The organism is Streptosporangium sp. NPDC001681, from assembly GCF_040298085.1.
Taxonomy (GTDB): Bacteria; Actinomycetota; Actinomycetes; order Streptosporangiales; family Streptosporangiaceae; genus Streptosporangium.
Window position 1 is genome coordinate 1 of record NZ_JBEOZN010000070.1, and the last position, 50,149, is coordinate 50,149.

Here is a 50,149-nt window from a genome sequence, read left to right on the forward strand (position 1 = left end):
GATCTGCGTCTCTTTCTGGCGGCGCCGGTGCCGTTCGTACTCCTCCGGCCCGCGCTGGTAGGACGCGCGCGCCTACAACACGCCGGGTACCGTCGCCTGCCCGCGGGGGGTGCGCCCGGCGCCGGGCGCGGTCCGCTCCCTGACCAGGAAGCGCAGTTCCTCGGGCATCTCCTCGTCCTCGCCGGGGAAGGTGTCGCGCAGCGCCTCGTCCAGGCGGCGTTCGGCGGCCCGCCACCACTCCTCGGCCGTCAGCGGGCGCTCCTGCTCGTCCAGGGCCCCCAGCCACTCGCGGGCACCGTCGACGGTGCCGCCCCAGTCGCCGGCCAGCGCGTCAAGCCTGAGCGCCTCGCGGTCGGCGGTGATTCTCGCCGCCTGCCCGGCGGCCTGGTCGCGGTCGGACTCGTGCCCGGCCCTGCGGCTCTCCAGACGCTCGACCTCCATGCTCCTGGTACGGGCGCGGAAGTCCAGCGTGCTCGCCCGGCGCTCGGCCTCGCCCACCTTCGGCGCGACCTCGGCCAGTGCCTCGGTCAGCTCACCGAGCGTGTTCCGCCGCTCGGCCAGCCGCCGCTCGATGTCGGCCAGTTGCACCGACGCCTTGGCCCCCTCCAGCCGCCTGCCCGCCTCGGCCACGGCGTCCTCGGCGGCCCGTACGGCCGCCGCGGCGCTCTCCTGCGTGTCACGCGCCCGGTGCAGCCGCTGCTCGGCGGCCTTGATCCGGGCCTCCCTGCCGGTGACGGCCACCTCGAACGACCCCACGACGGTGACTCCCGCCGCGCTGACCAGCACCGAGCCGGGCAGCGCGTTCAGCGCCCGCGACGCGGCCTCCAGATCGGCCGCGTCGACGATCACCGCGTGCTCGTGCGGCCACCCGCGAGATCCCAGCGCGGCTGCTTTCCGCCCGGCCTCGTCCTCGCGGGCCTGCTCGGCGACGTCGATCGCGTCGAGCAGGCCGGTCGCGCCGACGCCCGCCTCGGCGAGCGCGTTGAGCTGGGCCGCGGCCGGTCCGCCCTCGGCATCGTCCAGCGCCGCCCTCGCCCCCTCGACCTCGCGGTCGGCCACGCCCAGCGCTTTCAGCGCCTCGTTCAATCGCGTCCTGGCCTCGGCCAGCTCCGCGCCCGCCGCCGTCACGTCGCGCCCGTCGGCCAGCCGGCGCTGCTCCTCAAGCCCGGGAATCCAGCCGCGCAGCTCGTCCACCGAGTTCTCCGCCACCGCCCGGTCGGCGTCCAGCTTCGCGGCACGTGCCTGCAGGGTGGCCAGCTCCCTGCGAGCCTCGGCCAGACCGCGCTCCAGCGTGTCGTCCTTGAGCGTGGCGATCTCCGCCCTGATCTCGCCGATCGCCTCCGTGGCGCGCTCGGCCGCCGCGCCGGCCCGCTCCAGCTCCACCGCCAGTGCCTCGTCCCGCTGCCCCGCGTCGGCGAGCCTGCGCGCCAGCCGTCCCCGCCAGCGGCGCATCGCCTCGGCCAGCCGGACGCGGGCACGGTCGCGCCGGTCGAAGGTCTCCAGGAGCGTACGGGACTCGTCCTCGAACTCCCGCAGCAGCTCCATGGCCCGCGTCGCGCGCACCCGCCTGGCGTGCTCGTCGCGTCGGGCCTCCCGCTCCTGGTCGAGCTCGGCGTCCAGGCCGGTCAGCGCGGCGATCGCCTCGAAGACCCGCTCCGGGGAGATCTCGTTGAGCGGCTGGGAGAGCAGGTTGGTGGCGACCTTGCTCCGTACCGAGGTGGACAGGAACGACACGCACCTGACCCGGTCGCCGTACAGGAACCTGGTCAGGTCGCGCGCCACCACGTCACGTCGTCCCGCCGAGCGGGGCAGCGCCGCCCACAGCGCGTCGGCTCGCGTCACCCGCTCCGCCTCCGAGGCCGCCGACGCCAGGTGCACTCCCGGGGCCCACCTGATCTCCAGGTGCGGGGCCTCCTGGTTGACCCGCAGCCACACGGTCACCGCGTCGCCCAGGGAACCGGTGCGCGCCGGGTCGGCGTCCTGAGAGTCACCATCCAGAGAGCCACCGTCCGAGGGGGCGGCGTCTGGAAGGCCGGGGTCCATGGAGCCCGTGTGCACGGAGCCGGCCGGTGCGAAGACACCGACGATGTAGCCGTGGTCGGCGCTGGCCCAGGTCCGGCCGCCGCCGCCCGCGGCGAGTTCGGCGTTGAACAGCAGCTCCGACACCGACTTGGCGCCCGAGGCGAAACGCCACTGCTCGTCTCCGAGCAGCGCTGTGATCATCGCGATGAACGACGACTTGCCCGCGCCGTTGGAGTCCTTCGGACCGGCGCCCGCGACCACGATCAGCGTGCCCGGTACGGTCGGCACCGGGTGGGTCGAGAGCCGGGAGATGTTGACCGGTTGCACGGCGACCAGCACCCGGTCACCCACCACGTTCTCGGTCGGAGCGGTGGCACGGATCTCCACGGGGACCAGACTCGCCTGCGTCCCGGCAGAGGCCTCGGCTCCCGCGGCCCGACTCCCTCCGGCCGGCACGTCCCCGGCCGGAGCGGTCGCGGCCCGGCCGCCCTTGGCCGGCACGTCCCCGGTCCGGGGGTTCGCACCCCGGCCGCCCCTGGCCGAGGTGTTCCCGGCTCCGGCCTGGACGGCTTCGCCCGTGCCCGTTCCGGTGTCGGCGGCCTTCGCGCGGCTCCCCCGTGAACTCTTCGCGGCCTGGTTCCGCTGGTCGGTCAACCCCGTCGTTCCTTTCTTCCGTCCCGTTCCCGATACCGGGAGCGCCGGGTCCTCGGTACTCCCCACCGGGGTCGACTCATCGCGTGCTGTGGTCGCTCCACTCCCGATCACCGCCGGTTGGCCCGTACGGCCGCGGCCAGCGGGGTGTGCGGCCCCGCCGCGAGGATCAGTTCCTCCTGCAGGCGCCGCCTGGCCTGCGGGGTCAGCCGGTGGAACTGCGGTCCCGGCACGTACCCCCCGGCCTCCTCGCCCGCCTTCACCTGGGTCACCAGACCCGCGTGACGCAGGGTGCGCAGTGCGGCCTCCAACTCGCCGATCGGCAGCTTGGTATGCCGCCGCAACTCGTCGATCTGGGCCGGGAACGGCGAGAGCCAGCTGTCGGTGGGCAGCAGGCCGTCAGCCCTGGGGATCGCCACCGAGTGGATCAGCACCAGCACCAGCACCGCCCGCTCGGCCTCGTCCAACGTCGAGCCCGCCTGCGACACCGTGCCCGTTCCCGAAGCCGTGCCCGCTCCTGAGGCCGTGCCCGCGCCGAGTGTCCCGGCCGCGTAGCCGGAGATCCACGACTCACGGTCGTGGATCAGGACCCGGCCGCGGCGCTCCAGCATCTCGGTGAGCGTGCGGCGCAGCACCGGGTCGCGCAGCGCGGAGAAGCGGGCCTCGTGCACCGGCTCGGCCGCGTGCTCCACCGCCATGAACGCCGCCACGATCTCGGCCCTGCGACGCTCGTCGAACGGGCTGAGCAGATCGGTGTCCACCTCGTCGGGAATCGTGACGCTCGCCCCCGCCTCAGCGTCCTCAGCGGCGCTGTCAGGGCCGTCATCGATGACCGGGAGCACCTCCGTGCCGCCCGGGGTCTCCTCCGCGGTGGGCAGGCGGCGCATCAGCTCCCGCAGCTGGGCGTGGGACGCGGGGGGCCAGGACGCGCACCGGGGGCCGAGCCGGACGAACCCGTCTGCGACCTCCAGCCAGGCCGAGTCGTGCAGGCGGCGCAGCGCGCCGATCGCCCAGTTGCGCATCAGGTCGTCGCCGCGCCCGATCAGGGCACGATATGTCGACAGCACGTCGTCCACCGGGGCGGGGGTGCCGGGCCACGGGTCGGCGGTCAGGTCGCTCCAGCAGCAGCGCAGCGCCGCGGCCAGCACCCGCCGGGTCTCGCCGGATCGTTCCACCGGGACCGGCGCGACCTGGTACTCCTCCAGGAGCGAAGGGGTCGCCCCGTCGGGCCAGACCGGCAGCGCCATGCCCGTCCCGTCACCGCGACCCAGCCGTGCCATCCCCGCCGGAGCCGCCTGCCCGGCATGGAGCGCGAGAGGTCCGCTCGACCTGGCCCGGACATGTGCCGTCGCGGACGGCTCGGCCTCCGAGGTCCGCGCGTACGCCTCGGTGCTACGGACATGTGCCGTCGCGGACGGTTCAAGCCCGGTTTCCGGGGGCCGCGGGTACGTCTCGGCGCCGGCTTCCCCGGTCGTCAGCGGGTGCTCGGGTGTCTCGGGGCCGCTGCTCGCCGGCTCGGTCGCCGGGGCCGGTACGTGCCGAGGATCAGCCGACACCGCCGGTCCTTTCCAGGCGGCCGTGAGAGAGCCAGGCGGGTTCGGCGCCAGGGGTGGCGGTGAGGCCGTCGGACCAGCGCAGGCGATAGGGGGAGTCGGGGCGCAGGTCGGCCGAGACGAGGTCGGCCAGCAGACGGCGGGCGGAGACCCACTCGCCGTCGGCGGTGAGCAACTCCTCCAGCCGGGCGGTGGAGCGCCCGGCGAGGGCGGCCTCGGCCACGGTGGTCAGGTGGTCGAGGCCGTCGGTGGCGGGGTCGCGGGTGTCGGCGGGGCCGGTGTCGGGCAGGGCCGAGCGCGGGGGAGTGGGCTGGGCGGGTGCCGGGCGAGGGCTCTCGTCCACGGCCCTGACGATCGCCGCCGGGTCGTGCCAGGGGGCGGGGGCGTCGAAGACGAAGCCGTCGAGCACCGAGGCCAGCCGCTCCTTGCTCGCGGTCTGCGCGAAGGTGCGCCAGAGCTCCGCGGGGAGCAGCGTCAGGTTCCTCGTCGTGCCCGCGGAGTCGGCCAGACGCCCGGCGGCACGACGTGAGGCGTCGCTGTAGGAGTAGATCGCGGCGCGCAGCTCGGTACAGGTGCGGTCGAGGTCGGGCCAGCGGGTGAGGATGGTGCCGTGCAGGTTCTGCGCCCGCCGGGCGATCTCCTCGGTGCCCCACAGCTTGGGGGCCTGCTCGCGCAACTCCTCGATGGTGCCGCCGGTCAGCGTGATCAGCTCCAGGGCCCAGAGCCGGAAGGCGCGCGAGAGGTTCTGCGCGCTGGCGCGGGCCTCCTCCATCGTCGTGCGGGGGTCGGCCACGTTGAGGTCTTCGAGCGCGAGCAGCCGGTGCATCTCCGACTGGCCGCCGTCGTCCATCATCCGGCGGATGAACATCAGCCCCACCACGCTGGTGAACGACGCGCGGTAGCGGAGCTGGTTGGGCTTGGGAAACACCTCGCGGATCGCGCCGAGGCCCCGCAGGACCCGGAGCCGGTTCTCGAACCGGTCGAGCGGATAGGCCCGGCAGACGTTGCGCATCTGCTCGTGGGTCAGCCACTCCTCGCCGGCCTCGGCGAACGCCGCGAACAGGGTCTCGGCGATGTCGACCAGCGCGGGGTCGTCCACCACCGCGCCGCTGTCGCGGGCGAGCGCCGCGAACATGCGGCGGTAGGTCGAGAGCACGGCCTCCTCGGTGAGGGCCGAGTCGAGCGTGAGCTCATGGTTCGTCTCTGGCACGCGCCCTACCGTAAGGCTTGCGCCCGACATCCCCGACCCGCATCAGCGGAAAGCGCAGGTGGGAAGGCCAATCGTAGATCTCTCACCGACCTCGCGCGGCCTGTCGCAGGCTTTCCGGATAACGGAGCGGGAGCGCGCCCATCAGCATTACGCAACTATTCGCAACTTTCAGGACAGATCGCAACACCCGACGTACGGTCGGAGGATCAACCCCCCGCGGTGACGAGGTGACGGAGATGGCGACCTCCACAGCACGCATCGACGAGGCCAAAGGCATTCTCGCCGCCAGGCTCAGGGCGCTCCGCGCCGACGCCGGGCTGACCGGGCGAGCGCTGGCGGCCAAGACCGGCCTGGACCACACCAAGATCTCAAAGATCGAGAACGCGGTCCAGATGCCCAACCAGGCCGACATCCGGACGTGGTGCGAGGCCTGCGACGCGGACGAGCAGGTGGTCGACCTGATCGCGGCCGCCCAGAACATCGACGCCATGTACACCGACTGGCGCCGCCTTGAGGAGAGCGGCCTCGGCCACGTGCAGCGCTCCTTCCAGCCGCTGTACGACAGGACCCACCAGTTCCGCGTCTGGCAGCACTCGGCCGTCCCCGGCCTGCTCCAGACCGGCGACTACGCCCGCGGCCACCTGCGCGCCATCATCGACTTCCGCGGCATCCCCGACGACATCGACGCCGCGGTCGCGGCGAGGCTGAGACAACAGGAGATCCTGCGCAACGGGAGCAAGCGGTTCGCCTTCGTCGTCGGCGAGCAGGCACTCCGCACCCCGCTGGTCGGCCCGGCGGAGATGGCCGCCCAGCTCGACCGGCTGGCGGAGCTGACCTCGGGCGTCGCGAACGTGTCCTTCGGCATCGTCCCCGCGACGATCAGGCCGCCGCTCATGCCGCCGGAGAACTTCTGGATATACGACGCCAACCGGGTCCGCGTCGACACCGTGCCGGGCCAGATCCAGCACAAGGCCCCGAGCGACGTGGGCGTGTACGAGAAGGCGTTCCGGGCACTGAGCGGTGCCGCGGCCTACGGGCAGGAGGCCCGCGCCCTGTTGCGGGCCGCGGCCGCCGCGTTGGGCGAGAAGTGAGCTCGCAACATCGTGCAACACCGTTGAGGCGGGCATCTCATGATCTCTAGTCTCGCGAGCGTGACCGTTGATCACACGCCCCCCGAAGACCTCGCGCCGCACCCAGCCGAACTCCGGGCCCGTGAACTGGCGGCCCTGCTGGCGCGAGCCCACAACATCCCGGCGGACGTCCACCGCCTGCCGTCCGGCAAGATAGTCGTCTCCGTCTACTACGGGCTGGTCGCCCGCCTCGACGACGCCTGCCGTTTCTGGTGGGTCGTCCCGGCCTCCACCGGCCGGCACAGACCGTTGTGGACGAGCGCCGCCACCCCGGTCGCGGCCGCGTTCCGGATCGCCACCCACTACCGGGAGATACGGGCCCACCCGCTGGCCCACCTGATCTGCGGCGGCTACCTGCTGACCGACGTCCTGCTGGAACACCACACCGTCGCCCCGGTCTGACGCCGCCGGGATCTCCGCTCAGCGAGCCGGGCAGGGCGGCGTGTAGCCGATGTCAGGCATGTACAGCCCCCACTCCTCCCGCGTCATGGCCATGCCAGTGGTGTCGCATACGCGCTTGACCACGGTGGGGATGTCAATCACGCGTAGCCGGATGGAGTTGTCGTGCGAACCGGTCACCAGGCCGTGGCCGTCGGGACTGAAGGCCAGCGCGGCGACCCTGGAGGAGTGCAGTCTGAGGATCGTGGTGAGGACCGGTTTGGCGGGATCCGACACGTCCCACAGCCGGGTCACGGAGTCACCGGCCCCGGTCGCGACACTCCGTCCGTCCGGGCTGAACTCGACGTCCCAGACAAGATCCGTGTGCCCCTTGAGCACCCCCGAGGGGGTGGGGTGGGCCGGATCGTGAACATCCCAGATCCGGGCGGTTCCATCACCGGCGCCCGTCGCGAGCAGGTCTCCGTTCGCGGAGAAGTCGACGGTGTCCACCAGCGCGGAATGACCTTCGATGACGGCTCGCTCATCCGGGTGCGCGGGATCCGACATGTCCCACAGCCGTACGGTCCGATCTCCCGACGCCGTGGCCAGTGTGGATCCATCGGAGGTGAAGGTCACGTCCAGCACGGAATCGGAATGCCCGCGGATGACGGCGAGGGCCTTCGGTCCGGCGGGACTCCGCACGTCCCACACGCGGGCGGTGCCGTCCTCCGCGCCGGAGACCAGCGTGCGACCGTCAGGGCTGAAGGCCACAGCCATGACGGTCATGGTGTGCCCTTTCAGCGCGGCCAGCTTGACGGGCTTGGCGGGGCTGGTGACGTCCCAGAGCCAGATCTCGTCTCTGACCGTGGTCGCCATGGTGCGACCGTCCGGGCTGAACTTCACATCGAGGAGGTACTCGTCCCCGGCCTTTGACGTGCTCAACAGCGCAGGGTGCGAGAAGTCCTTGATATCCCAGAGTTTCACGGTGCTGTCCGCTGAGACGGATGCCAGGGTCCGCCCGTCGGAGGTGACGTCGACGCCGTACACCAGGTCCTGGTGCGACTCCAGCTCCAGCTGGAACTCGACACGGTCGGGATCGTGAACATCCCAGAGCCGGACGCTCCAGTCCGCCGAGGCCGAGACGAGGAAGCGTCCGTCCGGGCTGTAGGCCACTGACTGGGCGGACTCGCTATGGCCTATGAGCACATTCCGCCGTGAAGCGTGCGCGTAGTCCTTCACCTTCCACAGGAAGATCGTATTGTCCGTCGAAGCCCCGGCCAGCGTACGCCCGTCGGGGCTGAAGGCGAGATCGTAGACGGGGGCGACAGCCCCTTCGAGGGTCGCGCCCTCAAGCGGGGCGTGGCCGAGATCACTCACATTCCACAGCTTCACTGTGTTGTCGCTGTAGGCCACAGCGAGGATCTTCCTGTCGGGGCTGAACTCCACCGAGTGGAGCGCGCCACCTGAATGCACGCGCACGCCGCCGAGGAAGGATGGTCGCTGCTTGTTCTTGGTGCTCCACAGCCGCACCGTCTGATCCTCGGACGACGACGCCAGGACCTCGCCGTCCGCACTGAAGTCGATCGACTCGACCGACTTCTCGTGTCCGACCAGCTCCGACATGCGGCTTGGTGCTTTGGGGGCGCTGGTGTCCCAGAGCTCTATCATGCCGTCGACGAACGCGATGGCCAGCATGTCCGCGACCGGGTCGAACTCGACCGCTTTGACGATGCTGTCTCGCTGATGCACCCTCGCGGCGAGGGTTGGGTGCTTCGGATCGCTGATGTCCCACAGGCGCACCGTCTTGTCCGCCGAGCCGGTCGCCAGCAACGATCCTGACCGGTCAAAGGCCACCGAGCCCAATCCCTCCTCATGTCCTTGGAGCACCGCCAGCTGCATGGGCCGGGCGGGGTCGCGGACATCCCAGATCCTCGCGGTTTTGTCTGTTGAGCCGGAGGCGACGAGCCTGCCGTCGGGACTGATCGCGGCAGCCCAGGCGGCGCCGGAGTGGCCGAGGAGTCTGGTCCCGATGGTGTAACCCAGCGAGTCCACCATCGCGCCCCGGGCCTCCGGAGTGTCGGACAGGTTGTAGGCGGCCAGTGCCAGTTGCCCCGAGAGCGAGGTGTCGCCGAGCCGTTCGACGGTGTCCGCGACCTGTCGCGAGATCGCCGCGTCTCGCTGGCGGGTGGCCTGGTCCTTCTGGTCGTCGGCTATCCGGGACTGTTCCTGGGCGACGGCGCTCTGCCGCAGCGCGTAGCCGCCCGCTCCCACGGCGGCGACCAGCAGCATGGCGAGGGTCACGATGACGCTGAGCGTGATCCTGCTCCTCCGGCGGGCTCGGCGCGCATTCGCCGTGAGAAAGGCGTGTTGGAGGGCACCAAGCTCACTTTGGTGGCCGCTTCCCGCGGCTTCCTGGGCCGCCACGAGGCGGTTGTCCACGTAGAGATAGGCGGGATCATGGGACTGTCTCTTCCACGTTTCTGCGTCCTCGGACAGCCGTTGCCGTACCAGCAGTCGCGCGCGGTCGGCGGTGATCCAGCCCTGCAGCTGCGGCCACCCGCGGATGAGCGCCTCGTGGGTGAGCTGGACGGAGTCCTCGTCGACGATCATCAGGCGTGCCTGTAGAAACAGGTCGAGGACGTGGCGGGCGACCGTGTACTCGGGGCTGTCCGACTTGGGCAATACGTCATCGATGAGCACTCGGCGGCGGGTGTCGTCGGTGCCGTCGCCGAGGTGCACGAGGCGCACGAGCATCTCACGGGCGATGAGCTCCCCGCTCGGGCCGATGTCCCGCATGACGGTGTCCGCGGTCTGGGCGAGCGCCTGGGTGATGCCGCCTGACGCCCGGTATCCCGCGAAGGTCAGCACCCTGTCCTGGCGGCGTTGCCAGGTGGTGAGCAGGGCGTGGGACAGCAGAGGAAGGCCGCCGCCGGGCCCGGACGCCGCTTCCGGGGAGGTTCTCCCGATCCCGAGGTCCTCCAGCAGCAGATCGACCAGGCCGGGCTGGATGGCGAGCCCGGCCAGCGTGGCCGGCCCCTCGATGACGTCGCGAAGCTGGTCCTCCCCCATCGGAGGAACGACCTCCGGCCGTTTCGTGGCCCCCAGCAGTTCGGCATAGGCGGCGCAGTGACCGAAGAAGTCCGCACGCAGGCCGATGACCACGGCCGCGGCGGGCGGCGTGCCGTTCCGGGCCTCGCACAGGGTGGCCAGCGCCCGGATGAAGGCGAGCCGCTGCTCCTCGTCCTGACAGGCGGTGAAGACCTCTTCGAACTGGTCGACGACGATGATCGGCTGACGCTCGGGCGTCGTTTCCGGAACGAGCCTGCCGAGCTTTCCCATCGGGTCCGAACCCGGTGTCAGGTAGACGCGGGCCGAGGTAGCGGGCAGGGCGGCGATCAACCCGGCGCGCAGCAGAGAGGACTTCCCGGCTCCCGACGGACCGGTCACCAGCAGGGGCCCGCCGTCCACCTGATGCGCGCGCAGCCGTTCGAGAAGCGTTCGGGTCAGTTCCTCCCTGCCGAAGAAGAACGCGCTGTCCTGGGGGCCGAAGGACGCCAGTCCTCGGTAGGGGCTCTCGGTGTCGTCAGCGGGCCACGGTTCCGGTGTCGCGGGCGCCGGCGGGGGCTGGTAGGCGGGGTTGGGAGCCAGCACCTCCTGATCGCCGAGGTCGGCCGCCTGGCGGCGCGGCTGGGGGAGGCCCTTGTCCGGCAGGGAACGCGCCAGGAACCGGTAGATGTAGTCGAGGGTCAACCCCGGAGGCCCTGTCGGTTCTCCCTCGGCCAGCAGCCTGATCAGCTCGCCGCTGAAGGCCGTGTGCGGCTGCCCGACCGGGGCCCAGGCGGCCTCCGTGCGGCTGGTCGAGGTCAGCAGGTAGGCGCCGGCCTGCCTGGTGATGGTGAAGGCGTCGTCCGCGGCGCTGCCGGACACCCCGTAGGCGCGACCGGAGAAGCAGCAGTCAAGGACGACGAGGACCAGCCGGGCCGTGCTGCGCAGCAGCAGCTGCTGGACCGTGGAGTACGGCAGGGCCTGGTATTCGGGAGGTGTCCCAACCGTCAGGTCCGTCGTCGCCCGGGTCGCCAGATGGAGTTCGTTGGCCGGACTGACCAGACCGTGTCCCACGTAGTAGAACATCAGCACCTCGGTCGCCTGCCGGGCCGCGTCGTCGAGAAGGCCGGCGAAGTGCTGCGGATCCTCCGGGTCGACGCACCTGGTGAGCCGTGCGGGATCCAGGCCCGCCCTGTCCACCAGGCAGTCCCCGAGGTCCTGAACCGTCGTACGGCCCGCTGACACGGAGGGCAGGCGTGAACCAGGCACGTAGGTTCCCGAACCGACGAGCAGCACGCGCGTCCCCTCGTGGGACAGCAGACTCACCGCTCAAGCTCCGAGGGGCGGCTCGAGACCGCTTCGGAGATCTGGCCGGTGAGCGCCCGCACGCCTTCCGGGGTCAGCGACTTGACCCCCTTGGCGGTCACCTCGATCTCCTGGTTGTCGCGTGAGATCCGGACCGAGACCTCGCCGGGGCGGCTGTTCAGCCAGGCGATGACGATGCCGGCGAGGGCTGCCACCGCGCCTCCCGAGCCGAGGGCCACCTGGAGGAGGTCGGTCGTTGGACCGAGCTCGTGAGGTGCCCCGTCCCGTTCGAGAATTCGGACACGTCCACGGAATTCCGGTTCCTCGATCAGCCACGAGTGGAGATCGCGAAGCTGGTCGGCCTCTGCCCGTACGAGGACGTCCACGATTCCTCACCGCCTTTCCGTCTGCCGTCAATTTAGACGCGTCTCTTAAGGGATGAGGACCCTTTAATGGTCTCAACTTCGCAACTCACGATTGAGGTGTTCGTGTATTTTGCACCCTTTATTGGTCGAAATATCGGTATATGTCCCCTAAGGGGTGTTGCGCAAAAGATCGACGTGATCTAGGTGCATGAGCCGAAAGTTCTCGGCATATCGGCTTGCCGACGAGGATGGGATCCGGACCCGGGCGATCCACGTCGAACTGGGATCATCGTCCGCATGACCCGGGCCGGCGCACCGTCTACAGCCCCATCGGGCTGCCGTGGCAGGACCTCGCCCTGGCCTGGCTCGCCTACCGGGAAGCCGGTCGCCGCGGTCTCGGCATCGAGGTCGACCTCCTCGGCCCTCCACCCGGGCCGGTATCGCCCGGGGGTCGGTGACCACCTCTCCGGACACGACCCGGACCGAATCCGGATGCTCGCACGCCGCATCCGTGAACACCCTCAAAGGGGCAGAGGTCAATGGGCGAGGCCATTATGAGGCGTCAGCGGAGGACAACCCGACGGGGGTGCTAAACAGTCGACCCTTATTCGGGTTATATGTCCACGCCATTACATAGTCCACGGAGCGTGGTCCAGATGGAGCCGGTGACGGCAATCTTCCCTCGTAAGGACGATAACCCCATGTCAGGCTTTTCGGTGTTTAACGCTGGTACACAGTAATCGGCTGAATTCTGTGGGTAGTCTCCTCGCGTGTGGGTAGTGGCCCCGGGCCAGGCACGAGCGCACCGCGAAACGACGGGGGAGACAACCCATGATCAGCGTCCTGATCGCCGAGGACATGCACCTGGTCCGGGGGGCCATGGTCGCCCTGCTCTCCACCGAGGACGACATCAAGGTCGTGGGGGAGGTCGGTCATGGCGACGAGGTGGTCCGCTCCTGCCTGCACCACCGGCCGGACGTCGCACTCCTCGACATCGGCCTGCCCGGCACCGACGGTCTCACCGCCGCGGCGGAACTGCACAGAAGGCTCCCCGAATGTGCCACGGTGATCCTGACCGGGCTCGCGACCCCGGCCGCGCTGCACCGCGCGCTGGACGCGGGGGCACGCGGTTTCGTCGTCAAGGACGCCCCGGCGAGCCAGCTCGCCGACTGCGTACGCCGGGTGGCCGCCGGCCAGCAGGTCGTCGACCCCGAGCTGGCCGTCGCCACCCTCAACGCGAAGCCGAACCCGCTCACCCCGCGTGAGCTGGAGGTCCTGCAGGCCGCGGCCGAGGGCGCACCGGTCGGCGAGATCGCCGACCGGCTCTGCCTGTCCGGCGGCACGGTACGCAACTACCTGGCGCGGATCCTCACCAAGGTCGACGCCCGCACGCGCGTGGAGGCGGTCAGGATCGCCAAGGAGGCGGGCTGGCTCTGGTCCGACGACCTGACCGAACTCGGCCTGATCCGCTCTCGGAGGACGGGCTAGGCCCGTTTTCCGCATGTGCCGCGTCGTCGCAGGTCAGCAGCTACATCTGATCCAGTGCCGCGGGTAATCACCCCAGGTCAACCGGGGTCACGTGCGGAATGTAGGGCTAGGTGTTCTGTCTCGCGGATTCAGCCCGATCAGCGGTGCGGGGCGGGCGCTGAGCCGGTCCCTCCAAGGAGATCAGAGGCAGCCGGTCAGGGCGGGCAGGAAGTTCGGGCACCGATGCGGTCGCCCGTGCTCCGTCACGGGCCCGACCGATCGCGGCGACGGCGGCGTCCGGGTCGTCGGCGTAGCAGCGGAGGCGCCGGGCTGTGACGACGGCTCCCAGCGGGCGCACCGCGGTCACCGGCTCCGCAAGGTCGATGACCAGGTTCGTCTGGGACGACACCGCCAGGGAGGGTTCGTCGCCGGTCACCCGCAGGAGCCCTTCGTGGTCGTAGCGCCGGTCCACCCGTACGGACTCGACCAGTGCCATCGGCACGCGGAGGTCGAACAGGGCACCCCAGCGGAGCCTGAGCTCGCCCGGGGCGGCGACATGGGGCCGGACGATGCCGGCGACCGTCATCGCCAGCATCGCGACCACGGCGTACACGTCCAGGACCAGCACGACCGCGTGGACGACGGGCCAGGGCAGCAGGATGGCCAGCACCACCGTCTCGATCACGCACACCACGAGCAGGATGACCATCATGGGGGTCTGCTCGCGGGCGTAGCCGATCGCGACGGCGTCGCCGCGGACCCCCTGCCGCCGCCCGGCGACCAGATATCCGATGCTCGCCACGGCTCTCGCCTCATGCGCCGTCAACCGCAGGACCGGCTCGGGAACCAGCTCCCGCAGCGCCGCCCCGGCCGCCTCGGCGGCCGTCAGGCCCGCCGACCGGTGCCTCCTGAACGCCCCGGTCAGCAGGAACGCCTCCACCCCGACGAGGGTGGCGACGGCCACCTCGGCCACCACGATCACCGGCATCGGGATGGGGACGCCCGCGACCAGGCACACCACCAGGGCCATCTCCGCGGGGAGCACCGCGTAGGCGATCGCGCGGACCAGCCGCTTCATCTGAACACCTCCAGCGTGGAGATCCCGGGCTTCAGCCGCGGGGAGGAAGTCAGCACAGCCGCCCGCTGAGAAGCCGCAGCGTCGTGCGTACGACCTCGGCCTGGGCCGGGGGCAGATCCGCCAGGAAGGCCGCACCGAGTGGATCGGTGGAGGCCCCCGGGAGCTCGGAACTGAGGAGGGCCAGCAGGTCGGCCGGGATGTGGTCGGCGAACTCGGCGGCCAGCGAGGGGATCCGCGGATCGTCGGCGGTCGCCTCGGTCAGCTCGCCGAGCCTGCGGTAGAGCTCGTAGGAGCGGGCCACGGCGCCGGGGTCGGCGGCCATCGGCCGCATGGCGGCGAACAGCCGCTCCCGATCCTCGGGAGTGGCTGCCGTGTCCATCAGCGCGAGCAGTTCGCGGTCCCAGGCCGCCGGCGTGGGTTCCGGCAGCTCGGCCGCCGAGGTCGACATCGCGCCGAACAACCCGGCCAGCCCGGGGGAGACCACGTCGTCGGGGTCGAGATCGGCGCCGGAGGCCTTTTCCAGTAGCACCGCCAGCCGGGACCGGCGCTCCTGGATCGCCCGCTCCTGGCGGGCGAGGTCGGCGTCCAGTTCGACGAGCACCTCGTGCAGGTCACGGCCCCGGTCGTCGGCCAGGACGTCGCGTACCTCCTCAAGGGCCAGGCCGAGTTCGGTGAGCCGCCGTATCCGTGCCAGCTCGACCGCGTCCCGCAGGCCGTACACGCGGTAGCCGTTGGGCCGCCGCGGCGGTTCTGGCAGCAGTCCCTGGTGGTGGTAATGGCGTACGGCGCGGGTGGTGATGCCGACCAGTGCCGCGACCTCTCCGATTCGCATGCCTGCATTACAGACGTTGACGTCGCGTCAAGGTCAAGCTCCTCCCTGACCGCGACCTACCCGCGCGGGGTGGGCCGGCCGCCCTCCTCGCTCTGCTCTGCCGCAGGCGTCCCGGATGCGGGCCACCGGCGGGTGGGCGGTGACACACCGAAACGAGTTGACCTCAAGTTATCTTGAGGTAACAGCATGGCTCGCATGAACGCGACAAGGATCAACGAACAGACCCGCGAGACCGAGATCGAGGCGATCAGGCAGGTGGTCGCCACGATCGAGCACTCCCAGAACAACGAACTCCCCGAGGAGTTTCTCGGCCTCTTCCGGCCCGACGCGATCTGGACGACGGGCGCGGGCAGGCGCCTGATCGGTCGCGATGAGATCTCGGTGTTCACCCACCAGGTGCTCCCCGGCGGGATGAAGGACTCGACCGTCACCTTCGAGGTGGTGCACGTGCTGTTCATCCGCCCCGACGTCGCCGCCGTCAAGGTACGCCAGCTGTACCGGACGCCCGACGGTCCCTCCGAGGGCAGCCCGCTGTTCGTCATGTCCAAGGAGGACGGGCAGTGGCGCCTGACCGCCTGCCAGAACACCGGAGTACTCGGCTCATAGCCGGATTCGAGGTCGCCGGGCCGGCGTCGGGGGCACGGGGTCTGGCCGACCGCGGCGACGAATCCGTCCTGCTTCCAGTGCGGCCCCACTACCTTTTGCCGGATTGAGCGGCCGCTCATTCGGTGTGCAGGGCATGGGCGATGGTCAGCCTGGCCGCCGAGCGGGCCGGGAGAAACGCGCCGAGCATCGCGATCGCCACCCCCGCCAGCACGAGCACGGCCAGCCCAGCGACCCGCCAGACGTCGAGCATCACGGCGGGAAGCGTGAGGCCTACGGCGTCGAGCATGGCCATGACGATCACCCGGTGCGCGACGACCCCGATCGGGATGCCGAGCAGGCCGCCGAGTGCGCCCAGGGCCGCCATGGACGTCACCATCATCACGGTCACCTGGCGAGGGGTCATTCCGATCGACTTGAGCATGGCCAGATCGCGGCGGCGTTCACGGGTATTGAGCACCACGGTGTTGAAGACGCCCAGCGTCGCGACCGTGCCCAGGAGCAGCGTGAAGATCGACGTCGCGCTGATGACGGCGACACTGGTGTCGTCGACCTGCGGCTGTGTGACCGGATACAGGCCCGGGTCGGCCGCTTTGACCGCGGCGTTGAACTTCTCGATATCGATGCCTGAGGCGAGTTGGACCTCATATTGGGTGGGCTTCTTGTCCGGTGCGAGCGCGGTCAGCGTCGGCCAGCTCACCATGATCAGGTTGTTCGCGGAGTGCATGGCCTCGCCCACGATGGTGGTCGAGGTATGCACGCCGCCGAGCGTGAGCGTGAGGCGGTCGCCGACCCTGAGCCCGTATCTTTTCAGGAATGCCGAAGGGGCGACGACCTCGCCGGGCCCTGACAGGTAGCGCCCGGCCACGACTGTGTCGCCCCGAGTCGAGGCGTCGCCGCGCAGGAACTGGGCCATGATCCGGTCAGATCGCCCGGCCAGGTGAATGTCTATCCAGGCGTCCGCGGTCACGTACTTCACACCGGGCAGTGAACGCAGCAGTGCCTCGATCCCGGCGTCGTCCAGCTTGGGCCTGGTCTGGTCCGGCCGGCCGACGTGAACCACCGTGTGGACGTGCCCGACCCGCTGCGCCGCGTCTCCGTAGGCGATCATCGTACGGAACAGGCCGGAGGCGAGCGTCACCGTGGTCACACCGAGGATGACGGCGGCCAGCGTCAACGCCGAGCGGCCAGGACGGGCGAACGGCAGGCCCAGTCCCAGGCTGATGGAGCGCGGCAGCCGTGCGCCTGACAACAGGCGCTGCATACGCTGTCCGCGTCCTGGGCGGGGCGCGCTGCCCGCGCTGATCGTCTGAGCGGCGGACAGCCGGTGGGCGCGCGAGGCGGGGATGAGCGCGGCCAGCACGACCACGGCCGGCACGCCGAGCAGCGTCACCACGTACACCCAGATGCTGACACCGACGCCGATGGCCGATCCGATGCCCTGGAAGACCAGTTGCAGCAGGGGCTGTGCGGCCAGGCCGCCGACTGCGGTGCCGACCAGGCAGCCGGCGAATCCCGGCAGCAGGACCATGGCGAGATACACCGCGACGACCTGGTTGGGGGTGAATCCCAGGGATTTGAGCACGCCGATATGCCGCTGGCCTGCCACGACCGCGCCGCTGATGACGTTCCCGACGATGAGGACCGCCACCAGCAGGCCCAGGATGCCGAACCCCGTCAGGAAGGGCAGGTAGGCGGAGGCCGTCCGGGCGACATCCTGCTTGACCGTCAGGTACGACTGCCAGTCGAGCAACGAGGAGGCGGCCGGGTCTGGTGTCAGCCCTGTCAAGGCCGCGCGGAGTTCGCCCTCCGTGCCCGCTTCGGTGAAGCGGTAGAGCATCTGGGTGATCTTCGGGTTCAGGGTCTGGATCTGGCTGGGAGTGACCCAGGCTTCGGCTGTCCTGCTGACGCTGGAGGCCAGGCCGACGACGGTGAGCTTCGGGCCCCCTTGGGGCTGGACCGTGGTGCCCAGCAGATCGCGAAAGAAGGGCTCGACTGGGCGGTTTATCACGATCTGCCCCGGCGTGGTGGCCCAGCGGCCCGCCCAGAGGTCGACGCGGTCCACCGGGCCACCGGGATCGGCGCGGCCGACGACCGTGAGTGGGCCGGGCGGCGGGCCATAGCCGGTGTCGGTAACGATGATGACGGCCTGGCCGAACGGCCCGGCCACGGATTCGACCATCGGGTTCTCGGCGGTCTGGGCGAGTTGGTCGTCGGAGACCGTGGTCCGGTCGAACGCGGCTACGACGTGCGCGCCGTGCTGGTTGGCGAAGGTCCGGTCGAAGGGGGCGGACGCGGCTTCGAGCAGACCGAGCGCCACCACGATCGCCACCGTCGAGCACAGGACGACCACGGACAGGACCACGCTCTGGAACCGGCGCCGCCGCACCGCCGCCACCGCGACACGCCACACCGCGCTCATGCCGGCCGTCCCGGCCACGCGCCGCTGCCGTCCGTTCCGGTGCGGTCCACTCCGATGCCGTGCCTCCCGCGGGCCATCGCGGCGGTCCGCCCGCTCATGCTGTCCGCTCCATGCTGCGCTCGCCGGTCACCTGTCCGTCGGCGAGCTCGACCACCCGGCTCGCGCACCGCTGGGCCAGCCGTTCGTCATGGGTCACGAGCAGCAGCGTCTGACCGATCTGCTGGAGGTCGAGCAGCAGGTCCATCACCTGCTCGCCGCTATGGCTGTCCAGCGCGCCCGTCGGCTCGTCGGCCAGTAGCACGGCCGGCCGGTTCATCAGCGCCCTGGCGACGGCGACTCGCTGACGTTCCCCGCCACTCAGCACGGCGGGGTAGATGTTCGCGCGGTCGGCGATGCCGAGTTCGTCCAGCAATTCGAGCGCCCGTCTGCGGGCGTGCGCGGCAGGCGTCCCGGTGAGCTGGGCGGCCAGCGCGACGTTGTCGATCGCGGACAGATCGTCGAGCAGGTTGAAGAACTGGAAGATCATGCCGATTCTGCGACGTCTGAACAGCGCCAGCCCCGTCTCATTCAGCCGGGACAGGTCCTCGTCGTGGACCGTGATCGTTCCGGACGTGGGGCGATCCAACCCAGCGATCATGTTGAGCAGCGTCGACTTGCCGCAGCCCGACGGCCCCATCACCGCGACCGCCTCACCGGCCCGGATCTCCAGCGAGACACCGCCCAGCGCCACCGTCTCGCCATAGTGCTTTCGTATCTTGTCGAGTCGTACGACGACCTGGCTTTCGGTTGTCATGGGGGGGAGGCTACAAGCGGCACCCGGCACCTGACATCCATCCCCGGATGCAGTCTCGCCCTGCTGTCATCCTGTGGATGTAGGCGTTTGGTCCGGGGAGTCGATGCGGATCGCCGTACGGTCTGCGATGGTGGAAGAGTGGGCGCTGTGTGGACGTACAGCCTGATCGTCATCGTTGCGGCACTGTTCGCGATCACGGTCCGGCTGGGTTTCCTCCTCCTACGGTCCCATCGGCAGCACCGCGCCGCCATCGAGGAGCGCGGCAGACTCCTGGAACGCGAGGGCCAGAGAGCTGCCAGGGCGGCGGTCCAGGCGGAGCGGGCCAGGATCGCCAGGGAACTGCACGACATAGTCAGCCACAACGTGAGCCTCATGGTGGTGCAGGCCAGCGCCGCACGCGAGGTGCTGGCCACCATGCCGGACGAGACCGAGGCGGCGCTCAGGGCGGTCGAGGGCGCGGGGCGCGCCGCGATGACGGAACTGCGGCACCTGCTGGGCCTGCTCGCGCCATCCCCGAACGGCGACGACCCGCCGTACCGCGGCGGCTTTCCCCTCGCCGTGGATCTCGTACCCTCGCCTAGCATGAGCACCCTGAACACGCTGGTCGATCGTTTCGCCTTCGCGGGGCTGCCCGTCGAGCTGCGGATCCTGGGCGAGCGGCGGCCGCTGCCGCCGGGCATCGACGCGACGGCGTACCGGATCGTGCAGGAGGCGCTGACCAACGCGCTCAAGCACGCGGCGGGGGCGAAGGCCGAGGTGACGATCCGCTACGCCGAGCACCACGTGCGCGTGGAAGTGCTGAACACCGGCCCGAGCGTGCTCGCCGGTGACCCGCTCGGGCAGGCCGACGGACATGGCGCCGTGAGGAGCAAGGGTGCCGTACACAAGGGCGAGCCTGGTGCCGGGGCGGTGACCGGCTCCGCGGCGGGCAGCCGAAGGTACGACGACGGGGCGGGCCGAGGGCTGCTGGGGCTGCGGGAACGAGTCGCACTCTACGGTGGGGACATGGACACTCGACGCCGTCTTGGCGGCGGCTACCGGGTTCGCGCCCGCCTTCCCCTGGACGGGGCATGACCACCCTCGACTCCGACCCCGTGCCCTCACCCCGCGTGCTGATCGCCGACGACCAGGCTCTCATCCGCTCCGGCTTCCGGCTGATCCTCACCACGCGCGGCATCGAGGTGGTGGGGGAGGCGGCCGACGGGGTGGAAGCGGTGGCGGCGGCGCGGGAGCTGCGTCCGGACGTCGTGCTCATGGACATCCGCATGCCGAACATGGACGGGCTGGAGGCCGCCCGGCAGGTCCTGGCGCAGGGGCCGCACTGCCGGGTGCTCATGTTGACCACCTTCGACCTCGACCGCTACGTCTACGCCGCGCTCGCCCTCGGCGCCAGCGGCTTTCTCCTGAAGGACATCACGCCCGAGCACCTGGCGGCCGCCGTGCGCCTGGTCAACACCGGTGACGCCCTGCTCGCTCCATCGATCACCCGGCGGCTGGTGGAGCGCTTCGCCGCCCCCGACCGCGCCGGCGAGTCCATGTCGCCGTCCTCGGCTGTCCCCACCGATCTCGCGAGCCTGACACCGCGCGAGATCGAGGTACTGACCCTGCTGGGGCGAGGCCTGTCCAACGCCGAGCTGGCCGAGGCGATGATCCTGAGCGAAGCCACTGTGAAGACCCATGTCGCCCGCATCTTCGCCAAGCTTGGCCTGCGCGACCGCGCCCAGGCCGTCGTCATCGCGTACGAGACCGGGCTCGTCAGCGCGGGTGACCACTCCTGAGCCGTGCCCCTACCGCGAGTCGCGGAGGCGTTGTCACGAGCAGGAGCAGCCGTCGTCGACGGTTTTGGGAAACGCCGTATGGTCGATCGTCGCGAGCCCCGGGAATTTGATGGGTGAACCATGATTCGCCCGGGACCGGACAGCCGATGGGTTCAGGAGTTTATCGAAACCGGCGCGACATGGACCGGATCCCGTCTCCTCCGCTCGTTATCGCCTCATAGAGCCGGACCTGGGACTGGTCCAGGCCGAACAGGTCCTTTCCGAACTCGAAACTCTCCTCCACCGGCCATCTCAGCCCGGCCGGGCCGTCTGTGGATGACCGGCAACCAGCGGAGCAGGCTGATGTCTGGAGGTCACCGCCGGGCTGTGGCGTCGTAGCGGCGGCGGGCCTGCTCGATGTGGTCCAGATGCCGGCGGGTCCAGCCGCAGATGCCGTTGACGGTGTCCCGTAGTTCCCGGCCCGCGGAGGTCAGGGTGTACTCCACGCGCGGGGGCACCGTCGGGTGGACCACCCGGTCCACGAGCCCGTCGCGTTCCAGCCCGCGCAACGTCTGGGTCAGCATCTTGTGGCTGATGCCCTCGATCTCGGTGCGCAGCTCGGTGAAGCGCAACGTGCGCTCGCCCATCACGTTGACGATCAGCAGGGCCCACTTGTTGGCGACCCCGATGAAGATCTCGCGTGCCAGCGAGTCGGCACGGGTCAGGTCCGCCCGGTGCGGCACGGGGCTGAGCTGCTCGGTCACCGCGAGGTGCCTCCCTTTCCGGAAAGTGCGTTCTTCCACGTCAACGCACACTCTTCTACGGTTACCGGGTAACTACAAGAGAGTGTGGCCGGAAGGCCCGCCGACCGGGAGAGGTCCCATGACGATCCTGAAGACCTATGGCCGCCTGTGGGCCGACGACCTAGACCGCGCTCTGCCCCTGCTGCGGGAGATGGTCGGGGCCGAACCCGACCTGCGGTTCGCCTTCGACGGCGTCGAGCTGGCCGCCATCGGCGATCTCCTCGTCGTGGCCGGACCGCAGCAGGAGCGAGCGAGGTACGCCCATGCCTCGGCGACCGTCATCGTCTCCGACCTCGATGAGCAGGTCCGCGCCCTGGAGGTGCACGGCGCCGAGATCACCACCGCGATGAGCACGAGCCCCACCGGGCGGTTCCTCTACGCCCGGCACGCCGGCGGGCCGGAAGTGGAGTACGTCGAGTGGGTACCCGAGCTGGTCGAGCGGATCATCGGGAGCTGAGCCCGGACGTGCCGCGTACGACGCGCTGAGCGGTCCGAGCGGTGAGCGCCTACTGGCGCCGGGGCAGGTCCGGCTGACCGGGAAGGACGAGGCGGGCGCCACGTGGTCACGGAAGCGGAGCCGAGCTGTCGCACCTTGAGGAGGTGTTCGGCTGCTACATGTTCCGGGTCACCGCACCGTTGTGGACACCGGCCTCGCGGGGCAGGGGGCCTGCCCCGCGAGGACGAGGGCTCAGCTCAGGAACGACTCCACCGCTTGGGCGGCGCGGTCGACGCCGCCGTCAGCCCGTACGGTCGCACGGATCTCCGCCAGGCGGGCGGCCACCTCCGCCGATCCCGCGACCTCCTCGACCGAGGAGCGCAGGGTCGCCGACGTGACCTCCTCGGTGGGCAGATGCCTTCCGACACCGAGTTGTTCGAGCATGGCCGCGTTGCCGAACTGGTCCACGGCCTGGGGGATCGCCACGGTCGGTACGCCGAACCACAGCGACTCGACGCATCCGCCCATTCCCGCGTGGGTGATGAACGCCGAGGCCTCGGCCAGTACGGCCAGCTGCGGCACGGTGCGGTGCACCTCGAAGCCGTCCGGGAGCGGACCGAGATCCGCAGGATCGACGTTCGCGCCCACCGCGAGTACCACGTGCCAGTCCGAACCGGCGAAACCTTCGAGACACGCCCGGTAGATGTCGAGCTTGTCGTTGAAGGTGGTGCCGAACGAGACGAGCAGCACCCGCCTGTCATCGCCGGGCGGCGTCCAACCGGTGTCCGCCAGCCGCTGGGGAGAAAGGCACGGCCCCACGAACCGGACGTTCGACGGCACCCGGTCGGCGTTGGGCTGCATCGCGCGCGGGATCAGGGAGAGGGCGTGGTCAGGGCGTGACTGCCAGTCCCAGGCGTCCCGCTCGATGCCGTTGTCGCGTAGCCAGGCGGTGAGCGCCGTGTAGTAGCGCTCGCCCGACTCCGACGTCCGCATCGCGTCGAGGTGTTCGGCCAGATCCTGCTCGTAGCCGTCCCACGCGACGAGCGTGGGGGAAAGCTGCACGGCGGGGATGCCGTACCGCACGGCCAGCACGGGTGCGGGCAGCCCGCCGATGTCATAGAGCAGGAGGTCGGGTCGGTCGTCGTCGTAGCGGTCGATGAGGTGCGGCAGCACCGCGATCGCCTCGTCGAGGAAGACGTGCATGGCCGAAGCGGGGTCGTCCGGCCAGTCGGCCTCGCTGGTCGGGAGCAGCGAGGGGTGGGCGACGATTTCGGCGCCGGTGGGCTCCACCAGCCCGGTCAGGGCCTCACCGACCGCGTAGCTCACCCGGTATCCACGGGATACGAGCTCGGTGATGAGGGCCAGCGAGGGATAGATGTGACTCGGCGCAGTGCAGCCGATCATGGCGATGTGTTCGCGCGTACGCATGATGTCCTGTCGGTTCTCGAACGAGGTGTTCCGACGGCGCGCAGGAGAAGACCCGAAGGACAGGGTCGCTCAAAAGGGGCCGCCCGATGGCGGGCAGGCCCGGCGGTCGCGCCGTGTCAGGCTGAACGCAGGCGAATGAAATAGATCACGCGCGAGAGCCTAACCTATCCGCCCATTTCGGCCCACTGAATTATTGCCGAGGCTTGTGCCTACGACGACGGTGGAGTACGTCGAGTGGGTGCCCGAGCTGGGGTTGCGTCCACGGAGGTGGTGTACGAGTTTCCCCAGCTAGTGGGCGTGGCGCCGTGAAATGAGGACGGCCATCGCGTGATCCTTCGAGTGCGAAGTAACAAGATCGAAGGAGAAGAAAGCGATGGCCGTGAACAACAGTGTGGACCCCGCGACCTGGCTGGCGGAGCAGATCGAGCACGGGGATCCGGATCTGTTGCGATCCATGGTGAAGACCATGGCCGAGACGTTGATGTCGGCCGAGGCCGACGGTGTGTGCGGCGCCGAGTACGGCACCCGCAGCGACGAGCGCACCAACCGGCGCAACGGCTACCGAAGCCGCGACTGGGACACCCGAGCCGGCACCGTCGAGCTCGCCATCCCGAAACTACGCTCAGGCTCCTACTTCCCCCACTGGCTGCTGGAACGACGCCGCCGGGCCGAACAAGCCCTGATCAGCGTGGTGGCCACCAGCTACCTGCTCGGCGTCTCCACCCGGCGGGTGGACAAGCTGGTCGAACAACTCGGCATCAAACACATTTCCAAAAGCCAGGTCAGCGAGATGGCCAAGGTACTCGACACCCAGGTGGAGGCCTTCCGCACCCGCGCCCTGGATACCGGGCCGTATGCCTTCGTGTGGCTGGACGCGCTGACGCAGAAGGTCCGCGAGGGCGGGCGAATCATTAACGTGCACGTGCTGGTGGCCACCGCCGTCAACGCAGGCGGCAACCGGGAGATCCTCGGCGTGGAGGTCACCTCGGCCGAGGACGGCGCCGGCTGGCCGGCGTTCCTGCGCGGCCTGGTGACTCGCGGGCTGAGCGGAGTGCAGCTGGTCATCTCCGATGCCCACACCGGGCTGGTCGGAGCGATCGGCGCGACCCTGCCAGGCGCCTGCTGGCAGCGCTGTCGCACGCACTACCTGCGCAACCTGCTCACCACCGTCCCGAAATCGGCGCAGCCATGGGTGGCGACCCTGGTGCGCACCATCTTCGACCAGCCCACCGCCGAGCAGGTGCGCACCCAGCACGCGTGGGTGATCGAGGCGCTGGAGGCCACGTATCCGGCCGCGTGCGAGCATCTGGACGCCGCCCGGGAAGAACTGCCGGCCTTCGCCGCCTTCCCCCGGGAGATCTGGAAGCAGATCTGGTCGAACAACCCGCAGGAACGGTTGAACAAGGAGATCCGCCGCCGCACCGACGTGGTCGGGATCTTCCCCGACCGCGGCTCGATCGTCCGTCTTGTCGGTGCGGTTTTGGCCGAGCAGACCGACGAGCGGACCGAGGCCCGTCACTACATGGGACTGGATGTCCTGGCGAAAGCTCGAATGCGGGTCATCGCGAGCGACACACCGCAGCAGAAACCCATTCCACAGACACTTACCGCTTAACCTGCAGAAACAGGATCACGCGGAGATCAACTCATACACCACTTCGCTGGACGTGACCCGGCATCGAGGTCGTCCGTGCCTATGTCACGGCGCTCGGAGGAACGGTCGAGCTCGTCGCGACTCTCGGGGATCGCAGCTGGAAAGTCGCCTGAGCCTGGCCGCCTTCGCGACCGACTGGCTCGATGTCGAACCGACCCAGCCGACCTCCGTGCTGCGCGGCGGCCAGATCGGCGAGAAGCTCGTGGAGCAGATCGGGGCGAGCCTGCCTCGCCTGTACACGCTGCAAGGCAGCCATGGCGGGAGCACGTACGCAAGCTACTCGACGCCGAACTCGGCATGGTCACCGGGGCGCTGGAGAAGTCCTCCTGCAACGCGGTACCCGCCCGGACGATCCCCGATGGGTCCGGTGGTTCGACGAAGGGGAATTCCATAGCCATGCCGGTGCCTGTCAGCTCGATCTGGGCAATCCGCGACGCGCGGACTTCCACCTGGACAAGGCCCGGGAAGGGGTCGCCCCGACCTGGCGCAGAGACTACGCCACCTACCTGATCAGGCGTGCCCACGTCCAGAACGACCTCGGCAATGCCGACCAGGCCGGCGACCTGCTCCACCAGGCGATCCCACTGATTGAGCAGGTCCCCTCCCAACACAACCTCGGCAAACTGCTCGCCGTCCGCGATCGCCTGCCCGACGACACCCGCCGCAGCGACCTCGACCAACGGCTGTCCGCCCTGACGGCATGATCGCCTCGTGGCAGCGGGGAGACCCGGGAGGCTCGGCAGGCGACAAAACCGTCCGACTCTCGGCCATGAACCGGACGACATTTCTGGACCTACTTGCTTTTTTGGTTCGAGCGATATGTTCTGGCCAAAGGTCGGCGGTGACTATACGTCCCGTACCTGCAGTATGGCCTCGATTTCGTAAGAAGTAGTCGTGATCGCAGTGGTGGTGAGGGTTACTTTAAGCGTTGGCTCACTGCCACTGAGGTCCAGAGTCCCGCCGATCACGGTCTTCGCGTCCACGCTTTCCGACGAACGCTGACCGGACAGAACGTATAACGGATCGGCGCTTGTGACCGTTCCGGTGACCGGAAAGATATCGCTACGGGAGTCCGGAGGGTCGTAGACAAAAGTGCCGCCTTGGCGGGTGTCTATCACGAAGACAGCCTCGGCGAAGCGTGCCTGCGCGCGCTTAATGAACTCCGGGCTTCCGGCCAACTGCCTGAAGGAAATGATGGTCTTAACGGTATAGCGCCTACCGTCTACTTTATGTGCGGCAGAGTTTGAGTCCTTGGTGTCGGTGTACGGCGCCGGTTCGACCGGTGAGGAGATCGGCGCTTCAGGGTCGTCGGAAGCCAAGGAAGCCCTCAGCGTGGCGGTGAAGACTCCTCTCGTACTCCCACCGGACGCCGCCAACCCCTGAAGGCTGAGCACACCTTCAAGCTTCGAGGTTGAAGCGCTGAATCTTACCTCGCCCCGATCGGGCACGTAAGGATTCGTGGAAATCCCCGACGTGGCGGTAAAGGAGTTCGGACTCTGTTTCAGTGTCGGTGGTGGATCTACCGGTGTGATAAGGGTTTCTCCATTCTTTTCTTGAATGTGAGCCACTGCCTCATCGATCCCATTTCCGAAACAGGTGCCGTTGGTGCCGAACCAAATGGCGCCGGGTGCGGGCGTAGCCCAGGGATTTCCTACCTTGAGGCACCATTCGTAAGGTAGGCGATCTGTTGACCTGCGAATGCGTAACTCGCCTTGTTGTTCAAATGTCGCACCGCCGGCCGCGCTTCCGTACAGTACGACGGTGTACGCGCCCACGCGTACGCGTGTGGCGCGTTCGGTCTGCCAGTAGTCGCTGACGATGAATAAGATCGTGGCGGAACCGATGAGAAGAATTGCCGTAAGTATAATCCATATCGTTCGCCACTGGCGTGCGGAGATCCCAAATGTAAGAGTATTGCTGTTTCCCTTTATGACTGGACCGAAGACACTCCCCTTGATGTTGATCGATGAGTCATCGGGTTTCTGGGGATCCTGCATCAGCGCTCTGCTTATTTCTCGACGGTGTTGTTGTCGCCGTAGATGACCGGCCCGTGGACATCCCCGTCGATCCGTATGGAACCGGTCGCTGAATCTGGTTTGGACGTGGCAGGACGTCCGTGTGGTTCAGGAGTGGTCGGCGGGGAATCGCGGATCGCGAGAAGCCCGAAAACCAGGCCGGATACGCCGAAGGCAAGACCGGCAAAGCCGGAGAGGATGCTGGACCAGCTGTCCGCTTCTTCGAGGGGCCGGCCGGACAGAAACCAAGTCCACACGCCGCAGCCGAGGCAGAAAGTGATCAACATCAGTGCTATGGCCGACTTCTTGCGCCGGGTCAACGGATCCCCTCCGTCCAACCGAAGACCGCTCGACACAGCATGATGCGATCTTGATAGATGATGCCGCCACGAGGTTTTCGAAGGGAATCATAATGTTCCGCGATACTCTCGTCATCAGATCAGAACACAGACCCTGCTGAAATCATCCGAATGCAAATATCGGGGGCGCGTTCTCTGGGGGCACTGGCGGTAAATTATGACAAACCTATCGTAGGCGTACTAAAGATTGCTAAAGCACGTGCGCGATGACCTTTGGAGGGAACAGCGCGGAGGGGCGACGGCGGCCTCCCGGAGCCATCCCTCGGTGATGAGGATGCCGGGTCTGACCTGCCCGATCCGTACGCCGGTGCCGGTGACCTCCTTGGCCGGCGACCGGGTGCAGGAGTCCAGGCCGCGCTTGGTCGCCGAGTAGGCGCCCATGCCAGGGCGGATACTGCCGTCGCCGCCGCCGAGAATGTTGAAGACCTGGCCGCCGCCTTGGTCGACCCCGCCGAGCGCTTCCACCGCGGGGCTCCACAGCGCCTCGACCTGCTCGGGATCGGTGACGTCCACGGCGCGCCCGTGAACCGTGGCATCACCGGACGCCTCCGGGCGCAGCCGCTCGACGGCGTCGTCCGCCGCCGCCCGGTACAGCCACGTCAACCTCAACGCCCATTACCATGGCGGCCACTTCATCCCATGGGAAATCCCCGACCAGTGGGTTGACGACCTCCGACGAACCTTCCGTGGTCGCCGATGGCGACAGTGTCCTCGCCGTGGGCGCTGGGAGGTCGATCCGAGAGTCGATGAGGTCGAAGCTCTCGCATCACGGGCAGCGGTGTGGCACCGGGCGCAGGTCCTCTGTGGCGGTGTCCTCGCACTGGGTGCGCGGAGTCGGTCTAGGCCGCGGAACGGCTCGTGAGCGGGCGGCGGCGTCGGGCGGTGTCGGCCAGCACCGGCGGGCGCCAGGCACCGTCCGGCTGGTAGGCGTTGGTACCGGGCGGCACGATTTCGTCGATCCGGTCAAGGGTCGCGTCGTCGAGGGTGAGTGAGGCGCCCTTCAGCAGCGTCTCCAGCTGGTTCATCGTTCGCGGCCCTACGATCACCGAGGTGACGCCGGGATGTGCCACGGTGAAGGCCACAGCCAGTTCGGGCAGCGAGCAGCCGATGCCGTCCGCGACCTCCACGAGTTGTTCGACGATGTCCAGCTTGGTGGCGTTCACCGGAAGCGAGGGATCGAAGCGTGCCGGTGTCAGTGCCGCACGACCGGTGGTGAGATCGATGGGCTGGCCTTTGCGGTACTTGCCGGTCAGAAAGCCCGAGGCCAGCGGGCTCCAGGTCAGCACCCCCATTCCCAACCGCTGGCAGACCGGCAGTACGGAGGTCTCGATGCCCCTGGCCAGCAGCGAGTACGGCGGCTGCTCGGTCCTGAAGCGCAGCAGGCCGCGGCGCTCGGCGACGTGATGCGCCTCGACGATCTCCTCGGCCGGGAATGTGGAGCAGCCGAAGGCGCGGATCTTGCCCTGGTGCACGAGGTCGCTCAGCGTGCTGAGCGTCTCCTCGATGTCGGTCGTGTGGTCGGGGCGATGAATCTGGTAGAGGTCGATCCAGTCGGTGCGCAGGCGCCTGAGGCTCTCCTCGACCTCCTTGATGATCCAGCGCCGGGAGTTACCGCTGCGATTCGGGCCCTCGCCCATCTGGAAGTGCACCTTGGTGGCGAGCACGACGTCGTCACGACGGCCGCGCAACGCCTTTCCCACGATCTCCTCCGACTCGCCCGCCGAGTACATGTCCGCGGTGTCGACGAAGTTGATCCCCTGATCGAGGGCTGTGTGGATGATGCGGGCACACTCGTCGTGGTCGGGGTTGCCGACAGCGCCGAACATCATGGTTCCGAGGCAGTGGGCACTCACTTCGATGCCGGTACCACCGAGAACACGGTAGTGCATGGTCAAACTCCCTTAGTGGTTGCGGACCGGGGTGATCACGCGGCGTACTCTAGGTTCTAGAGTCGGCTCTAGGGCAAGCCCCTACTGTGAAGGGCATGCCGAACGTCGAACAGGATCTGAGCATCGGACAGGTCGCCGAACGCACCGGTTTGAGCGTGCATACGCTGCGCTTCTACGAGCGTGAAGGCGTCCTGGCCAATCCCGTAGGCCGTGGACCCGGCAGACGTCGTCTCTACAGCGAGGACGACGTGGAGTGGCTGCGGCTCTGCGTCATCCTCCGCGCCTCCGGCATGCCCCTCCCCGAGATCCGCCGGTACACCGACCTCGTCAGGCAGGGTTCCGGCACCGAGGAAGAACGGCTCGCGCTGCTGCGCCGGCACCGGGAGCACGTGCTCGCCCAGATGGACAAGCTGACCCGGTGCCTGGACCTGATCACCTTCAAGGTCGGGGTGTACGAAGACCACCTCGAACATGGCCCCGCCGAGCACGGGTGCAGCGCGTCGTCACCGTCTGAGCAGCAAGAGCAGGATTAGCGCGGTGTGTCACACCAGTCCGTCAGAGAGGGCCTCCGGGGAGTGGAGCTCGTGGCTGTCCGGCGCCAAAGACGGCGAATTCGACCACCTCACCTGAGCCCCCAAACACGATCAGCCCGCGCCGGGGCCCGTTGCCTCTCCGGCGTTGGCGTCCTGGCGAGCAGCTACGGCTCTGCCCGCTGCCCGAGATGCCAACCGATCGATCAGCAGCGACGCGTCCAATGCTTGCCCACAAACACATTGCGGCACTCGCTGGAGGTTGACTCCAGAGAACCGTTCTCGGTCCTGGTACAGACGCCGTTCACAGTCTCTGTGCACTGATTGGTGGCAACGCACTCGCCGTTGATGGTTGTGGTGCAATATTCCTCTTCGTCCTCCTCTGTCTCGGGCATGTCTGGATCTTCATAACCGATCGCAGCCTTGGCGGCGTCCCCGCCGTTTCTACGGGCACGGTGTGCCTCTGCGTACGGTGTCCGAAAGGAGCCGTCCTTAGCTTTTTTGCCTACTGCTGGAACATGGCCGTCGATCCGGATGTAGTACCAGTCGTAGCCTTTCTCGCCATCATCGCACCTGATATCAGAGAACCGAATTCGACTACTTTTGAGCACGCAGACCTCAACACGGTCCTCGACGTCGGCGATCCGCACCTCCGAGCCGATGCCACCTTTCGCAGGGGCTCGGTACGAGTCACCGGACGGCTGTTTGAGCGAGCCCCGCTTCGCCTTCGAGTCGGTGGCGGGCACCCGAACGTCCAGCGGGAGAAAGTACCAGGTGACATCGGGTTGTGCGTCATCGCAACCCCGATAGTTGACCCGTACTCGTGTCCTCTTTGTGACACAAATTTCAACGAACCCCGCTCCTTCGTCCTCCACATTCTCCGCGCCCTCCGTCGCCTCCCGGACCGGTTGTGGGACGGCGGGGGCTTCGCTGGGGGGAGAACTGGATGTCGTGGTGGTACATCCGGCGACCATGAATGCAGAGGTGGCCAGGCATACCAGCCGTAACCCGATCGGTGACAAAGGCCCTCACTATGCGAGAAGAAGTGGTCAGATCGATCAACGACAGGGGCGATGGCGAAGTTCCAGCCGGCCGCCGGTTCATCCTGAGGGCATGGCGGGAAAATCGAAAGTACTAAAAACCGCAGTGAGCGAGCCGGGTCTCAGGATCCGGACCATGCCCGGACCGCACTCAACTCGCCGGTTCAGCGGCCATGAAGGCGAATGGGTGCAGTCGGCTTTTAATCCGCACCTTGCTCGTTGTCATCAGCCGGAAGCGCGCCGCATGCATTCTCCGAGGAATGCTGCTGAGCGTACCCGGCCGGGATATGCGCCATTGCGGCCCCCGCCAAGAGCGGTCCTGTCCGAATGTCCACGTGCCGGATGACGGGCCGTCCCAGGAGGCCGCTGCCTACTTTCCCACGCACCCGTGGGCACTGAGGTGATCTCAGCGACTTTTATTTCAGGTAGCCGTGTTCGAAATGGGGGAGAACGAGCGAGTCTTTGACGATGTCGCCGATTCGGCCGGGGCCGGCGGTGATGCGCTGGAGGGTGCGCCAACGTTGTGTGAGCAGGGCGAAGCCTGCTCCCGAGGGACGTCGAGCGTGGCACGATAGGTGATCACGTGGGGCTTTCTGGACTGAAGAAGACTTGTGGTGAGACCTCTTCTGCCGAAAGCTCCACGCCTATTTCAGGGACATTGCGATCCATCCTGGTTCATGTCTGCCGGCGTCGCTTTGAAGGCATCGAATCGCAACTGCCCTTATTGATCTTGCTGAGATCACCTCATTGGCCCGTGGGGTTTGCGGTGACGCCGAGCAGATGGGTACGGCGGCTGCCATGTTCGATCATGACCAGGGCGTGGAGGCGTTATGCCGCAGTACCAAGATCTCGGCTTCCTTGGTGGCAGTGCCCCGAGCAAGCAGGGCCAGCCAGCCAAACACCCGGACCATCAGCAGGTACAGCAGACGAAACAACACGACAGCCGAGCTTGGAAGACCAGGTCAAGCGCTCGGCACCAGTTCTGGCACCGGACACCTCGTGTGGCTCTGGGGGACGGGTGGAGCCGGAGAATGTCCCACCCACACCGTCGGCCACCCTCAGTACATGCGAGAAAGCAAAGGGTTACGATCTTCCTGTGGTAGACGAGAGCTATGACGTGATTGTGATCGGGACCAGCCAGGGCGGCCGGTTCCTCCCCATCGATCTGGCGAAGGCAGGCAAGCAGGTGGCGCTCGTCGAGCGCGACCACCTAGGCGGCGTCTGCGTGAACACCGGGTGCACCCCGACCAAGACGATGGTCGCCAGCGCGCGCGTCGCCTATCAGGCGCGGCGGGCGGCGGAGTACGGCGTGCGAACCGGTCCGGTGTCGGTCGACCTCGCCGCCGTGCGGGAGCGCAAGCGGGGGATGGTCGCGGGCGCGCGGGAGAACTACGCGAGCCGCCTGGCGCAGGACGGGGTCGACCTGATCGAAGGCGAGGCCCATTTCACGGGGCCCAAGACGGTCGAGATCGCCCTGAGGGACGGCGGGACGCGGGGGATCAGCGCACCGGTGATCGTCATCGACACGGGCGACAGGCCCAAGCCGCTGACGATCAGCGGCGCGCAGAACGTCCCTGTCCTCGACTCAACGTCGATCATGGAGCTGGGCGCGCTCCCTGAGCACCTGATCATCCTCGGCGGGGGCTACATCGGGCTGGAGTTCGGGCAGATGTTCCGCAGATTCGGCAGCGAGGTCACGATCGTCCAGACCGGCCCGCGCCTGATGATGATCGAGGACGATGACGTCTCCGACGAGGTCGCCGCCATCTTGCGCGATGACGGGATCACGGTCCTGACTTCGGCTACGACGGACCGGGTCGAGGAGGCAGGCGGCGGGCGGCTGCGGCTGACCGTTCGCACGCCGGACGGCGAGCGGCAGGTCGAGGGCTCCCACCTGCTGTCGGCCATCGGCCGCGTCCCCAACACGGAGGGGCTCACGCTGGCGGCGGCCGGCATCCGGCTGCGCGACAACGGCTTCATCGAGGTCGATGAGTACCTGGAAACCTCCGTCCCCGGCGTCTACGCCATGGGGGACGTCAAGGGCGGCCCGGCCTTCACCCACCTTTCCTACGACGATTACCGGATCCTGCACGCCAACTTGCTCGGCCGCGAGAAGGCGAGCACGCGGGACAGGATCGTCCCCTATACCGTGTTCATCGACCCGCAACTCGGCCGCGTCGGCATGACCGAGCGGCAGGCCAGGGAGCAAAACCGCACGGTCCTCGTCGCGAAGCTGCCGATGAGCGCCGTCATCCGGGCCCTTGAGACCGGGGAGACGCGCGGCTTCATGAAGGCCGTCATCGACGCGCATACCCAGCAGATCCTCGGCGCCGCCGTGCTCGGCGCAGAAGGCGGCGAGATCATGACGATCATCCAGGTCGCCATGCTGGGCAAGCTCCCGTACACCGCCATGGCGAACGCCATCTTCACGCACCCGTTGCTGGCGGAGGGCCTTAACAGCCTCTTCATGACGCTCGACGCCTAGAGCGTTTCCGAGCGATCATGTGACCGCCCCATGTCCAGGTCGTTCTTGTGGGCATGGCGGGGGCTGATCTAACAGCCCCCGCGCAGAAGCCGGGGCAGGCTCCAGAGCAGCGGCCCGTACCGCCGGGGATACAGTGAATCGGGATGGCGATAGGACCTACAACGCCCGATACGCGCGGGCTGATATCGCGCTGCGTGCCACGAGCGTCCACACGGTGACGAGCGAACCAGTCTGCCTTGTCGCCGCTGTCACTTGGTCGCGAACCACCGTGGTGACACTGCCCGTGCCGGGGTAGCTTGGGGTCGTGGCCGCCAGTAAAGATCAGGCCCAGGTCGGTCCAGGGTCTGTTGCGGACCGGAGCTGGGGGCCGGGACGCCGGCGTCGACCGGAGGGGCGAGGAGCAAGGCGTGATCATGCCGCCGGTCCCGGCTCCACAGCCGTTCCCAAGCTCGGTACGGAGGCGTTCCTCACCCCGAGTCAAAAGCCCGGACACCAGCGGTGTGACATCAGGCGGTTACCGCCGAGAAGCCGATCAGCGGTACCTGCCGGGTTTGTTGGCGAACACCCAGCGGTTGCTCGCCAGGGCGTCGTTCGGCTCAGGGCGTGGGCCGCGACCGTGGTGGCGGGTGAAGTCGAAGGGGGTGTGGGTCGCGGTGGACCAGCCCAACTCCCGCAGGTGGCCGGCGGAGTCGGGGCGCGGCTCCCCGTCGAACAGGGCGAGCAGGTCGATGCCGATCTGCTGCCTGGTCGCGACGTAGACGGGGCCGGCGCGGACCTCAGGAGACTCCACCCCCAGCTTGACCTCGAAGGCCAGGGTGCTTCCCTTGGCGCTCAGGTGGTCCACGGTGTCGATGAGATGCCGCTCGGCGGTCGGCGGGAGATAGAGCAGCAGGCCCTCGGCCAGCCACGCGGTCGGCACGGCCGGGTCGAAGCCCGTGCTCAGCAACGACTGGGTCCAGTCGTCACGCAGATCGGCGGCGATCGGGTGGCGGGTGGCTGTCGGGACGGCGGCGAGGCCGTCGAGCACGTGGTGTTTGAACGCCAGGACGCCGTCGCGGTCGATCTCGTAGATGACCCGGTCCGGCGGCCAGCCGAGCCGGAAGGCCCGCGTGTCGAGGCCCGCGCCGAGCAGAACGACCTGCCGGGCGCCCGCGTGGACCGAGCGGATGAGGAAGTCGTCGAGGACTCGGGTGCGCAGGCCGAAATAGCGCCCCAGCCTGCCCCACAGGGGGTTGGCGTCCCCGTCCGGCACCTCCGCCGGGCGGACCGGCCAGGCCGCGGACACCTTGGCGGCGCGTACGAAGTGCTCGGCGTAGGCGTCGCCGGCCAGGGCATCGGGCCGGTGGGTCTCGATCGCCCGCGCGGCGGCGACCATGAGGGCGGTCAGGCCGACGCCGCCTTCGACACCTGGCACGGGTCCTCCTCTCCGGCTGAGGGCGTCCACGGGTGGTTATGGCTGGTGAGGTGGGCGCCGTAGAGAACGGCCATGAAGCGCAGGATGTCCGCGTCCGGCAGGTGTCGGCTGGTGGTGCAGTCGGTCAGCACCGTGATGTGGAAGCCCTTCTGGAACGCGGTCCGGGCGGTGGAGTCCACGCAGACGTCGGTGTACAGGCCCGCGAACACGAGCCGCCCGATGCCGCGACGGACGAGGTGCTGCTCGAATCCGGCGCTGAGGAAGGCGTCGAAGCACGCTTGCTTGGTGAAGACGCGCTCCTCCGGCAGGGGTGACACCCGATGGAACTCCGCACCCCACGAGCCTTCCAGGCACTTGAGCGGCTTGTTCTGTACGCGGTCCCGGCGCCGCCAGCTCGGACCCTGGTGTTCGGCGTCGCCGACGAACCGGACGAAGACCACCTCCATGCCGCAGGCCCGCGCCCGGTCGACGGCCAGCGCGGTGTTCGTCGCGACGGCCTCCAGGGTCGCGGGGGCGCCGGAGTACCGGGCGCGGGCGGTCGGCCCGACACAGAAGTCGTTCTGCAGGTCCACGACGACCAGTGCGGTGGTCATGTGAATTCAGGAAGCCCTCCGGAGCCGGTCTGCCGGCGTGTGTTCAACGTAGCCATCTGATTGCACCTCCACATCGTGATGGCTGGGGCTGGTCAATGTGGAGCCGGCGGTGCGCGATGCGGCACTTCAAGCTCCAGCCTTCAGAGCGGGGTCGTTGACGGCCGGCTGTCCGGTGGGCTCCAGCACGTCGAGCAGCGCATCCACCATGGCGGTGGTCGAGTGCCGTCCGCCCAGATCCGGGGTGCCGATGCCCTGGTGGCCGAGTGATTCGAGGCCGCGCTCCACCATCCGCACCGCCCCGGCGCAGCCCGCGTGCCGCTCGGCGATCATCGCCGCGGCGCGTACGGTCGCCACCGGGTTGACCGTGTCCGTTCCCGTCAGGTCGTCGGCGGAGCCGTGCACGGTCTGGTACTCGACCAGCCCGGCCACGTCGGGGTGCAGGTAGACGTTCTCGGTGCAGCGGTTCTCCTGGCGTTCGGCGCCGAAACGGTCCAGCAGGACCACGTGCATGATGTCGGCCCACTCGTTGCCCGCGATGATCACCGTGCGGGGGCGCGGGCCGTGCTCGATCAGGTTGCGGTTCACCGTGTCCGGCTGGCACAGGCGGATCTCGACGCCGTGCCGCGCGGCGCTCTCGGCCACCCACTCATCGAGGGCTCCGTCGAGCAGATGGAACTTGTACGCCATGACGATCTGGTCGATTCCGCCGTCCGGCCACTGCCGCCGCGCACGCCGGACGGCGAAGGCGATGACCTTCTCGGTGATCTCCCGGCTGAACGCCATGGTGCGGATGAGTGCGCCTGGAGCGTGGCTGTTCTCCCCGGTGTAGAAGCCCTGTGCCTCGTCCCGGACCAGCAGCAGTGACGCCTCCGGGGTGGCGATGGCATCGACCTTCACCGCCTGCAGACGCTGGCGGACCAGGTAGAGCGACTGGGCGTTGATCGCCGTGCGGAAGATAGCCGGGACGCCGAGAGCGGCCCGCGTGCGGCAGAACTCCGCGTAGTGGTCGGCGTCCTCCCCGGTGAGTTCGCGGATCCGCTCGATTCCGGCGCCGGCCTTCAATGAGGAATAGGAGTGGTAAACCCGTTTCGACCGGGTGACATTGATTTCGACCGAATACGCGTCGGCGACTCTGGTCAGCACCCGCTCGAAGACCGTCGCGAGTTCGGGGCCCGTTCCCCGGCCGACGGCAAGTCCGATGACTGGTTCCACGTGTGTTCCTCTGTCGAAGGCCGGATATGTCAGGCTGCCGTGATTTCGATCAGATCGGCCCACCGACCAGGTGATCGCCCGGAATTCCGGTCTTCTCCGGGTGGTAGTAGTCCTTGATGCCGGTGGCCCAGACCGAGACCATGATCTGGTCGGCGTCCGATGGCCCGAACGCGTCGAAGAGGGCGTCGATGTTCGCGCGCTCGAAGCCGATGGCCGTCATGAGCGCCACGAAGACACGCCGCTCGATGAGTCCGTCGCCGTCCGGGTCGCCCAGCGCGGCCAGCGCCTCGGCGAAGTCGGTGATCGCCGCGTCGAAACGCTCCGGGGAGAGGACGCAGGCGGTGTACTCCTCGAAGCTGATGCGGTTGTCGTCGTTGGCGTCCAGTTCGGCGGCGAGAGTCGTCCAATAGCGCCGGAAAGCGGCCAGTATGGCGGCTTTGGTGGCGTCGTCGGAATCGGGGGCCGCCGCGATGACGCGGGTCGCCATGAGTTCGAAGTCCTCGGCTTCGAGGTAGCCGGTGCCGTCCGCGTCGAGCAGGGCGAAAATGAGCTTTACCCGATCGATGGCTGCTTTCTGCATCTCCTGTTGCCTTTCTTTGGCTGCCACTCGCAATGAGGGCTGAAAACAGGACTCTGACTGTACACGACCATGTCGAACAATGACCCGGATGTTTGCCACGTGATTGGCGACTAAAGAGGCCAAATGCGACCAATAGAATAATTGCCATTAAATGCCAAATGGCCTAATTGTTCAGGCTGTTTGCGTCACTGCTCTGGTCGGTCGTTCACCGGATAGACGGTGTGAAATGCGGTGAGCGCTGGATTTGGTGATGGCGCTCAGCTGTCCGGGGCCGGGTCGATCGAGGCTGTGGCGGGTGATCCGCATGTCGGCGGTGCGTTCGCTCCGGGCGTCCGGGGAGGGGCCGACGATCGGCGGCAGCGGTCCGCGGAACCCGCGATGACGTTCGAGGCCGACCTCGCGCGGTCGCGGCATGGGTGCAGGAAGAGCCACTGCCCGGCGACGAGCGTGGGAGAGGTTGGACAGGCGTGCCGACGAGGGCTACGCTACTGGTCGCCCATGATGCGGAACACACACATCTGCCGGTTAATTTTATCACGAGGAGTGCTGTTGTCAAGCGAGGCGCTGCGTGCGGAGCAGGAGTACGTGTCAATGCTGTACGGCCGCCTCGACGAGCTCCGCGAACACGTCACCGGACGGCTGACCCAGGTGCTCACGACGTCCAGTGGCAATGCCCAGGCACGTGTCGAGAAGGACGCCGCGCACGCCGCCTACGCCGAACGCCTCGCCCGGCTCAACGCGGCCGAGCACGGCCTGTGCTTCGGGCGGCTCGACATGCTCGACGGCGAGCGCCGCCACATCGGCAGGATGGGCATGCCCGGCGATGCCGGGGACGACGGGGACGACGAGGACACGGCCCCGCTGCTCATCGACTGGCGGGCGCCGGCCGCCCGCCCGTTCTACCTCGCCACCGCGGTCACGTCGGAGGGCGTCCGGCTGCGCCGGCACATCAAGGACCGCGACCGCACGGTGATCGAGGTCCACGACGAGCTGCTCGATCTCGAATCCGCGGCAGGGGCCAGGCACGAGGGGCTGGCGGGCGAGGCCACCCTGCTGGCCGCCCTGAACGCCGGCCGGACCGGCCGGATGACCGACATCGTCCAGACGATCCAGGCCGAGCAGGATCGCATCATCCGGTCCGAGCACACCGGAGTGCTCGTCGTGCAGGGGGGACCGGGGACGGGAAAGACCGCGGTGGCGCTGCACCGTGCGGCCTACCTGCTCTACACCCGCCGGCGGCAGCTGGCACGGCGGGTGGTGCTGGTCATCGGACCGAACGCCACGTTCCTGCGCTACATCGGGAACGTGCTTCCCGCGCTGGGCGAGACGAGCGTGCTCCTGTCGACCATCGGCGGGCTGTATCCCGGGGTGACCGCGGAACGGGAGGAGACGCCCGAGACCGCCGAGGTGAAGGGCCGGTCGGCGATGGCCGAGGTGGTCGCCGCCGCCGTACGCGACCGCGAGTGGGTGCCGGAGGACCACCTGGAGGTGGAGTACGAGAGACAGACGCTGCGCCTGGACCGGCAGACCTGCGAACGGGCACGCGACCTGGCGCGGGGCTCTCTGTCCCCGCACAACCCGGCCAGGCCGCTTGTGGTCCGGGAGATCAGCAGAGCTCTCGCCGAGCAGTACGCCGAACGCGTCGGCACCGATCCGTTCGACGGTGAGCTCCTGCTGGACGACGACCAGGTGGAGAGCATCCGCCGGGAGATGCTCACCGACGAGGCGGTCCTGGCCGCACTCGACGAGCTGTGGCCCGACCTGACGCCGCAGCGACTGCTCACGGATCTGTTCGGCTCCCCGGATCGCACCGCCTCCGCGGCACCGGGTTTCACCCCCGAGGATCGGGCGCTGCTGTTACGGGAGCCCGGCGGTGGCTGGTCGCCCGCCGATGTGCCGCTGCTGGACGAGGCGGCCGAGCTGCTCGGTGAGGACACCCGGGCGGAGCGGATCCTCAAGGAGTACGAACGGCGTGAGCGGGTCTCCTACGCCCAGGGGGTGCTGGACGTCGCGATGGGTTCGCGGGCCACCGACCTGGAGGACGACCAGGAGGCCGAGATGCTCACGGTCAACGACCTGGTCGACGCGGAGGCGCTCGCCGAGCGGCACCAGGAGGCGGACCACCGCACCTCGGCCGAGCGCGCGGCGGCCGACCGGACCTGGACATTCGGCCACGTGATCGTTGACGAGGCGCAGGAGTTGTCGGAGATGGCCTGGCGGCTGCTGATGCGGAGATGCCCGGCCAAGTCGATGACCGTCGTCGGCGACACGGCGCAGAGCGGCGATCTGGCCGGCACCCTGTCGTGGGGACGGGTGCTGGACCCCTACGTCAAGGGGCGCTGGCGGCTTGAGAACCTCACCCGGAACTACCGGGTGCCGGCTGAGATCATGGCCGTCGCCGCCGATGTGCTGGCGGAGATCGACGCCGGCCTTGAGGCACCCGTCTCGGTACGGGAGAGCGGTGTCGAGCCCTGGGGGCTCCGCGTGCCGCCGGAGGAACTCACCGACCGGCTGATCGAGGTCGTCGCGATCGAGGCCGCCGGGCTGACCGATCGGCGGCTGGCGGTCATCACGCCGGACTCGCTGCTGGAACCGCTCGGCCTCGCGATCGCGGCGGGAGTGCCGGAGGCGTCCGTCGGTGAGGCTCCCGGTGCGCCCAGCCCCGTCGTCGTGCTGAACGTCAGACAGGCCAAGGGCCTGGAGTTCGACGAGGTGCTGGTGGTCGAGCCGGGCCTGATCGTCGCCGAGTCGCCACGCGGGCTCAACGACCTGTACGTCGCCCTGACCCGTGCCACCCAGCGGCTGGGTGTGCTGCACAGCATGGAGCCTTCGCCGCCGTCGGCCATGCCGCGTGCGCTGGACGCGTGGCTGTTCGCGGAGGACTGAGGCTTTTGGCATCCAGGGCCCTGGTCGCAGCAGGTCCGCGGAGGGTGCCGGTCGATAAGAGAAGGCCCCGGGTAAGACGGCGGTCGACCAAGATCCGATGTTCCGGCCGGGAGCCTCGTCGCCGTCTCACCGCAGCCCTGCCACGGCGAACCGGTACGGATCTTCCACGCGATGCCGTTCAGTACCCGGCGATCGTTACTCCCGTCAGGGCGGCTCGACCGCCCTGACGGGAGTAACTCTCATCGGTCAGTTCATGACGGCGAATCACCCGGACATGATCTCGTACGACCTGGATCCTTTTGACGGCGCACCTTAGCGGCCCTGCAGCGCCTTGACGTTGTCACCGAAGGTCCAGCCCTTCGAGCCGTCCCAGTTGATGGACCAGGTCATCAGCCCCTTGAGGTTGCCGCTGAAGCTGTTCCAGCTCTGGGAGACCAGTGAGGGCGACATGTATCCGCCGCCGGCGCCAGGCTGGGCGGGCAGGCCGGGGACCTGCTTGTCGTAGGGGACCCTGATCGTGGTGCCCTGGATGACCAGCCCGTTGTTCAGGCAGGTGGTCTGGGCGACGAAGCCTTGCACCGTGCCGGCGGAGTAGGAGTCGCCGGCGCAGCCATACATGCTGCCGTTGTAGTACTGCATGTTCAGCGGGACCGTCGAAGCTGACGTCGTCGGCATAGTACGTGCCCTGGCCGTACCAGCCGTGCAGGTAGACCACAGCGGTGGTCTGGTTGGCCGCGGTGGTGAAGGGGACCGTGAGCTGGCTGTACGCCGAGGGCGAGGAGGTCCAGGTGGAGCCGCCGCCGTTCACGCCGAGGTACACGTAGCCGCCACGGACCCAGGCGGTCAGCGTGTAGGCGGTGTTCGGCTGGACTGACACGGACTGGCTGCACCGGGCGGTATCGGAGGAGTCGGCGGCGCCGGTATCTACGGCGGCTCAGGTGCGGGCGCCTCGGCACGCTGGCCACGGCCCTGGACGGCCGGGGCCGACTCCTCGACGTTGGCTGCGGGCCGGGCGCCGTGACGCTCGCTATGGCGCGGTTCTTCACCGGGGCGGTCGGCGCTGACCCCGATGAAGACATGCTCGTCGAGGCCGAGCGGCAGGCCAGGCGTCGCGGGGTGACCAACGCACGGCGGGTAGCGGCCCGCGCAGAGGAACTGCCGGCCGGTTTGGGGGAGTTCCGGGTTGTCGTGTTCGGCGTCGGAGATCTGCAGTTCCGGTGTCGGTGTCAGCGGCGAACGCTCGGTCCAGGCGGCCAGGCCGGCGGGCTCGTGTAGTACCTCATACCGCCGGCGGTGAGCAGTTCCAGGCACAGGGCGCCGGGGTCGAACCGGTAGGCGGCGCCGGTGTGGGAACGCGGCGTCAGCCCCGGGTTGCGGTGAATGTCATGTAACCAGTATTACTGGTTACATGACATTGAGTTGGAAGCTGGTCATTGACAGTACGAACGCACCCGCGCTCGCGGACTTCTGGGCCGCGGCACTGGGCTACGAAGTGGAAGATCCCAGCGTGCTCATCGAGCAGCTGCTGGCCGCCGGCCATATCGGCGAGGAAGCGGTCACCGAGCATCACGGCCGTAAGGTCTTCCGTGGCTACGCCGCGATCCGCCACCCCGAGGACCCGTTCGACAAGACCAGCGGCGTCGGCCGGGGGCGACGTTTGCTTTTCCAGGACGTACCCGAGAGCAAATCCGGCAAGAACCGTCTGCACATTGACGTACACAGCGAGCCCGGTGGTCTTGACGCGCTGGCGGCACGGCTGGAGGGCCTGGGCGCCACCCGCGTCCGCGAAGTGAACAAGGGGCCCGCCGGACACTGGTGGATCATGCTGGACCCGGAAGGCAACGAGTTCTGCGCCGTATAGGCCCTTTCACGCGGTCCGGGATTTCCGCCCGAACTCCGGTCGCGATGTGGCCGCGGCTCAGGAGCTGGCAGACTTCGACCTTGACTTCCTCCCCGTGCCTGGAGGCGGGGGTCTCCACGCTCAAGGAGATTCGATGACCGCAAAGACGATCACCGCCGCGGCAGCGGGCGTCTTCGAGCTCGGTGACCTGCCGGTCAACCGGATCGGGTTCGGCGCGATGCGCCTGACGCAGCACGGCACGGTGTTCGGGAACAGTGCCCCGAGCGACCGGGACCGGGCGATCACCGTGCTGCGCCGCGCGGTCGAGCTCGGGGTGAACCACATAGACACCGCGGCCTTCTACTTCTCGGCGCTGCGCTCGGCGAACGAGCTGATCAACCGCGCGCTGGCGCCGTACCCCGATGATCTGGTCATCGTCACCAAGGTCGGGCCGGGCCGGGATCCGTCGGGTGAGTGGCTGTGGGCCAGGCCGGAGCAGCTGCGTGGCCAGGTCGAGGAGAACCTGCGCCAGCTCGGCCGGGACCACCTCGACGTGGTGAACCTGCGCATCCCGCGGAGCCTGGCGACCGGCTCGATCGCCGAGCACTTCGGCGCGCTGGCCGACCTGCGCGACGCCGGGCTGATCCGGCACCTGGGCATCTCCAACGTCACGCCCGCACACCTCGCCGAGGCCCAGGCCATCGCGCCGGTGGTCTGCGTGCAGAACGCCTACGGCATCGGCGCACGGCCCGAGGATCACGAGTTCCTACGTATCTGCGGGGAGCAGGGGGTGGCGTTCGTACCGTTCTTCGCGATCGCCGGTGCCGGGCGCGAGGCGGGTGCGGGGGTCACCGACAGCGAGGAGGTGTTCGCCGTCGCACGCGCGCACGGCGTGACGGCCGCGCAGGTCCGGCTGGCCTGGACGTTGCAGCGCGGACCACATGTGCTGGCCATCCCCGGCACCGGCGACCCCGATCACCTGACCGACAACGTGGCCGCCGGCGCCCTGCGGCTCTCACCGGACGAGATGACCCGCCTCGACTCCCTCCACCAGAGTGGGGAGTGAGCAAAAGACCGAACTACCGACACCGGCGTGTGTCAGGGAATCGGACACACCATCCCCGGCGAAGCAAGCATGGCCGACGTGTGCGGTGTGAGCGGTTACCACGACACCCCGAACGACTGACCAGGCGAAACGACGGAGCCCCGGTCCCCCGCAGAAACGGGGGCCGGGGTTTCGTCCTGTCGGCGGATTCGGCAGATGACGCGGAGTCGTCCGCAAGCGGGCGGATAGTTGATCACCCGTCAGGCGGATGCCCTCTCCACTGTGCGCGACTCATACTTTGGCCCGCACTGCGCGGTCTCTCTGGCCGTATTCGCACGGGGAAAGGAACCCAACAAAATGAGGACGTACAGCAAGGCGGTACACGCCGCGGTGGTGGCCGCTTCGGCGGCGGCCCTGGCCGTGGTCTCGCCCGCACCGGCCGCGTCCGCGGCGGAGGTGACGATCAGGGTCGTACCGGCCTACTCCGAGACCCAGGATGAGTCTTCCTCCAGGGTCATCTGCCCGACCAACCAGGTGCTCACGGGGCGGTCGCACTACGGGGACGAGAACGCCGACACGACGTACACCTGCAGTTGGATTTTCATCAACGACGAGCAGGTGAAGGTGAGCATCGGTGACTGGAGCCTGCGCTACAAGGAGAGCAACTCCAACTACTCCTCCCCGCCGGACCAGGCGCTCGTCGGGCGCATGCACGTCTGGGACGAGAACGGCGATACCTGGTACCTCCCGGCCTCCCTGTCGTGGCGGGGGCAGACGGTGCGGCTGGTCGATCCGGTGTGGACCGGCGACCTCAAGGAGAGCAAGCACAACTTCCAGGCCGACACCGAGGGGAGGCGGGTCCTGATCGGCCGTGCGCACTCGGGGGACGAGAACGGCTACACCCGCTACCAGCACGCCTACGTGACCCTCGGCGCCTGACCCCGGAAAGGAGGACGACATGAAGAAGTTCGCGTTCGCCGCGCTGGCGCTCGTCGCCGTCGCGGCACTGAACGTCCCGGTCCCGGCCTCGGCGGCGACGATCAAGGTCGAGTACGTCTACAGCGGAACCGTGAAGGAGTCGGGGGGCGAGGCCGTCTGCCCAGAGGACCAGGTCATGACCGGGCGGTCGCACTACGGGGACGAGAACGCCGATACCACCTACCAGTGCAGTTGGATCTTCATCGACGGCGTGCAGGTGGAGGTGTTCACCGGCGGCTGGTACGGCTCCGTGAAGGAGAGCAGGTCGAACTTCCCCGCGCCGCTGGACCAGGCGATCGTCGGGCGCTGGCACCACGGTGACGAGAACGGTTTTACCGATTACAAGACCGGGGCTCTCTACTGGCAGGGGATCCAGGTCCGCATCACCGGCCGGACGTGGACGGGTTCCTACACGGAGAGCGGCCACACCACGGAGGCCGGTTTCAACCAGGTCATGACGGGGCGCAACCACAGCGGTGACGAGAACGGCAAGACGTACTACCAGTACGGAACGGTGACATTCGCGGGCTGACAAGGCCGATCGCCGCCGCCTACCCCCCGGGCGGCGGTCTTGTCGCAGCGGCGGCAATCCTTCCCGACCACTATCCGCCCTCCTGACCTCAGGACCGGGAACTCACTTTGCCGGTCCCGGCTTCACGTATGGAGATTCAGGCCGGTGTGAGCGGCGAGGAAGGTGAGCATGTCGGCGGCCAGGGCGATTGCGCGGCTGGTTGCGCGGGAGCCGTGGCCGACGTCCCCCTCGTGGCGGAGCAGGATCGGCCGTGAGCCCGAGGTCGCCCACTGCAGGGCCGCGCACATCTTGCGCGCGTGCAGGGGATCGACGCGGGAGTCGCCGCCGAAGGTGGTCAGCAGGGTCGCCGGGTAGTCGACGCCCTCGGTGACGCGGTGGTAGGGGGAGTAGCCCAGCAGCCGGCCCAGTTGCTCGGGGTCGTCGGCCGAGCCGTACTCCGAACGCCAGGCCGGGCCGAGCCCCGAGCGTTCGTAGCGGACCATGTCGAGCAGCGGTGCCGAGCAGACCGCGGCGGCGAACAGGTCGGGGCGCTGGGTCAGCGCGGCGCCGACCAGCAGCCCGCCGTTGGACTCGCCGCAGGCGCCCAGCTGCGCGGGAGTGGTCCAGCCGCCGGAGACGAGCGCCTCGGCCGCCGCCGCGAAGTCGTCGAAGACGTTCTGCTTGCGCTCCAGCATGCCGTCGCGGTGCCAGGCGGCGCCCTCCTCGCCGCCGCCGCGCAGCTGGGCGAGGGCGAACACCCCGCCGGCCTCGACCCAGGGCAGGATGTAGCCGGAGTACGAGGGGGTGAGCGAGAGCCCGAAGCCGCCGTAGCCGTACAGGATCGTGGGCCGGGGGCCCGAGCCGGGCCGTGCCAGCACGACCATCCGTACCGGGGTGCCGTCCGCCGAGGCGAAGACCACCTGCCGGGCCTCCAGCTCCGGCACCTGCACCGCGCCGGGCGCGGCGCTCCACAGCGAGGTCTGCCCGGTACGGGTGTCATAGTGGTACACGCTCGGCGGAGTGACGCTGTCGGTGTAGGCGAACCAGACCTCGTGGCCGCCCTCGGGACGGGTGGACATCGCGCCGGCCGAGCCGAGCCCCGGCAGCGGCACCAGGCCGCGCCGCTCCCCGGTCGCCAGGTCGTGGACGCTGATCTCGCCGACCGCGTGCCGGGTCCAGCCGACGAGCAGCGTCTGTCCGGCGATCGCGAACTCGCCGATCACCGCTTGCCGGTCCTCGCCGACCAGCTCGATCCAGTGCTCGGTGCCAGGCCGCGCGGGGTCGGCCACGCAGAGCCGTCCCCGTGGCGCGTCCAGGGTGGTGAGCAGGTACAGGCGCCCGTCGCGGCCGATCGCGGGCATCGTCACCGCGCCCGCCGCCCGCTGGACGACCCGCAGGTCAGGGCGCTCGGGGGAGGAGGTGGACAGGTCGGCCAGCCAGAGGTCGTTGCCGTCGTCCGCCGCCGCCGAGACGGTCAGCCAGCGCCCGTTGTAGCTGATCCCCAGCCCGTAGGAGCGGTCCTCGCCCATGATCACGGCATCGTCCTCGGCCGGGGTGCCGAGCCGGTGCAGGCGGACCTGGCGGGCGCGGACGTAGAAGAACGCCTTACCGTCGGGCAGCCACGCCACCGGCGCGTACCGGCAGCGGTCGATCGGGCCGTCGACCACCCGCCGGGTGGCGACGTCCATCACCCGCAGCTCCGAGTGCTCGTCGCCGTGCGTGGAGAGCTGGTAGGCCACCAGCCGGCCGTCCGAGTCGGGCTGCCAGTGGTCGAGCGTGGTCAGCCCGCTCGGGTCCAGCTCCACCGGGTCGATCAGCGCCTCCTCGACCCCGTCGGGGCCGGTGCGATAGAGGACCGCGTGCTCCTGGTCGGCCGTACGGCGCAGCAGGAACCGGCTCCCGCCGCGCCACATCGGCACGCCGGCCATCCCGGCGCCGGTCAGCGCGGCCACCCGCGCGTGCCACAGGTCGCGCCCGGGCAGCGCGGCGGTGTGGCCGCGCCACAGCTCCTCCTGGGCGGACATCCAGCCCCGCGTCTCCGGGCTGTCCGCGTCTTCCAGCCAGCGGTACGGGTCGGGCACCAGGTGGCCGTGCAGGCGGTCGACGACCGGTTGCCGCTCGGCGGGAGGATAGATCATCGAATCTCCTTCGGCGTGGACACCCAGGGCTCTGGCTTCGGGGAGAGTCAAGGCACCAGCTCCTGTCTGCTCGACGGATTCCACTGTCCGGCCAGGTCGGCGTAGAGCGGGGAGGCGGCGAGCATCTCCTCGTGCGTGCCCAGCCGGACGCTGGTGCCGTCCATCACGAGGATCCGCCGCGCCCGCAGGGCGGAGGTCAGCCGGTGGGCGATGACCAGGAGCGTGCCGTCCCGGCGGGCGAACGCCTCCTCCGCACGGGCCTCGGCCGCCGGGTCCAGATGGCAGGTCGCCTCGTCGAGGATCACCAGCCGGGCCGGGGCCAGGTAAGCGCGGGCCAGGGCGATCAACTGCTGCTCGGCGGGTGAGAGCAGGCCGGAGTCGATCTCGGCGGAGTAGCCGCCCAGCCGCGCCACCAGGTTCGTCAGGCCGACCGTGGCCACGGCCTCGTCCACCGCCTCCTTCGGGGCGTCGGACAGGTAGGTCAGGTTCTCCAGCAGGGAGCCGCGGAAGACGTACGCCTGCTGGGGGATGAGCACCCGGTCGGCGGGATCGAGGCGGTCGGCGGGCACGCCGCCCACCACGACCTGGCCGGAGCCCGGCAGCAGCACGCCGGTCAGCAGCGCGGCGAGGGTGGACTTGCCGATGCCGCTCGGCCCGACCACGGCGATGTGGTCCCCCTCGGGGACCGACAGGTCGAGGCGGTCGATCACCGGTTCGGCGTGCGGGCCGTAGGCGAACGTCACGCCGCGCAGCTCGGCACCTCCGCTCTCGGCCGCGAGCCGTCCGCGTGCCCGTACGGGCGGGTCGCCGTCGCGCAGCAGCCGGTCGAGTGCCACCCGGAGCCGGACGCCGTTGATCCCCAGCCCCTCCACGAGGTTGCCGAGCGCGGGCGCCAGCGATTGGGTGACGTAGGCCAGCGCGCCCAGGATCACCCCGGCGCCCGCACCCCCGCGGAGCAGCCAGGGGGTCCCGGCCAGCACCAGCAGTACCGGCAGCCAGCCGCCCACCGCCAGTGACGAGGTGCGCAGCGCGGTCACCCGCGCCAGCGACCTGGCCGCGCGGGCCTGCTCGGTCACCCGGAGGCCGACGTCACCCGCGACCCGCTCCTCGGCCCGGCAGGCGGTGATGTCGCGCAGCCCGCCCACCATGCCGGCCAGCGCCTCGGCGGTACGCTCGTCGGCCAGGATGAAGTCCCGCTGCCGCCTGGCCAGGGCACGCAGCGACAGTGAGAAGAGGACGAGGCCCGCGCAGAACGGCGGCAGCACCAGCGCGAGCACCCCGGGGACGAGGGTCGCCAGCCCGAGTACCACGCTCACCACGGTGAACGCGAACGACCTGACCACGGTGATGACCGAGGCGAAGGCGTCACGGGCCAGCTCGACCTGGAGGTTGGCGCGGGCCACCGCTCCCGCCCCCGGCCCCTGCCCGGAGGCGGCCGAGTGGCGCAGCGCGTCGTCGACGACATGCGCGAGCAGTTCCTCGCGGAACGGCTCCACGATCGCGGCGACGGCAAGTACCACCTGACGCGCGCCGACGGCGGCCAGCAGCCAGGCACCGCCGAGCAGGGCCAGCCAGGCGAACCCGGTCGCGGGGCGTCCCGCGCCGAAGCCGTCGTCGATCGCCCGTGCGATGGCCAGGCCGATGACCAGCGCGGGCGCGGTCTCCGCCACGGACCAGCCCGCGAGCCTGACCAGCTGGTACGGGTCCCTGGTGAGCGCCCGCCGGATGGGCCGGTTCACCGGGCGCCCACCCGGAAGACGGCGCCGTCCCGGAGCCGGTACGGGTCTGTGGCGGTCATGAGGCATCCGCCTGGAAGACGGCGCGGTAGGCCGGGTCGGCCCAGAGGGCATGGTGGCTGCCGCAGGCGCGTACCCGGCCGTCGTCCAGCCAGATCACCCGGTCGGCGGCCGCGGCGGTCGCCACCCGGTGGGTCACGATCAGACGGGTGCGGTCGCGCAGCTCCCCGGACAGTGCCCGGGCGACCTGGCGCTCGGTGACGGTGTCCAGGCTTGAGGTGGCGTCGTCCAGGATGAGCAGGCGCCGCCCCTGCGCGAAGGCGCGGGCCAGGCCGAGCCTTTGCCGCTCACCGCCGGACATGGGCGCCTCCTGTAGTGGCGTGTCGTATCCGAGCGGGAGGCGCCGGACGAAGGTGTCGGCGCGGGCCGCCCGCGCGGCGGCCCGCACGATCTCCCTGTTCGCGCCTGGTTGTTCGACCCGGCCGCCTCCGGTGCGGCGGCCGTGGCGACCGGTGCCGGGGGCACGGGCGGGGGTGTCGGTGCCCAGGGCGATCGCGGCGGCGACGGTGTCGCCGAGCAGGACCGGGCGCTCGAAGGCGTACCCGACGGCCCTGCGGAGCGCCTCGAGGGAGAGTTCCGGCAGCGGGACGCCGTCGAGGTGGACCGTGCCGTGGCGCGGGTCCACCAGCCGTCCGGCGACCGCGGCGAGCAGCGACTTGCCGGCGCCCGAGCGGCCGACCACGGCCACCGCCTGCCCGCCGGGGATGACGAGGTCCAGCTCGCGCAGGCCGCCCGCGTCCACGCCGCGGAGCTCCAGCGTGCCGGGGCCCGGCGGCAGCGGCCGTGTGCCGTAGGCCCGGGAGCTCTCGGCGACCAGCTCGTCCACCCTGGCGGCGGCGGCCCGCGCCCGGGCCAGGCGGCCGACGTAGCCAAGCGCCGAGCCGAGGCCGGCGCCGAGCACGACGTAGCGGGCGGCGGCGTACAACTCGCCGGCCGTGAGGTCTCCGGCGGCCAGCCGCAGCCCGCCCACCCCGAGCACGGCGACCTCCAGCAGCGGGACCACGGCACCGGCCTGCACGCCGGCCCGCGCGTTGGCCCGCCACATGGCCATGGCATGCCTGCGCAGCAGGGGCAGTGCGGTCAGCACCCGCGCCCGCTCCCGATCGGCGGTACCGGCCGCGGCGATCGTACGGGCCCCGGCGAGCGCGTCGACGAGACGGGCGGCGATGTCGCCCTGCGCCGCCTGGTAGTCGCCCGCGATCGCGGTGCTCACGGTGAGGAAGGCCCGCAGGACGAGCGCGATGAGGACGAGCCCGACGACCAGCGTCGCGGTCAGCAGGGGGTCGATGAGGGTGAGGGCCACGATGCCGCCCGCGGTGGGGATGACCAGCGCCGCCCCGGTGACGAGCGACTCGGGGACGTGCCCGATCTCCTCGGTGTTCAGGCCCATCCGGGTGACCAGGTCCCCCTCGGGGAACCGGCGGGTGATCGCCGGCCCGATGCCGAGGACGCCGCGCACCACCCGTTCCCTGAGCCAGGCCGAGGAGCGCGCGCCGCTCGATCCCGAGGCCCAGACGCCGAGGGTGTCGCAGGCCACGGTCAGGATCACCACGCCCGCGCAGGTGCTGAGCCAGGTCGCCGCGTCCGTGCCGTCGGCCACGAGCTCGTCGACGGTCCTGCCCAGCACCAGCGGGAGCGCGAGCTGGGCGAACGCGCCCAGCACGGAGGTGACCGCGAGGACGGCCAGCCAGGGTCCGCCACGTCGTACGGTCTCGGCCACCAGCCGGTCGGCTGCCCGCACGGTCCCTCCTTCCTGGAACGGGTGTGCCCGGGGCGGCCGCCGTCGCTGGCCGTCCCGGGCACGGGGTCTCACTAGTGGCAGAGCAGCAGGCTCAGGTTGCTGGGCCGGCCGGACTGGCAGCCCAGGACGGTGAGGGTGCTGCCGCCACCGCCGCCGTGGCCGCCG

The 50,149-nt window shown here is 69.2% G+C and carries 43 protein-coding genes; 17 read left to right on the forward strand and 26 right to left on the reverse strand.

Annotated features, from left to right (window positions below):
• Positions 1 to 72: 72 nt before the first annotated feature.
• The 3 genes from ABT130_RS28070 to ABT130_RS28080 all read right to left on the reverse strand — a co-directional run bounded on the left by ABT130_RS28070 (position 73) and on the right by ABT130_RS28080 (position 5,436).
• A complete protein-coding gene (locus ABT130_RS28070; RefSeq protein ID WP_350960155.1) occupies positions 73 to 2,676 on the reverse strand; it encodes a coiled-coil domain-containing protein in 2,604 nt (867 codons plus the stop codon).
• Between the two features lie 107 nt (positions 2,677 to 2,783).
• On the reverse strand, positions 2,784 to 4,229 hold the full coding sequence (locus ABT130_RS28075) for a hypothetical protein (protein WP_350960157.1): 1,446 nt from the start codon (positions 4,227 to 4,229) through the stop codon (positions 2,784 to 2,786).
• Positions 4,219 to 5,436, reverse strand: coding sequence for a hypothetical protein (locus ABT130_RS28080; RefSeq protein WP_350916656.1), 1,218 nt, complete (start codon positions 5,434 to 5,436; stop codon positions 4,219 to 4,221). The genes ABT130_RS28075 and ABT130_RS28080 overlap by 11 nt, the downstream gene beginning before the upstream one ends.
• A 236-nt stretch (positions 5,437 to 5,672) precedes the next feature.
• On the opposite strand from ABT130_RS28080, the gene ABT130_RS28085 reads away from it, so the two are divergent.
• Together ABT130_RS28085 and ABT130_RS28090 are read left to right on the forward strand one after the other, a co-directional pair.
• A complete protein-coding gene (locus ABT130_RS28085; RefSeq protein WP_350960159.1) occupies positions 5,673 to 6,527 on the forward strand; it encodes a helix-turn-helix domain-containing protein in 855 nt (284 codons plus the stop codon).
• 60 nt (positions 6,528 to 6,587) lie between these two features.
• Positions 6,588 to 6,968 carry a hypothetical protein gene (locus ABT130_RS28090; RefSeq protein ID WP_350960161.1) on the forward strand — a complete coding sequence of 127 codons (381 nt, stop codon included), beginning with the start codon at positions 6,588 to 6,590 and terminating at the stop codon, positions 6,966 to 6,968.
• 18 nt (positions 6,969 to 6,986) lie between these two features.
• Here ABT130_RS28090 and ABT130_RS28095 read toward each other — a convergent pair whose 3' ends face one another.
• Positions 6,987 to 11,315, reverse strand: a complete 4,329-nt coding sequence (locus ABT130_RS28095) for a caspase, EACC1-associated type (RefSeq protein ID WP_350960164.1) — start codon at positions 11,313 to 11,315, stop codon at positions 6,987 to 6,989.
• Positions 11,312 to 11,680 carry an effector-associated constant component EACC1 gene (locus ABT130_RS28100; protein ID WP_350960166.1) on the reverse strand — a complete coding sequence of 123 codons (369 nt, stop codon included), beginning with the start codon at positions 11,678 to 11,680 and terminating at the stop codon, positions 11,312 to 11,314. Before ABT130_RS28100 ends, ABT130_RS28095 begins: the two co-directional genes overlap by 4 nt.
• Before the next feature lie 810 nt (positions 11,681 to 12,490).
• Here ABT130_RS28100 and ABT130_RS28105 point away from each other — a divergent pair.
• On the forward strand, positions 12,491 to 13,147 hold the full coding sequence (locus tag ABT130_RS28105) for a response regulator transcription factor (RefSeq protein WP_350916668.1): 657 nt from the start codon (positions 12,491 to 12,493) through the stop codon (positions 13,145 to 13,147).
• Between the two features lie 106 nt (positions 13,148 to 13,253).
• Here ABT130_RS28105 and ABT130_RS28110 read toward each other — a convergent pair whose 3' ends face one another.
• On the reverse strand, positions 13,254 to 14,204 hold the full coding sequence (locus ABT130_RS28110) for a hypothetical protein (protein WP_350960168.1): 951 nt from the start codon (positions 14,202 to 14,204) through the stop codon (positions 13,254 to 13,256).
• A 49-nt stretch (positions 14,205 to 14,253) separates the two neighbouring features.
• Positions 14,254 to 15,036 (reverse strand): MerR family transcriptional regulator, encoded by a 783-nt coding sequence (locus ABT130_RS28115; RefSeq protein WP_350960171.1) that lies wholly within the window; start codon positions 15,034 to 15,036, stop codon positions 14,254 to 14,256.
• A gap of 195 nt (positions 15,037 to 15,231) precedes the next feature.
• Here ABT130_RS28115 and ABT130_RS28120 point away from each other — a divergent pair, with 195 nt between their 5' ends.
• Positions 15,232 to 15,642: an SgcJ/EcaC family oxidoreductase gene (locus tag ABT130_RS28120; protein ID WP_350960173.1), complete on the forward strand. Its 411-nt coding sequence runs from the start codon at positions 15,232 to 15,234 to the stop codon at positions 15,640 to 15,642.
• Between the two features lie 115 nt (positions 15,643 to 15,757).
• Here ABT130_RS28120 and ABT130_RS28125 read toward each other — a convergent pair whose 3' ends face one another.
• Both ABT130_RS28125 and ABT130_RS28130 read right to left on the reverse strand, forming a co-directional pair.
• Positions 15,758 to 18,061, reverse strand: a complete 2,304-nt coding sequence (locus tag ABT130_RS28125) for an ABC transporter permease (protein ID WP_350960176.1) — start codon at positions 18,059 to 18,061, stop codon at positions 15,758 to 15,760.
• Between the two features lie 94 nt (positions 18,062 to 18,155).
• Positions 18,156 to 18,854 (reverse strand): ABC transporter ATP-binding protein, encoded by a 699-nt coding sequence (locus ABT130_RS28130; protein ID WP_350960179.1) that lies wholly within the window; start codon positions 18,852 to 18,854, stop codon positions 18,156 to 18,158.
• A 138-nt stretch (positions 18,855 to 18,992) separates the two neighbouring features.
• Between ABT130_RS28130 and ABT130_RS28135 the strand changes: the two genes are divergently transcribed.
• Positions 18,993 to 19,928 carry a sensor histidine kinase gene (locus ABT130_RS28135; RefSeq protein WP_350960182.1) on the forward strand — a complete coding sequence of 312 codons (936 nt, stop codon included), beginning with the start codon at positions 18,993 to 18,995 and terminating at the stop codon, positions 19,926 to 19,928.
• Entirely contained in the window at positions 19,925 to 20,632 is a 708-nt protein-coding gene (locus ABT130_RS28140) for a response regulator (RefSeq protein ID WP_350960184.1), read from the forward strand. The genes ABT130_RS28135 and ABT130_RS28140 overlap by 4 nt, the downstream gene beginning before the upstream one ends.
• Before the next feature lie 353 nt (positions 20,633 to 20,985).
• On the opposite strand, the gene ABT130_RS28145 is transcribed toward ABT130_RS28140, so the two are convergent.
• The gene (locus tag ABT130_RS28145) at positions 20,986 to 21,375 is read right to left on the reverse strand and encodes a winged helix-turn-helix transcriptional regulator (RefSeq protein WP_350960186.1); all 390 of its coding nucleotides are present in this window, start codon (positions 21,373 to 21,375) and stop codon (positions 20,986 to 20,988) included.
• 118 nt (positions 21,376 to 21,493) lie between these two features.
• On the opposite strand from ABT130_RS28145, the gene ABT130_RS28150 reads away from it, so the two are divergent.
• On the forward strand, positions 21,494 to 21,871 hold the full coding sequence (locus ABT130_RS28150) for a VOC family protein (RefSeq protein ID WP_350960189.1): 378 nt from the start codon (positions 21,494 to 21,496) through the stop codon (positions 21,869 to 21,871).
• Between the two features lie 231 nt (positions 21,872 to 22,102).
• Here ABT130_RS28150 and ABT130_RS28155 read toward each other — a convergent pair whose 3' ends face one another.
• Entirely contained in the window at positions 22,103 to 23,278 is a 1,176-nt protein-coding gene (locus ABT130_RS28155; RefSeq protein ID WP_350960191.1) for a macrolide family glycosyltransferase, read from the reverse strand.
• 373 nt (positions 23,279 to 23,651) lie between these two features.
• Here ABT130_RS28155 and ABT130_RS28160 point away from each other — a divergent pair, with 373 nt between their 5' ends.
• Positions 23,652 to 24,893 carry an IS256 family transposase gene (locus ABT130_RS28160; RefSeq protein WP_350960193.1) on the forward strand — a complete coding sequence of 414 codons (1,242 nt, stop codon included), beginning with the start codon at positions 23,652 to 23,654 and terminating at the stop codon, positions 24,891 to 24,893.
• A 182-nt stretch (positions 24,894 to 25,075) separates the two neighbouring features.
• Positions 25,076 to 25,636: an NsdA family TPR-like regulatory protein gene (locus tag ABT130_RS28165; RefSeq protein WP_502992225.1), complete on the forward strand. Its 561-nt coding sequence runs from the start codon at positions 25,076 to 25,078 to the stop codon at positions 25,634 to 25,636.
• 141 nt (positions 25,637 to 25,777) lie between these two features.
• Here the strand turns inward: ABT130_RS28165 and ABT130_RS28170 are convergent, their stop codons facing one another.
• The 4 genes from ABT130_RS28170 to ABT130_RS28185 form a co-directional block, all read right to left on the reverse strand.
• On the reverse strand, positions 25,778 to 26,929 hold the full coding sequence (locus tag ABT130_RS28170; protein WP_350960198.1) for a hypothetical protein: 1,152 nt from the start codon (positions 26,927 to 26,929) through the stop codon (positions 25,778 to 25,780).
• Between the two features lie 11 nt (positions 26,930 to 26,940).
• Positions 26,941 to 27,267 (reverse strand): hypothetical protein, encoded by a 327-nt coding sequence (locus ABT130_RS28175; RefSeq protein WP_350960201.1) that lies wholly within the window; start codon positions 27,265 to 27,267, stop codon positions 26,941 to 26,943.
• 219 nt (positions 27,268 to 27,486) lie between these two features.
• Positions 27,487 to 27,915 carry an SDR family NAD(P)-dependent oxidoreductase gene (locus ABT130_RS28180; protein WP_350960203.1) on the reverse strand — a complete coding sequence of 143 codons (429 nt, stop codon included), beginning with the start codon at positions 27,913 to 27,915 and terminating at the stop codon, positions 27,487 to 27,489.
• A gap of 230 nt (positions 27,916 to 28,145) precedes the next feature.
• Positions 28,146 to 29,195: an aldo/keto reductase gene (locus tag ABT130_RS28185; protein WP_350960205.1), complete on the reverse strand. Its 1,050-nt coding sequence runs from the start codon at positions 29,193 to 29,195 to the stop codon at positions 28,146 to 28,148.
• A gap of 95 nt (positions 29,196 to 29,290) precedes the next feature.
• On the opposite strand from ABT130_RS28185, the gene ABT130_RS28190 reads away from it, so the two are divergent.
• Positions 29,291 to 29,728, forward strand: a complete 438-nt coding sequence (locus ABT130_RS28190) for a MerR family transcriptional regulator (RefSeq protein ID WP_350960206.1) — start codon at positions 29,291 to 29,293, stop codon at positions 29,726 to 29,728.
• Positions 29,729 to 29,931: 203 nt separating this feature from the next.
• Here the strand turns inward: ABT130_RS28190 and ABT130_RS28195 are convergent, their stop codons facing one another.
• Positions 29,932 to 30,375: a hypothetical protein gene (locus ABT130_RS28195; protein ID WP_350960207.1), complete on the reverse strand. Its 444-nt coding sequence runs from the start codon at positions 30,373 to 30,375 to the stop codon at positions 29,932 to 29,934.
• Positions 30,376 to 31,571: 1,196 nt separating this feature from the next.
• Complete coding sequence (locus ABT130_RS28200) at positions 31,572 to 31,703, reverse strand: hypothetical protein (RefSeq protein ID WP_350960209.1); 132 nt, start codon at positions 31,701 to 31,703, stop codon at positions 31,572 to 31,574.
• An 80-nt stretch (positions 31,704 to 31,783) separates the two neighbouring features.
• Here ABT130_RS28200 and ABT130_RS28205 point away from each other — a divergent pair, with 80 nt between their 5' ends.
• A complete protein-coding gene (locus tag ABT130_RS28205) occupies positions 31,784 to 33,250 on the forward strand; it encodes a mercuric reductase (RefSeq protein ID WP_350960211.1) in 1,467 nt (488 codons plus the stop codon).
• Positions 33,251 to 33,782: 532 nt separating this feature from the next.
• On the opposite strand, the gene ABT130_RS28210 is transcribed toward ABT130_RS28205, so the two are convergent.
• The 4 genes from ABT130_RS28210 to ABT130_RS28225 all read right to left on the reverse strand — a co-directional run bounded on the left by ABT130_RS28210 (position 33,783) and on the right by ABT130_RS28225 (position 37,049).
• Entirely contained in the window at positions 33,783 to 34,664 is an 882-nt protein-coding gene (locus tag ABT130_RS28210) for a class I SAM-dependent methyltransferase (RefSeq protein WP_350960214.1), read from the reverse strand.
• Positions 34,634 to 35,257, reverse strand: a complete 624-nt coding sequence (locus tag ABT130_RS28215; protein WP_350960216.1) for a cysteine hydrolase family protein — start codon at positions 35,255 to 35,257, stop codon at positions 34,634 to 34,636. The genes ABT130_RS28210 and ABT130_RS28215 overlap by 31 nt, the downstream gene beginning before the upstream one ends.
• Before the next feature lie 126 nt (positions 35,258 to 35,383).
• Positions 35,384 to 36,469 (reverse strand): isocitrate/isopropylmalate family dehydrogenase, encoded by a 1,086-nt coding sequence (locus tag ABT130_RS28220; RefSeq protein WP_350960220.1) that lies wholly within the window; start codon positions 36,467 to 36,469, stop codon positions 35,384 to 35,386.
• Positions 36,470 to 36,518: 49 nt separating this feature from the next.
• The gene (locus ABT130_RS28225; protein WP_350960222.1) at positions 36,519 to 37,049 is read right to left on the reverse strand and encodes an EF-hand domain-containing protein; all 531 of its coding nucleotides are present in this window, start codon (positions 37,047 to 37,049) and stop codon (positions 36,519 to 36,521) included.
• Positions 37,050 to 37,592: 543 nt separating this feature from the next.
• Here ABT130_RS28225 and ABT130_RS28230 point away from each other — a divergent pair.
• The gene (locus tag ABT130_RS28230) at positions 37,593 to 39,935 is read left to right on the forward strand and encodes a HelD family protein (protein ID WP_350960225.1); all 2,343 of its coding nucleotides are present in this window, start codon (positions 37,593 to 37,595) and stop codon (positions 39,933 to 39,935) included.
• 312 nt (positions 39,936 to 40,247) lie between these two features.
• On the opposite strand, the gene ABT130_RS28235 is transcribed toward ABT130_RS28230, so the two are convergent.
• Positions 40,248 to 40,610, reverse strand: coding sequence for a glycoside hydrolase family 18 protein (locus tag ABT130_RS28235; RefSeq protein ID WP_350960228.1), 363 nt, complete (start codon positions 40,608 to 40,610; stop codon positions 40,248 to 40,250).
• A gap of 294 nt (positions 40,611 to 40,904) precedes the next feature.
• Here ABT130_RS28235 and ABT130_RS28240 point away from each other — a divergent pair, with 294 nt between their 5' ends.
• The 5 genes from ABT130_RS28240 to ABT130_RS28260 all read left to right on the forward strand — a co-directional run bounded on the left by ABT130_RS28240 (position 40,905) and on the right by ABT130_RS28260 (position 44,330).
• Positions 40,905 to 41,210, forward strand: a complete 306-nt coding sequence (locus ABT130_RS28240; protein ID WP_350960251.1) for a class I SAM-dependent methyltransferase — start codon at positions 40,905 to 40,907, stop codon at positions 41,208 to 41,210.
• 133 nt (positions 41,211 to 41,343) lie between these two features.
• Entirely contained in the window at positions 41,344 to 41,796 is a 453-nt protein-coding gene (locus ABT130_RS28245) for a VOC family protein (protein ID WP_350960230.1), read from the forward strand.
• A 133-nt stretch (positions 41,797 to 41,929) separates the two neighbouring features.
• Positions 41,930 to 42,841 (forward strand): oxidoreductase, encoded by a 912-nt coding sequence (locus ABT130_RS28250; protein WP_350960233.1) that lies wholly within the window; start codon positions 41,930 to 41,932, stop codon positions 42,839 to 42,841.
• 336 nt (positions 42,842 to 43,177) lie between these two features.
• On the forward strand, positions 43,178 to 43,759 hold the full coding sequence (locus tag ABT130_RS28255) for a hypothetical protein (RefSeq protein WP_350960236.1): 582 nt from the start codon (positions 43,178 to 43,180) through the stop codon (positions 43,757 to 43,759).
• A gap of 19 nt (positions 43,760 to 43,778) precedes the next feature.
• Entirely contained in the window at positions 43,779 to 44,330 is a 552-nt protein-coding gene (locus ABT130_RS28260; protein WP_350960239.1) for a hypothetical protein, read from the forward strand.
• A gap of 122 nt (positions 44,331 to 44,452) precedes the next feature.
• On the opposite strand, the gene ABT130_RS28265 is transcribed toward ABT130_RS28260, so the two are convergent.
• From ABT130_RS28265 to ABT130_RS28280, 4 genes are all read right to left on the reverse strand, one after another.
• Positions 44,453 to 46,447: a prolyl oligopeptidase family serine peptidase gene (locus ABT130_RS28265; protein ID WP_350960242.1), complete on the reverse strand. Its 1,995-nt coding sequence runs from the start codon at positions 46,445 to 46,447 to the stop codon at positions 44,453 to 44,455.
• A 47-nt stretch (positions 46,448 to 46,494) separates the two neighbouring features.
• The gene (locus ABT130_RS28270) at positions 46,495 to 48,186 is read right to left on the reverse strand and encodes an ATP-binding cassette domain-containing protein (RefSeq protein WP_350960245.1); all 1,692 of its coding nucleotides are present in this window, start codon (positions 48,184 to 48,186) and stop codon (positions 46,495 to 46,497) included.
• A 55-nt stretch (positions 48,187 to 48,241) separates the two neighbouring features.
• Entirely contained in the window at positions 48,242 to 49,984 is a 1,743-nt protein-coding gene (locus tag ABT130_RS28275) for an ABC transporter ATP-binding protein (RefSeq protein ID WP_350960248.1), read from the reverse strand.
• Positions 49,985 to 50,055: 71 nt separating this feature from the next.
• Positions 50,056 to 50,149 (reverse strand): SapB/AmfS family lanthipeptide (locus ABT130_RS28280; protein ID WP_350960253.1); only part of this gene is annotated, 94 nt, incomplete at its 5' end.

Coding starts and splice junctions, on each gene's coding strand:
- ABT130_RS28165 (WP_502992225.1), top strand. CDS start 25,076: ATGTCGAACCGACCCAGCCGACCTCCGTGCTGCGCGGCGGCCAGATCG.
- ABT130_RS28125 (WP_350960176.1), bottom strand. CDS start 18,061: ATGAGCGCGGTGTGGCGTGTCGCGGTGGCGGCGGTGCGGCGGCGCCGG.
- ABT130_RS28155 (WP_350960191.1), bottom strand. CDS start 23,278: ATGCGTACGCGCGAACACATCGCCATGATCGGCTGCACTGCGCCGAGT.
- ABT130_RS28235 (WP_350960228.1), bottom strand. CDS start 40,610: ATGCCGACGACGTCAGCTTCGACGGTCCCGCTGAACATGCAGTACTAC.
- ABT130_RS28260 (WP_350960239.1), top strand. CDS start 43,779: ATGAAGAAGTTCGCGTTCGCCGCGCTGGCGCTCGTCGCCGTCGCGGCA.
- ABT130_RS28245 (WP_350960230.1), top strand. CDS start 41,344: ATGACATTGAGTTGGAAGCTGGTCATTGACAGTACGAACGCACCCGCG.
- ABT130_RS28105 (WP_350916668.1), top strand. CDS start 12,491: ATGATCAGCGTCCTGATCGCCGAGGACATGCACCTGGTCCGGGGGGCC.
- ABT130_RS28255 (WP_350960236.1), top strand. CDS start 43,178: ATGAGGACGTACAGCAAGGCGGTACACGCCGCGGTGGTGGCCGCTTCG.
- ABT130_RS28160 (WP_350960193.1), top strand. CDS start 23,652: ATGGCCGTGAACAACAGTGTGGACCCCGCGACCTGGCTGGCGGAGCAG.
- ABT130_RS28265 (WP_350960242.1), bottom strand. CDS start 46,447: ATGATCTATCCTCCCGCCGAGCGGCAACCGGTCGTCGACCGCCTGCAC.
- ABT130_RS28190 (WP_350960206.1), top strand. CDS start 29,291: ATGCCGAACGTCGAACAGGATCTGAGCATCGGACAGGTCGCCGAACGC.
- ABT130_RS28140 (WP_350960184.1), top strand. CDS start 19,925: ATGACCACCCTCGACTCCGACCCCGTGCCCTCACCCCGCGTGCTGATC.
- ABT130_RS28115 (WP_350960171.1), bottom strand. CDS start 15,036: ATGCGAATCGGAGAGGTCGCGGCACTGGTCGGCATCACCACCCGCGCC.
- ABT130_RS28110 (WP_350960168.1), bottom strand. CDS start 14,204: ATGAAGCGGCTGGTCCGCGCGATCGCCTACGCGGTGCTCCCCGCGGAG.
- ABT130_RS28185 (WP_350960205.1), bottom strand. CDS start 29,195: ATGCACTACCGTGTTCTCGGTGGTACCGGCATCGAAGTGAGTGCCCAC.
- ABT130_RS28215 (WP_350960216.1), bottom strand. CDS start 35,257: ATGACCACCGCACTGGTCGTCGTGGACCTGCAGAACGACTTCTGTGTC.
- ABT130_RS28250 (WP_350960233.1), top strand. CDS start 41,930: ATGACCGCAAAGACGATCACCGCCGCGGCAGCGGGCGTCTTCGAGCTC.
- ABT130_RS28225 (WP_350960222.1), bottom strand. CDS start 37,049: ATGCAGAAAGCAGCCATCGATCGGGTAAAGCTCATTTTCGCCCTGCTC.
- ABT130_RS28120 (WP_350960173.1), top strand. CDS start 15,232: ATGAACGCGACAAGGATCAACGAACAGACCCGCGAGACCGAGATCGAG.
- ABT130_RS28170 (WP_350960198.1), bottom strand. CDS start 26,929: ATGCAGGATCCCCAGAAACCCGATGACTCATCGATCAACATCAAGGGG.
- ABT130_RS28130 (WP_350960179.1), bottom strand. CDS start 18,854: ATGACAACCGAAAGCCAGGTCGTCGTACGACTCGACAAGATACGAAAG.
- ABT130_RS28150 (WP_350960189.1), top strand. CDS start 21,494: ATGACGATCCTGAAGACCTATGGCCGCCTGTGGGCCGACGACCTAGAC.
- ABT130_RS28085 (WP_350960159.1), top strand. CDS start 5,673: ATGGCGACCTCCACAGCACGCATCGACGAGGCCAAAGGCATTCTCGCC.